Here is a 57,671-nt window from a genome sequence, read left to right as displayed (position 1 = left end):
CGGTGTCGGCGGGATGGGTCTCCTCGTGGCTTTATTTACACCGATCATTACAGCTGCGATTTTGTTTATCACACGGACCTTTATTTACGCCGTCGGATGGCTCATGAGCCCGCTCCTTTTTCTCTTTTCAGGGATTGAAGGTGAGGATATTGTCATGGAAGAGGGAGAAGATGAAGGTGACGAAGAAGCCCCATTACTGTTTGAAGAATTGGGTAACGTTGATGTGGACAGTACATTTATCGGGTCCATTACTTTTTACTGGATAGTGGCAGGCATTCTTTTTCTTCTTGCCTTTATCTACTTGATCCGAAAGAAAACATCGCGACCGGCACGGAGTAAAGATGAGTCATTTGAAGAAGAAGCTATACGCCTTGAAGTTGAGCACAGTAACTGGGACTGGCTAAAAAAGCGGGTAACACCAAAACATGATGTCCGCCGTTCATTTTTAAAACTGGAAACAGCGATGGCCAAAAAAGGGCTCGGCCGATCCTTCCCTCAAACCGCAGAAGAATGGTTATTGGAACTGCCCATCGAAGAAGAAGAAAAAGAAAGAATCTACTCAACCTATGAAAGAGTACGTTACGGAGAGGAAGAGGTTTCTTCTTCTGAACAGAAAGCATTTAAACAGACGATTTCAACGGTTATAAAACGGATAAAGAGGCATAAAGAAGACGAGCTGTCCAAGTAGACAGCTCGTTTTTGTATGGCTGTTTTTGTATAAATTGTTGCCAGAGAGGGGTCGAAGATTTCTTCTCCTACGTGAACAGCACCAACCTATCAAACTCAAAAAAAAAGCGGCTGGGACATAAAGAAAGTGTTTAGCAGAGAATCTGAACAATGCGCGAACATAGAGGAGTATATTTCAGAAGCGGTTTGTTTGCACTGCATGTTATTCGTTCAAATTCTCGTTGACTAAAACATTTCTGTCCCAGCTCGTTTTTATCGTGTTTGTCACCAGAAATCCGGAGCAGGCAGAGGGTCACTCAAACAATTTGTTTAATCTGTCCAAAAGAATAGACTCCTGAAGTTACCTTCAAGGAGTCCTTTGTCAACCTATTTCACAAACTGCTCTTCTTCAGTGGAGCCTTTCAATGCTGTTGTAGAAGATGTTCCGCCGGAAATCACATTAGCTACTTCATCAAAGTAGCCTGTTCCTACTTCTCGCTGGTGCTTTGTAGCTGTATAGCCATACTGCTCACTTTCAAATTCAGCCTGCTGGAGTTCAGAGTAGGCAGCCATGCCACGCTGGCTGTATTCGCGTGCAAGTTCAAACATACTGTGATTCAATGCATGGAAGCCTGCAAGGGTAACAAACTGGAACCGGTAACCCATACGCCCAAGCTCTTCCTGAAACTGTGCGATCGTAATATCGTCCAGTTTTTTCTTCCAGTTAAAGGACGGTGAACAGTTATAGGCAAGCATCTTGCCCGGGAATTTTTCATGAATCGCATCTGCAAATTTCTGAGCTTCCTCAAGATTCGGTTCAGATGTTTCACACCAGATCAGATCTGCATAAGGAGCGTAGGAAAGTCCTCTTGCAATCGCCTGGTCGATTCCGGCGCGGGTCCGGTAAAATCCTTCTGCCGTTCTTTCCCCTGTAATGAATTCATGATCTGCAGGATCCACATCACTCGTGATTAAGTTTGCGGCATTCGCATCGGTCCTGGCAATGATCACAGTAGGAACATCCATTACATCAGCAGCCAGTCGAGCTGAAATTAAGTTACGAACCGCCTGCTGTGTTGGAAGAAGCACTTTTCCTCCCAAATGACCGCATTTCTTCTCGGAAGAAAGCTGATCTTCGAAGTGAACTGCCGCTGCCCCTGCTTCAATCATTCCTTTCATAAGCTCAAATACATTCAGCTGCCCGCCAAAGCCCGCTTCCGCATCAGCTACAATCGGAACAAACCAGTCTGTGTCGGTTTTTCCTTCACTGTATTCAATCTGATCTGCACGCTGAAGAGCCTGGTTGATTCGTTTTACAACACTTGGTACACTGTTTGCCGGGTACAGACTCTGGTCCGGATACATCTGTCCGGACAAGTTAGCATCAGCTGCTACCTGCCACCCGCTCAGGTAAATGGCTTTAAGTCCTGCCTTAACCTGCTGAACTGCCTGGTTACCTGTAAGGGCACCAAGGGCACGGGTAAACTCTTCTTCATTCAGCATTTTCCACAGTCTCTCTGCCCCCCGTCTTGCAAGGGTATGCTCAATTGTAATAGATCCTTTCAGTTTATCTACCTCTTCAGCAGTATAAGGACGTTCTACTCCCTGCCATCTTGCATTCGTCTGCCACTCCTGGTTTATTTGCTCTGCTTTTTTGTTCATTTTAAGATCCCCTCCGATTGTTTATCAAGATATGGATAAGCTACAAGTGTTAAAAACTCAGTAAATGTTTTCTGCGTGACAAGCTGCTCAAAAATATTCCGGGCCAGGGGAAACCTTCCCCGTGAAAAAACTTCGTCACCCGAATTTATCTTGATTTTTTCAAGCTCTTCGTCAATAAAGCCGCTCACAAGCTGTTCGGTAATGTCAGTTCCCTCTTCAAGCTTTCCTTCAGGATGCTGGATCCACTGCCAGACCTGTGCCCTTGAAATTTCAGCAGTCGCTACATCCTCCATCAGGTTATGAATCGGTACAGCCCCAAACCCTCTAAGCCACGCTTCAATGTACTGAAGACCGACACTTATGTTGGCACGAAGTCCCTCTTCCGTGATCTGTCCCTTTGGTACACTGAGAAGATCTTCTGCCGTTACATGAACATCATCACGCTGTTTTGAGCGTTGATTTGCCTCTGGCATATACTTATCAAACACTTCTTTTGCAACGGAAACGAGCGCCGGGTGGGCTACCCACGTGCCATCATGCCCGTCTTTTACTTCCCGTTCCTTATCTGCACGCACCTTTTCAAGTGCCCGATTGTTGGCTTCTTCATCGTTTTTAATCGGAATCTGGGCTGCCATACCACCGATGGCATGGGCATTCCGCTTATGACACGTCTTCACAACATACAGTGTATAGGCCCGCATAAAATTAACGGTCATCGTTACCTCTGAACGATCAGGCAGAATGTACTTTTCATGGTTTCTCAGTATTTTAATATAACTGAAAATATAGTCCCACCGGCCGCAGTTGAGTCCTGCACTGTGTTCACGCAGTTCATATAGAATTTCATCTGCCTGAAAAGCGCCGTGAAGGGTCTCAATCAGAACCGTAGCCTTTATCGTTCCCCGTGGAACTCCAAGTTCATCCTGGGCAAAATTAAAGACGTTATTCCACAGCCGGGCTTCTTTATACGACTCCAGCTTCGGAAGGTAAAAATACGGTCCCAGCCCTCGGCTTAGCAGCTCTGTTGCATTATGATAAAAATAAAGACCAAAATCGAATAATGAACCGCTCATTGGCGTTCCGTCAACCTCAACGGACATTTCATTCAAATGCCAGCCCCGTGGGCGGACAATGAGTGTTGCAGTCGTATCGTTAAGCTTATATTCCTTCCCGTTAGGTGCGGTAAAATCAATCGTTTTTCGAATCGCTTCGTACAAATTCACCTGGCCCTGAAGCTGATTTTCCCAGGTTGGCGAGTTTGCATCTTCAAGGTCTGCCATAAATACGTGAGCCCCTGAGTTCAAAGCATTGATTACCATCTTTTTATTCCCGCTCGGACCCGTGATCTCAACCCGACGGTCCTGAAGGGGTTCCGGAACATCATCCACTGTCCAGCCCGAATCTCTCACACTCTTCGTTTCTTCCAAAAACACCGGAAGCTCTCCTTTATCAATCGAACGCTGCGTGTCCTCCCTCTGTTTTAATACAGATTGACGATCACCCTCAAACTTCCGGTGCAGTTTACAAATAAATTCAACTGCACCATCCGATAGAATTTCAGAAAACGTTTCATTTCGCAATGCTGAAAACTGAATATCACCCTTAGACATAATAGCCCTCCTTCGTTACTCGATACTTCCGTTACCAAGACAGAAATGACAGATTACAGCGCCTGTACCACAACAGTCTTCACATTCCAGGTGGTGATCACCTGTTTTATGTTTCGCTGTTGTCTGACACTTCTTACAGCCGATATCACCGTGCCCGTTACATTTGTGACAGTTCATTTTAAAATCCCCTTCCGTTTTTTGTTGTTCCACTGTTATGATACAGTTTTTATTATGTTATGTATTATATAACAGGAGGTTCAGAAAAAACAACCGGTTTATCCAAATTATTCTGATTTTTTTATAAAATGTGTGTATAACCCTATAACAGCAACGTTATCGCTATTAATCTTTATTTCTGTTGTATAGCAGATTGAAGTCTGACTGCCAATTTACAGAAATTTAATAAAAAAGAATTGAACCCCCCGTACCGTTAAACTAGAATGAGAATTGTACATAAATAACATCTTGGGGGTTTTGGCATTATGAAGAAAATATTGATGATGAGCGTCGGGGTTATGGCACTGTCTCTCGCAGCCTGCGGAAACGGGGATGAAGAGGACGCACTGGTAATGGGGTTTGTACCTTCTTCCGACTCAGATAACATTGCTTCTACAGTTGAACCGCTGGCAGACGAGTTATCCGAGATCCTGGGGCGGCCTGTGGAAGGCTCTGTAATGGTTAACTATTCCGGACTGGTTGAAGCCATGGGAAGCGGAAATGTGGACATCGGCTTTCTTCCTGCTCTCGGTTACGTGCAGGGTGAAGAACGCTATGGATTTGAAGTTATTTTGAAATCTGAACGAAACGGGGAAGATTCCTACCGTGCCCAATTTGTCGTTCATGAAGAAAGCGGCATTGACAGTATTGAAGATTTAGAGGGAAAGTCGTGGGTATATCCTGATCCCGCTTCTCCTGCAGGATTTTTGTTCCCGGCTACGCACCTTGCTGAAAACTACGGTGTTGAAGACGTGCAGAGCTTTTTCGGTGAGGAATTCCAGGCCGGTTCCAATGACGGGGCTTTAGTAAGTGTGTATGAAGGGGAAGCAGATGTAGCGACAACATTTGAAGATGCCCGTTCTGTTCTTACTGATGATTATCCGGACATTATGGACACGCTGAGGGTTATTGAATACACAGAAGCGATTCCAAACGACACGATCACTCTGATTGAAGAGCTCGATGAAGACCTTAAAGCAGAAATTAAAGAAGCTTTTCTTTCCTTCAACGAAAATGAAGAAATGATTCAGATTATGAACGATGTTTATCGGTGGGACGGCATCATTGAAGCTGATCCAAGTGACTACGACATCGTCCGTGACGCTTACAATTTGTTCCGTGATGATATTTCACTGGATTAATAATGTTAATAAAAAATATTAAACTAACATCAGCAGCACAGACCAAGGCTATGGTCAGTGCTGCTGATGTTTTTATTTAAAGCACCTCTGCAAAAGAATTGTCACTACAGAAGGTGCTTCATTTCTGCGGACCCGCCTGTCTCATGTATGATACGAAAACAGCGGAATTCATTGTCCGGTTTTCGCTTTGAACAGTTCCATTAAAAGCGTAGTCAGATTTCCCGGGGTCCCCTCCGCAACCTTCCTGTCATCTATCTGTGTTACAGGAAGCACTTCAGACGTGGTACTCGTTAAGAATACTTCGTCAGCGATAAACAGTTCTTCAGTCGTGTACTCCCGTTCCTCAAACCTGATTGCCGCTTTTTCACAAATCTCTTTTACAGCCATGCGGGTAATTCCCGGCAGAATCTGCTTTGACAGCGGTGTCGTAATGACGGTGTCGTTTAATACGATAAAGATAGTAGACGACGAGCATTCTGTTACTTTGCCATCTTTGTACAGAATGGCTTCATAGGCGTGTTTTTCTGCTGCAGCTTGTTTGGCAAGAATATTGGGAAGCAGGTTCAGGGATTTAATATAACAGTTTGCCCATCTCTCATCCGGGTGTGTAATGACAGATACACCATTGTTCAGCATTTCATTACTAAAAGGCGCCATCGGCTTTATGGTCATGGAAACAGATGGGGGAACATCCTTTGGGAAAAGGTGGTTCCGTTCAGCTGCCCCCCGCGTGATCTGCAGATATACACTGCAATCGGGAATTGCCGCTTTCTTTACCCCTTCTTCAATAATGGTGCGAATGGAATCAATCCCCCCTTCAAGATCGATCCTGATCGCCTCTGCACTCTTTTCCAGCCGTTCCAGGTGCTCCTCAAGCATAAATCCTTCTCCGTTGTAATAACGGATTACTTCGTATACACCATCACCAAACTGGTGACCCCTTTCCTCAATAGGGACAGCTTTCTCATCCAGTGCTACGTACTTGCCGTTTATATATCCAATGCTCATGTGTGCCTGCCTCCTTCTTAAGATTACTTCTATTCTAACTTCTTTCCTTTGGAGCGTGAAGACAAAACCCATCAGTTTTGTTGCGGGGGAAGACATATTCCCTATGACCCGGGTCATAAAATGAGGGGTAGGGTGAAATCAACCGGAGAACTTCAGAAGGGATGATGGGATTGGACAATTTACTGTTAAAAAAAGAATTATCTTCCGAACAGCTCAGTATGGTACAGAGTGAATTTGAAAAGAAGCAGAAAAGTAAACTGATTATGTACTTATTATGGTGGTTCACCGGGGTTCTGGGAGGTCACCGCTTTTACCTGGGAGATGTAGGTTACGGAGTAGCTCTTCTTCTCTTCGGCTGGCTTACCTTATTTATCTGGCCCCTGATCGATGTTTTCTTTATCGGGAAACGCCTCGAGCAAATGAATGACCACTTGGAAAATGATATCATACATCAGGTCAAAGGCTATACACAGGAAGTCGCTCATTAGCAGCCGGTTCTAAAGAAGTTTCCTTGAAAAGGTGCGGAAGATTACACCTTTTTAAGGAGGCTTCTTTTTTGCTCTGCTTAACTTTAATGGTGAGTTTCAATTATTCCTTTTCACACGCCACTTCTGCAGCAATAACCTTTAACACATCCCTTATATCATTTTTAGCCGCCCATACCTCCCTTTCCCCATTTTCATAAATATAGGTAATGACCCTGAAATGCGGGAGGAAAACTCATGGCAATTCTCGTTACCGGATGTGCCGGTTTTATCGGTGCCCATGTCGTCAAGCGGTTAACAAAAGAAGGGTACACCGTTGTGGGGCTGGATAATGTAAACAGTTACTACGACCCCCGCTTGAAACAAGCGCGCTTAAAATGGATTAAGCATCCACTGTTTACGTTTTACAAGGTTGCTCTGGAAGACAAAAAGAATATGGAAGACCTTTTTGAAAAAGAAAAGCCTGGCCCCGTTATTCATCTGGCAGCCCAGGCTGGCGTGAGGTACAGCCTTGAAAACCCGGACACGTACATTCAATCAAATGTAACAGGTTTTATGAACCTTCTCGAGTGCTGCCGTCACTATCCTGTAGAGCACCTTATCTTTGCTTCCACCAGTTCTGTTTACGGCCTTAATAAGAAAATGCCGTTCTCGACTGATGATCATACCGATCATCCGGCAAGCTTATATGCAGCAACGAAAAAAGCAAATGAAATGATGGCCCATACGTACAGTCATCTATTTAACATTCCCTCGACAGGCTTGCGGTTTTTTACTGTTTACGGCCCATGGGGACGCCCGGATATGGCTCTTTTTACGTTTACTAAAAACATTCTGGAAGGAAAGCCGATTCAAATATTCAATAACGGAAACATGATGCGTGATTTTACGTATATCGATGATATTGTTGAAGGCATTGTCAGGCTGTTGAGCAATAAGCCGGCAGGTGTAAATGACAGCCTGGATCCACCACCATCGGAGAGCAGTGCTCCTTACAAGCTTTACAATATCGGAAACAACACACCTGTTCCGTTATTGGATATGATTGCCGCACTGGAAAAAAAACTTGGTATCTCCGCTAAAAAAAAGTACCTCCCTCTTCAACCGGGAGATGTGAAAGACACATTTGCTGATGTGAGTGATTTGATGGCAGCAATCGGCTTCAAGCCCTCTACTTCAATTGAGCAAGGTGTTGGAAAGTTTGTGGACTGGTATAAAGATTATCACAATAAGTAAGCCTCCGCGGGCGGTTCGGGAGCCTCCTCAGCGCTGCACGCTTGCGGGGTCTCCCCGGAACTCGCTCCTCCCGCAGGAGTGTCGCGCATTTGCTCCAATCAACACTTTTTTATAATTAAAATGATCTTTAGCACATAAGCAATAAAAACCAAAACCACTTTCGTGCTGCAATCAGAGCCCTATGTGGTGATGTAATTTCCGGACTTTGACTTTTTCAGTGGCATTCTATGTCCTGCGGGGTCTTGCCTGGCCCCCACGGCCACAGGAGTCTCAGGCACTTCGGCTTCATTACCTTTTTCAAAACGGGTCTTGCTCAGCTGAAAGGAATATGTGACTGCGGAAAGGTAGCCAATTCCTTTCAACAAAACTCAACATAGAATCCCTCCCCAACATTGTAAAGTCAGCCTTAATAAAAGAAACCGGCTCACAAGGTTCCACCCTTATAAGCTGGTCTCTCTCTTACACGCTTACCTTGGCAGGGTAAAATTCAACAAGTCAGCCTTAAACAATTCCCGTCCGTCTTCTCCATAGAAAGGACCGTATTCAAGCTCAAAATTCTCGTAGAGCTCAAATTCGTCCTTGTAGAATAAAAACCCTTTCATGTCTTCCGTATCATTTCCAGGTTCAAGCATTGTCTCTGTGCCTGGCTCAAGCATTCCCTCAGGCATATACCTGGCCCGGTTTGTATCTACTGTTAACATAGAACGTGTCGAGAACATGCTGATTGGTGAATCAGACTGGTTGTCCACATGGAAAAGGACTGTTAACGCCACCAGACCATCCCCCGTGTCCGTAAAGGCTTCTTCAAAGGAAGCTGTAGGCTCAAGTTCGGTATACTGAACACCTTTTAACGTCACCCGGACATCGTCAATCATTTCCTCCTGGTTAATAGATGTGTCTTCAAAGATGATCGACTGTTCTGCAATGTTGTCAGTAACAAGTTTACTCTGATAAAGATCCGGTCGAGAGGAGACTTCGTCACCCTGTTCACTCGAATAAATAAAGTCAAACACCCCTTCTTCACGGTAACCTCCGGAGAACTGATCGTTATCCGCGGCTCCTCCTGAAATAATAAACTTCGGATTCGTATTCGTCAGCCTTTCATATTCTTCGTTTGAAAAAGCAAAGGAAACCAATCCGGACACCTTCTCTCCAGCTCCGTATTTTGAAACCTCTTCCTCCATTTCCGATACCACCACATCAGCGTCATCAATAAAAAGTCTTGGCTGTGATACGGAATAGTCATACTGGTCATTCATTTGAATTCTTAACGACATCGGGTAATACATAGCCGTGTCTTTTTGATTATCAACCGTTATCTTAGCTGTGACCAGGTACCCATCAACCTCATCGTTAAAAGGAATCGTCATATTTCGGTTCATATCTTCTATTTTCACAAGCTGGTACTCGTCAACACTTACAACAAACCCGTCCATGTCATGAACAAAGTCTGCATTACTGTTTGTATAAATGACCTCAATATCGCCTTCAGAGAGCTCAGAAATAGAAGGGTTTAACAGACTGTTGTCTGATGCTCCTGTATCTGTTGTTGCTTCCTCCTGCTCTTCTTGTCCGCCTTCTTCTGTATCGCCACTTTCGTCTCCTTCGTCTTCATTGGTTCCTTGTGCCTCTGTCTCTTCAACGCTGTTATCAGCTTCCTGTTCTTCAGAAGGTTCTTCCTGATCCACCTGACCTTCTTGTTCGTCCTCAGTAGCTGGTTCTTCAGGTTCGTTTGCACTTGTAGTGTCATCATCACTGCCGCAACCACCTAACACAAGGGATAAACTCAGTAACACCGCTCCAAACACGATTGTCTTTTTCATCTCGTTCTCCTCCATCAGCCAATATGAAATTTTTAGAATATATTACCTGTTTCTGTATACCCCTTTTCTTATAAAAAAGAAACTTGTTCGAGTAGTGAAATATTAAAAAAGAAAAAGAAGAAGCCTCTAAAGACTTCTTCCTTACATCAGAATACTCTTTTCAATTTCCTTCATCTTATAAAAATACCCTTGCTTCTCCATCAGGTCCCGGTAGGTTCCCGCTTCTTCAATACGGCCATCGTTCATTACAATAATCTGGTCCATACGCTCAAGACCTCTCAGGTTATGACTGATTAAAACGAGGGTATCATTTTTTGCCTGTTCGTAAAGTTCATCAAGAATCTTCTTTTCCGTCACCGAATCCACAGAAGACACCGGTTCATCCATCACCCAAAGTGGTGCTCCTTTAAGCATGGCTCTTGCAATAGCAAGACGCTGCTTTTCTCCGCCGGACAAATTCCCGCCTTTTTCATAAACACGGTCATTCAAGGAGAAATCACTCAGCATTACTTTTTCCAGAGCCCTGGTCATCTCATCATCCGTTACAGCGTCCCGTGCGATACGGAGATTATCGGCAATCGTTCCATAGAAGAAATGGTTTTCCTGCAAAACCACATTGACAGAGCGCCAGATGTCTTCTTTATCCAGCTGTTCAGTATTTTTTCCTGCCAGCCTAACGTCTCCTGAATCCGGAGACAGGACATTCAACATCACTTGCATAAGAGTGGATTTACCGGAGCCGCTTGCTCCTACAATCGCTGTCCTGGAGCCTGCCGGTAATATGAAACTCACGTCTTTGAGAGCCGGTCGCTCATCCGCGGGAAATGTGTAACAGACGTTTTTTCCTGAAATTTCATAAGCTTCCTGAGGCAGTGATGATGTGTTCTCCCGCACTGCGCCTTCTTTTACATCAAGAACGGAAGACAGACGATTCACAGACTGACGGCTTCCTTCGTAATGAGTATGAAACGAAGCCATGGGTGTGGAATTTTCAAATACTGTAAGGGACGTTAACACCAGCATAGCAAGGAACAGCCCGTTTAACTCCCCCGTTGAAGCGAGATAGGCACCTATCCCCAGCACGATCCACGTAACAGTCAAAGCAACAGCCCCGTTAACCGACTCGCTGTAGGCAGATTGAATGTGTTCTTTTTCCTGCTCCTTTACATAAGAGGCGGATGCTTCTGTTAATGCCTTCTCCTGTTCAGAAAGACGCTGGTGTATTTTCAGATCACGAAATCCGTAAAGAAGTTCCGCAGCCTCTGTGGAGAGAGCCCCCCGTTCTTCCCTCACTGTGGCATTCGTCTTTTTCTGCCGGTATGCGAACCAGGCCGGAATCAAAAATCCCGTCAGGATAAGCCCCCCGACAATTGCCAGTGCCACGTAAACGGAGAAAAACAGCGTGAACACTATCGTGCTGAGAAAGATCGTCACCATCACTATCGGGGGATAAAAGACTCGCAGAAAGAAAAACTGCAGATGCTCTACGTCTCCGACTATTCTTGCCAGTAAGTCTCCGCTCCGGTATTTCTGAAAGATTCCCGGGGCCAGCGGTTCAAGCTTATTGTAGAAGTGGACCCTCAGATTGCTGAGAATCGTAAACGTTGCACGGTGAGAGAAATACCTCTCAGCATAGCGGCTTCCCGCTCGTAAAAAGCTGATAAACTTCAAAAACGCTATGGTCATGGTTAACGTGTATAAAGGAGGTACGAGCGCTGCTTTAGAAACCAGATATCCGCTCGATGCAAAAAGAGCCACAGCAGCCACCCCGGCAATAAAGCCAAACAAAATGGAGTAAAGGACGTCCTTTTTTTCTTTTGAAATCAGGGAAAACATGACGGCTAAGTCCTTCATTCTTCCACCCCTTCTTGCTGCAGTTCAACCATGTTGCGATAGTCTGCAGAGTTTTCCATCAGGTCCTCGTGTGTACCCTGGGCAGCCACGGCTCCATCATCCAGCAGTATAATTGTGTCAGCCTGTTTGATCGTATAAAGTCTGTGAGCAACCGTAATTACAGTGGCACGCTGAGACAGTTCTTTTATAGATGTTTGAAGAATCTGCTCGGTTTCAAGGTCGAGTCCGACAGTAGGTTCATCGAAAAGGATGAGCGACGGATTCTTAATAAACGCCCGTGCCAATGCTACACGCTGTTTCTCTCCTCCGCTCAGACCGCGTCCTCCTTCTCCAACCGGAGTGTCGTACCCTTTTTCAAGTCTTGTAACCATGGATGCGATCCCTGCTTTTTCAGCAGCGGCTTCAATCTCTTTTCTCGTAACCTTGTTTTCCATACCGAGAGCAATATTGTCCGCAATCGTTCCGGAAAAAAGATAAGGATGCTGGGAAATATAGCTTAACTGACCAAACCAGTCCTCTTCTTTCAGGATTGAACGGTTCTTGCCGTTTATAAGGATCTCACCGCCGGACGGGGCTGCGAGTCCTGATAGAATATGCAGTAACGTTGTCTTTCCTGAACCGCTCAGGCCAATAACAGCTGCATTAGCATTTGAGGGAATAACCGTGTTCATTTCTTTTAACGCGAACCCTTCAACACCGTATTGGAAACGAACGTTCTTTAAAACGATCTCCGGGGAATTGATGCCTTCGAAAGCCTCGGTCCCCCACTCCACAGGCTGTTCCGGCTTATCAATTTCTTCTTTAATCCGGTTTGCCGCAGCCATACTGCCCCGGCCGGAGTGAAACGCTGTACCGAGGTTTTTAAGAGTGTTGAAGAATTCAGGTGCGATTGTGAGCACAAGAAACGCAGTGAAAAAGGAAATACTCTCGTATATGACCAGGCGCAGACCTACTTCAACTGCAATAAGAGCGATACTCAGCATCGCAATAAATTCAAGCATTAAAGAAGACAGGAATGCGACCTTCAGCACATTCATTGTTGCTTCCCGGAAGCGCAGACTGTTTTCACGTATTTGTTCACGCTGTTCTTTGCCACGACCATACAGCTTTAATGTAGCAAGACCTTGCAGTGTATCTAAAAATTGTCCTGAAAAGCGGGTCAGTTCTTCCACTTGCTCGTCCTGCTTTTTCTGAGTCACCTTTCCGATAAGAATCATGCAAAACGGAATGAACGGTGCCGTAATCAGTATAATAAGACCGGAATAGGGATTTACGATAAAAATCGTAACTAAAAGCATAAGCGGAACCACATATGTGAGAATCATCTGTGGAATATACCTGCTGTAAAAACCGTCCACTTCGTCCACCGCATCGAGCATGACACTGACTTTTTTACCCGACTGCCCCTCCAGGGAAGCCTGGACCGGATTTTTTGTAAATTTCTTCAGAAGTGCTTCGCGAAAATCCTGTTTGACTTTCGAAGCCATCCGGATCCCCGTGCGGGCTGCGAAATAGGAAAGGAGGGAGCGCACAAGTAAGACAACCAAAAGAGCGCCAAGGTAGGGCACTGTCCACGAAAAGGACCGTCCCTGCATGAAGATCCCGTCAACAATGAGCACAATTAAGTACGCCTGGGCGATCATCACCGCTCCTGTGAGAAAGCTTGTTGTATAAAGGGCATTCACCTTACTGCGCTGGGCAAATGCGAGTTTCTTTAATTCTTTCATAGTCTTAAATCCCCCATTTAAGGTGGTTTACATTCAATAATTGCTGTGATTGTGAATATTTTCACAAGTTTATTTTAAAATAAAATCCTTTATGAAGTAAAGGAATTTTAACCGTCCCTTTATTATAAACGATATGATGGTTTTTTACATGTACGGTGCTCACGATTTTTTTGACATGTGTGTGAAGGTAAATGGCGGAAGAAGGTTTAGACAAGTTAGTATGGGGTTTAATCAAGTTAGGCTTTGCTTTAAACAAGTTAGAGCACGATTTAACGATTTAGTCTTCATCTCCCCTTCCCCACTCCCAAAAAAACGAAGGGGTCTCAAAATGTCCCGGTAGATTGGCAATGGCTCCACTCATTGCTTCGAGGTTGACTCAAAAGGTAAAAAAACGACCTTTTGAGTCAACCTCCTCCTCTTATTTTATCACCAGATGATCTTTCAATTGAGCCCTGAGAGCTCTCTTTAAAAACTTCCCGACTGACGTCTTTGGAATTTCATTCAGGAACACAATGTCATCCGGAAGCCACCACTTGGCAAACTGCGGCTTCAGAAAATCCATGAGGTCTTCTTTTCCCACTTCATCCTTATACTCATCTTTCAGCACCACGCACGCCACGGGCCGTTCCTGCCATTCAGGATGGGCAACCGCCACTACACTTGCTTCAAAGACGGCGTCGTGTGCCATAAGAGCATTCTCGATATCTACAGAAGAAATCCACTCCCCGCCGCTTTTAATCATATCCTTGGTCCGGTCGACGATTTTTATGATCCCTTCTTTATCCACCGTTACAACGTCCCCCGTATGAAGCCATCCGTCCCTGAATGCCTCTTCTGTACGATCATCCCGGTAATACTCATTTGCAATCCACGGGCCTCGGAGCATTAATTCACCCATGTCCTCACCGTTCCACTCTACTTCTCCCCGCTCACCAACGACCTTCATCTCAAGTCCTGGAACGAGGAGCCCCTGCTTGGAGCGCACATCCAGCTTTTCTTCTTCACCAAGATCATCCTGATAGCTCTTTAACTTTGAAACGGTCACAAGAGGACTGGTTTCGGTCATACCGTATGCGTGTAAAAACGGAACATTATATTTTGTTTCATAGGCACGGATCATCCCTGATGGTGCCGCAGATCCTCCACATAACACAGCCCGCAGACTCGTTGTATCATAATCGCCGCTCTCAAGTTCGTTCAACAGCCCGAGCCAGATTGTCGGAACGCCTGCAGTAATCGTCACCTTCTCTTTTTCTATGAAATCTGCAAGCAGCTTCGGTGTAAACTGAGGTCCCGGAAGCACCTGCGTTGTTCCGAGCATGGTTGCCGCAAACGGCAGTCCCCAGGCATTCGCATGGAACATCGGAACAACAGGCATACACCGGTCTGCTTCAGAGATGCCGGCAGTGTCGGCCAGACCCAGCGCAAAACTGTGCAAAACGATCCCCCTGTGAGAGTAAACGACACCTTTGGGATTCCCTGTTGTTGCAGACGTGTAGCACATTCCCGCAGGTTCATTTTCATCCAGGTCTTTTATAAAAGCAAAACGTTCATCTCCCTTTTCCAGCAGGTCTTCGTAGGAATACAGAGGGGAAATATCTGACTCGGGGAGTTCCTCTGAATCTGTCATGACAATAAATGCTTCCACCGTTTTCAACTGGTCCTTCACTTTTTCCACTAGAGGCCATACATCTTCGTCTACGAGAAGCACTTTATCCTCTGCATTGTTAATGATGTAGATAATGTGTTCAGGACTCAGACGAATGTTGATTGTATGAAGTACAGCTCCCATCCCCGGAGCTGCGAAGTAAACTTCAAGGTGGCGGTGATGATTCCAGGCCAGCGTAGCTACACGGTCTCCTCGTTCAACCCCAAGCTCCGCAAGAGCTGATGCGAGACGGCGCGTACGTTTTCCGATCTCTCTGTAAGTAAAGGACGAAACCCCGCCGGACGTTCGTGAAATCACCTGTTTTTCAGGAAAAAACTGCTCTGCTCTTTCCATCATGGCTCCTACTGTTAATGGTACATTCATCATCATACATTTCCCCTTCCAGAGTATTATGTGTTCTGATTTTTATCCATTTGACTTAAAAGCTCTCTTGTATGTTCACCTTTCAACGGCGGTCTTGTGCTGATCCTGCTCTTATGCTGCGGAAATGTCGCTGCCTGCCGGGTACCGTCTTCATTATCCCAGACAAGGTTTTTCCCTTGAAAATATGGAGTTTTATTAATCTCACTCGGCTCAAGAACCGGTGTAAGACAGCAGTCATGTTCAAGACCGAATAAAGTCCACTCCTGGAGTGTTTTACCGGCAAACAAAGACTGTATTTCCTTAAAAACCGTATTTGATTCTTCAGTCGTTGACCAGTGAGAGCTGATCCAGTCGGGGCGGTTTACTCCATCGCAAAAATTCGTCCAGAACTTCTTCTCCAGTGCCGCCAGAGCCGCATACCGCCCATCTTTTGTCTCATAAAGACTGTAGCAGACGAGTTCGCCGTCAAGGAGAGAAACACCGGTTTCCCGCCCTGTTTCCTGTTCGTAGATCACGTGATTGGTCATAAGCGAAACCATCGAATCTGCCAGGGAAAGATCCACATACTCACCTTCCCCTGTTCTCTCTTTTTTCACCAGAGCTGCAAGGATCCGTTCATTTGCAGTAACACCCCCGAAAAGGTCGGCAAACGTATTCGTCGGATGAACCGGTGAGCCACCTTTGTCTTTCATCTGAGACAGGGATCCGCTCACAGCCATATAATTCAGATCGTGGCTTCCCAGGTTGCTTGCTGTACCGGCTTGTCCGTACCCGGAAATGGAGCAATAAACAATGCCCGGGTTAACCTCCTTTGCACGTTCGTAATCGATTCCCAGCCTGCTGGTCACCCCCGGTCTGAAACTCTCGATAACAACATCCGCCTCTTCAATTAATAAAAGAGCCGCCGTCTGCCCTTCTTCTGTTTTTAAATCCAGGGTAATGCTTTTTTTATTACGGTTATTGGCTAAAAAAACGAGCCCGTCACCGTTTTTCTTTTCTCCTGTATTTCGAGCCGGGTCACCTTCCGGCGGCTCCACTTTAATTACTTCTGCTCCAAGATCCCCAAGCCGCAGCGTCGCATAAGGGCCGGGCAGATAAAATGAAATATCAATCACACGAATCCCTTTAAGCATGGTTCACCTCATTTTTATACACATTTCAAAACCTGTTTACTTACAGATGCTGCATTTAATAAACATGGCTCACCCAGACGAAGCCTGCCAATACTTCTCTTTCTACTGCGGTGTATCTCTTCCCCGTTTCCATATGCAACAACTCTTACGTCAGAAAAAGTTACCCGTTGCTTTTTACGAGTTCGTTTTTCAGCATGAATTTCTGAATTTTCCCGCTTGCGTTTCTCGGTAGTTCGTCCACGAATAAGTACCTGCGAGGCCTTTTATAATCAGCTAATTTTGTACTCTCCTGACAAAACCGGTCAAGGTCTTGTTCTGATAAAGAGTCGTTCTTCCTCACAATCACAGCCATAACTGATTCTCCCCACTTTTCATCAGGCTCTCCCAAAACAGCTACATCAAGAATACCTGGATGCTCGTAGAGAACATCTTCAATCTCTCTTGGGTAAATATTTTCACCACCGCTGATAATCATGTCATCGACTCTGTCTGCAATCCACAGGTATCCCTCATCATCAAACGATGCTGCATCACCTGAATAATACCACCCTTTATAAATCGCATTTCTCGTTGCTTCTTCCCGGTTAAAATAACCCTGCATCATACACGGACCTTTAACGATTAGTTCTCCTGTTTCTCCAGGATTCATAACATCGTCCGGCTCCGATGGCCGTCCTGCCTCACGGGGCCTTACAATCCGAATCTCGTGGTTCAGACATGCCTTCCCGGCTGATCCCGCTTTCCTGACCTGATCCTTCTCGTTTAAAAACGTCACAGCAGGCCCCATCTCAGTCATTCCATATGCCTGGACAAGTTCACACCCGAAATGTTCCTGTATGGCGTTAACGAGCGCAGGTGCCATAGGAGCAGCCCCGTACAACCCGAGACGGAGTGTTGTTAAATCGTAATCGTCCAATGACTCCTGGAGCATCATGTTCCACATTGTCGGAGCAGAAAAGAACAGGGATACTTTTTCCTCTTCAATGAGCTCCAACGTTCGTTTAGGTTCAAAATGGTGTGTGATGATATTTAAAGCTCCTACATGTACCCTCGGTAAAAATGCGCAATGAAGTTCAGCACAATGAAACATAGGCGCTGTAACTAACCCCCGGTCATCCTCTGTCAGCTTTGTAGATGCAATAAGGATTAGACTTTGCTCGACCATCTCACGGTGACTGTGCATGACACCTTTTGGCCGCCCTGTCGTACCGCTCGTGTACATAATGGCATACAGATCTTCCTCTTGTACGTTACTATCAGGACGGTCACTTCCGGCTTCATGTACTTTCTCATGAAAATTCTCAGCGTATTCAGGAGTGTCGGAATCTACGTACCAGTATGAAACTTCAGGTATATCTTTTCGAACCTCATTTATCTGCGAGGCCAGCGCCTTTTCAAAAAGGACAATCTTCGGAGACGCATCTTCTACTATGAACAGAAGTTCATCTGCAGCAAGGCGGAAATTAATTGGATTAAAAACAGCTCCTATCTTCGCACAGGCAAAATAGGCAGTTGCCAGCTCTTCCGTATTAAAAAGAAAAGTAGAAACACGGTCGCCTTTCTTTACACCTGCATCAAGAAAGGCATTTGCCGTTTTATTTACTCTGTCATTCCATTCTGCATAGGTGAATCTGAGGTTCTTTTGCACATAAACAATCGCTTCTTTATCCGGAAACTTGGTTACCGTCTGCTCAAATAACGTTCCAATTGTTGTAGACATTTAAGTACCTCCAATAAGGATTTTAAGCAATGGTAAGGACTATTCCATCCGCTCGATGATCGTCGCATTCGCCATCCCGTAACCTTCACACATCGTCTGCAGCCCGTATCTTCCGCCGCTTCGCTCAAGCTCATGAATCATGGAGGTCATGAGGCGGGCTCCGCTCGCCCCCAGCGGATGCCCTAAAGCGATGGCTCCTCCGTTCGGGTTCATCTTCTTCGGATCAGCTCCCGTTTCTTTTAACCAAGCTAACGGCACAGGTGCAAAAGCTTCGTTAACTTCAAAAACGTCAATGTCATCAAGGGTAAGGCCTGATTTTTCAAGCACCTTCTCTGTAGCAGGAATCGGCCCTGTGAGCATCAGTGTCGGATCAGACCCTACAACGACACGGGTGTGAATACGAAACCTTGGTTTTAACCCCAGTTCTTCAGCTTTTTCCCGGCTCATAATAAGAATGGCACCGGCTCCGTCACTGATCTGACTTGAGTTCCCGGGATGAATGGTCCCTCCCTCGATAAAGGAAGGATTCAGCCCTGCCAGCTTTTCTGCTGTTGTTCCTTCCCGTGGGCCTGTGTCGTGCATGACCTCTTCAACCGTTCCGTCCGGGAGAGTAACGGAAACAGGGACAATCTCTTTATCAAAGAAACCCTTTTTTTGCGCAGTCAGGGCTCTCCTGTGGCTTTCTGCTGCATACTCGTCCATCTCTTCCCGGCTAAATCCCCACTTCTGAACAATCTTTTCAGCAGAAATTCCCTGGTGAACGATTTCGTATTTTCCGGTCAGCTGTTCACTTGGTTTAGCTCCCTGGAAGTTTGACCCCATCGGCACCCTGTCCATGTTCTCCACACCTGCAGCAATGACCACATCCATATCCCCGCTCAAAACCGCCTGGCTGGCGAAGTGGACAGCCTGCTGGCTTGATCCGCACTGGCGGTCAATGGTCGTTCCGGGCACGTGCTGAGGGAAGCCTGCGATAAGAGCAGCAACCCTTCCAATATCCCCGGCTTGCTCGCCGGACTGGGTTACACAACCCATAATCACATCCTCTACAATTCCGGGGTCAATTCCGGCTCTCTTTACGACTTCCTTAAGAGCAATCGCAGCAAGATCATCGGGACGGACATGCTGGAGGGTTCCCTTCCGTCTTCCAACCGGCGTTCTGACTGCTTCAACGATGACTGCTTCTCTGTTCATAGCGTATAACCACCCTTCTCTCGTATACTTACAAGCCCATATTTTTCGCAATAATCGTTTTCATAATTTCATTTGTCCCGGCATATATCGCCGATACAGGAATGTCTCTGTAACGTCTGGCAATCTTGTATTCTTCCATATACCCGTATCCGCCATGGAGCTGCATACACGAAGAGGCTGTGTCTTTCGCCATTTCCGTCAGCTTCCACTTGGCCATTGAAACTTCGGTCACGACGTCTTCACCGGCCATATGTCTGGCAATAAGCTGATCGAGGAACGTGCGGCCCATTTCAATTTCTGTCGCCATTTCCACAAGCTTGAACTGGGTGTTCTGAAACTTGCTGACCGGCTGTCCGAATGCTTTTCGGGATTTCACATAGTCGATGGTCGTCTGAAGCATATCCTCAGCTGCCACCTGGGCACCAATTGCAACCAGGAGGCGTTCCTGCTGAAGCTTGTCCATCATATAAAGAAATCCTTTTCCTTCTTCACCGAGCAGGTTTTCCTTTGGCACCCGGCAGTCTTCAAAAATCAGCTCTGCGGTATCCTGGCTGTGCAGGCCGACCTTATCAAGTTTCCGGCCGCGGGAGAAGCCTTCCATTCCCCTTTCCACAACAATCAGACTCACACCTTTGTGCTTTGGTTCTGCTTTTGGGTCAGTCTTGCACGCAACAACAACCAGATCGGAATGGATTCCATTTGTAATAAACGTTTTCTGCCCGTTCAGAACATAATGATCTCCGTCTTTAATGGCCGTGGTCCTGATGTTGGCAAGATCCGATCCTGTCCCCGGTTCAGTCATGGCCAGTGCTGTAATCGTTTCCCCGGTCACACACTTAGGCAGCCAGCGTTCTTTTTGCTCCTTCGTGGCAAAAGCCGTAAGATAAGGAACCACCACATCGTTATGAAGACCAATGCCGATCATGCTTGTTCCGACCTTCTCCAGCTCTTCGTTAATCACAACAGAAAAGCCCCAGTCCACGCCTGAACCACCGTATGCTTCCTCTACATCGGGACACAGGAATCCCTGCTCCCCCATCTTTGTCCAGAATTCCCGGGGAATCATCCGGTCTTTTTCCCATTGATCAAAGTGCGGATAGGCTTCCTTGTCCAAAAATTTCCGTAATGCCTGCCTGAACATCTGATGATCGTCTGTCAGGTATGGATGTTTCATAAATAAACCTCCTCTTTTTACTTTGGCTGCATTCGAATTGCGCCGTCGAGACGGATCACTTCCCCATTCAACATCGGGTTTTCTATAATTGCTCCTGCCAATTTTGCGTACTCTTCCGGCTGTCCGAGTCGCGACGGAAACGGGGTCATTTTTCCAAGAGCATCCCTCGCTTCATCAGGTAAAGATGCAAACATAGGTGTATCAAACAACCCTGGCGCAATGGTCATTACCCGAATACCGGAAGAAGCCAGCTCTCGTGCAATCGGCAGTGTCATTCCAACAACCCCGCCTTTTGATGCACTGTAGGCAGCCTGCCCAATTTGACCGTCGAATGCAGCGACAGAAGCCGTGTTGATGATGACTCCTCTTTCACCATTTTCTCGCAATGTATTCGCTTTCATTTTGTCAGCCGCCAAACGAATGACATTAAACGTCCCTAAAAGATTTACTTCAATTGTCTTCGAAAAACTCTCCAGACTATGGATCCCTTTTCTTCCGTTCACTTTCTCTGCCACACCAATTCCCGCACAATTTACAACTGTATTTATTTCACCGAATACATTACTACCTTTGTCCAATGCGTTGGCAATTCCTTCTTCGTCTGTTACGTCTCCCTTTACAAAAAGTGCATGTTCGCCTAATTCACCGGCTAACTTTTCACCATTTTCACTGGACCGGTCAAAAATGACAGCCTTTCCTCCATGGACAATCGTATATCTGACAACCGCCTCACCGAGGCCGGAAGCTCCACCTGTTACAAATGCTGTTGTCTCCTTTAGATTCACTTTCTGTAACCTCCTTTGTTCTCTCTTCTAGGCTAAATCGTTTAAATCGGGGGCTAACTTGTTTAAAACCCGCTCTAACCTGTTTAAACTTCGTCCTAACCTGTCTATACCTGCTCCTCCACTTACCTATACAAAACAAATGCACTTTCTTCCAGGAAGAAAGTGCATTTATTTGTACGCCTAACTTTTCATTTTCGGATCAAGAGCATCTCTCAGCCCATCCCCGATCATGTTAAACCCGAGAACCACAAGCATAATGGAGAATCCGGGGAATAACACCGTCCACGGAGCACTTTGAATGTACTGCCGTGAATCCGAGAGCATTCTCCCCCACTCCGGTGTCGGCGGCTGAGCACCCAATCCGAGAAAGCCAAGAGCCGCAGCTTCAAGAATTGCCGTACCAAATCCCAGCGTAGCTTGTACAATAATCGGTGCCGTACTGTTCGGCAGCACGTGGTGGAAAAGGATCCGGGTACTTTTCATCCCCTGCGCTTTCGCTGCAAGAATATATTCTTCCTGCCTGATGGAGATTACTTTTGACCGTACGAGACGTCCAAAAATCGGAATGTTAATGATCGCTATGGCGATCAGGGCATTCTGTAATGACGGACCAAGCATGGATACGATAGCAATTGCTAACAGGATACTTGGAAATGCAAGCATTATATCAAATATTCTCGAGATAATCATGTCAACCCATTTACCATAAAACCCTGCAATAATACCGAGTAATGAACCAAAGATCATGGCTCCTGTTACAGCAAAAAATCCAACAAGAAGTGAAATCCTTGCACCGAAAACGATCCTGGCGAATATATCACGGCCCGAGTAGTCTGTACCAAACCAGTGTGCTGCAGACGGCCCCTGAAGTCTGTCTGCTGCATTCATACCGCTTATGGAATGAGTCGTTAACAAAGGTGCAAAAATAGCCATAAAAATGAAGAAAAACACAATACACAGGCCTACGATTGCCAGCTTGTTCTTTCTAAGCTGCCAATAGGCTTCTCTCCATGGCGATATGGATTCAACTCTGGACAGCTGGGGTTTTTCCGGTCCCTGCATCGGCTTTTTCGTTGATTGTTTAGCTGTTTCCATAGTGTATTCCCTCCCCCGTCTAGTATTTGATTCTCGGATCTATATAACTGTAGAGGAGATCCACGACCAGATTGATGACAACGAACATGGTAGCTATTACAAGAATTCCAGACTGAATAACCGGATAATCACGATTGCCGATAGCTTCATACACATACCTGCCGATTCCAGGCCAGCTGAAGATGGTTTCAGTAAGAATTGCTCCTCCTAAAAGAGTCCCCGTTTGAAGACCAACAACCGTTAATACAGGAATGACGGCGTTTTTAAATGCGTGACGGTAAATAACGGTGAATGTCCGGGATCCTTTTGCCTGAATCGTACGGATATAATCATGACGTAAAACCTCAAGCATACTCGAGCGTGTCATCCTGGCAATTATCGCCATCGGAATCGTTCCCAGAGCGATTCCGGGGAGGATTAAATGTTTAAACGATGTCCACCACTGATCGAGTCGTCCATTAATAATAGAGTCAATCAGATAAAAGTGAGTGGTTGTCTCTATCGGATCTCTTGGATTCGCACGGCCAAAAGCAGGCAGCCAGCCCAGTTCCTGAGCAAAGATCCACTGCTGCATTAGACCGAGCCAGAAGATCGGCATCGATACCCCGATAAGAGCGATGATCATCGCCGTGTAATCAAATAATGAGTTTTGTTTCCAGGCACTGATGATTCCTGCGTTTACTCCCACCACAACGGCAAAAATCATTGCAAAGATCGTCAGTTCAACCGTAGCTGCAAGGTAAGGTCTGATTTCAGACGAGATCTCACCTCTTGTACGAAGAGATGTACCCAGATCCCCTTGTACAAGCCCGGCCATATAATTACCGTACTGTACAAAGTAAGGTTCATTAAGGCCAAGCTGTTCTTCAAGGGCTGCAATTGCCTGGGGAGTTGCCTGTTCTCCCAGGATGGTTTGTGCCGGGTTACCCGGAATGAGGTGGATGATCGAAAACGTAATTAATGACATTCCGATCAATACCGGAATGAGCATGAGTAACCTTCTTATTGTATATGAGAGCATCGCATTCACCTGGCTTCCATTTGAACGTTATGTAAGTCTTGTTTTAAAAAAGGATAGAGAGAGAGGATCAAGAACGTCCCCTCTCAGACTCCTTTTCACTATGAAATTAGTTAGTAAGCTCAACCTCTAATAACGCTTCACTTGTAGACGGGTGAGGTACATACCCTTGAACTCTGTCACTTCCTGCCAGTACAGGAGTTGTGTGCACAAGTGGAATTAATGGCGCATCATCATGGACGACTTCCTGTGCTCTTTCATAAAGCTCAGCACGCTCATCTTCATCCACGCTTACTTTCGCCTGGTTAAAGAGATCATCCGCTTCGTCGCTTCGGTAGAATGTACGGTTACCACCTGGAATCGCACTTGAGTGAAGCAGGTTTCCGAAGAAGTAATCCGGATCACCGTTTGTACCGGACCAGCCAAGCATGAACACGTCCTGCTCACCTTGTTCTGTTCTTTCAAGGTACGTTGCCCACTCCATGGAAACGATGTTAGCAGTTACACCGATAGCAGCGAAGTTTTCCTGAAGAACCTCGGCAGCACGCTGTGGATCCGGCATGTACGGACGTGCAACAGGCATTGTCCAAAGGTCGAATTCCATACCATCGGCATACCCTGCTTCTTCAAGAAGTTCCATTGCACGGTCAGGGTCATATTCATACTCTTCGATATTATCGTTGTATCCCAGGTATCCAGGAGGAATAATGTTTTTCGCAGGTTCTGCAAGTCCCGCATAAAGAACAGAGATTAGCGTTTCTTTATCAACAGCATGGTTAAACGCCTGACGTACAAGAACATCATCAAACGGCTCTTTGTCCATGTTAAAGCCCAGGTAACCAATGTTGTTTGTTGTACGTTCAAACACAGTTAATCCATCTTCACTTTCAATTACTTCAACATCATCAGGATCTAGACCGTCCATCATGTCGATCTCGCCTGTTCTAAGAGCTGTAAGTCTTGCAGAGTTATCAGGAATTACAGTAAAGATAACACTGTCAAGCTTAGGAAGACCTTCCTGCCAGTAGTCTTCATTTTTCTCAAGAACAATCTGATCGTCACGAGTCCAGCTTACAAATTTAAACGGACCTGTTCCGACCGGGTTTTCATTAATCGCACTTCCATACTCCTCAAAAGCTGCAGGAGAGGTGATGGAGAAATAGCTCATGCCCATGTTCTGAATGAAAGATCCAAGCTGCTCATTAAGAACAAATTCAACTGTGTAGTCATCTACAACGTTAATTTCTGAGATTACGTGACCGTCATCTCCTGCGAAACCGCCAAACTGAGTTCCATATACACTGTATGTGTATCCTTCGTCAGCAAAGTGGTACTCATGATCAGGGTCAGCCCATCTTTCAAAGTTCAACTTAACAGCATCAGCGTTAAAGTCCGTTCCATCATGGAACGTTACGCCTTCTTCTAAGTAAAATGTGAACGTCAGACCGTCATCGGAAACGTCCCAGTCGTGTGCAAGCCCCGGGCCGATTTCAAACGAGTCATCGTCGAACTTCAATAAACTTTCATAGATTTGCTCGGTTACACGGGAGGATTCCCCGTCAGTTACACTTGCATAGTCAAGACTTACAGAGTCACCGCCGCGGGCGAAGATTAATGTCTGGTCTTCAGCCAAGTCCGAAGATTCTGCACCATCGTCTCCTGCATCCCCATCATCAGTGTCATCATCTGTTGTTTCTCCGCTGTCTTCCCCTGCTTCTCCACCATCAACGTCTTCGTCTCCGCCACATGCAGCCATTACAGCTACAAGAGCAATTGAGAGAAGCAACAACCAAAGACTTTTCTTCCCCATCTTGTTTCCCCCTTCATTTTTTAAGCTTAAATTATAAAACTTGCAGCCTGTCAGTTCTTTACGGTTTCATCGTAGAGATGGCAGGCCACAAAATGGTTAACAGAATGTTCTTTAAATTCCGGGCGTACTTGTTTACACACATCCATTGCTTCCGGACATCGTGTATGAAAAGCGCATCCTGAGGGCGGGTTTGACGGACTTGGCACGTCCCCCTGTAAAATGATGCGTTCCTTTTTCACATCCGGATCCGGGTTCGGTACAGCTGAGAGAAGTGACTTCGTATATGGATGAAGCGGATTGTCATACAAATCTTCATTATCCGACAGTTCTACCATACGTCCGAGATACATCACCCCGATACGGTCACTGATATGTTTAACAACACTGAGATCATGGGCAATAAACAAATAGGTCAGCCCAAACTCCTCCTGCAAGTCTTCCATGAGGTTTAGTATCTGAGATTGAATAGATACATCCAGGGCCGAAACCGGCTCATCACAGACAATGAGTTTTGGGTTTACAATCAATGCCCGGGCAATACCGATCCGCTGACGCTGTCCCCCGCTGAACTGGTGAGGGTATCTCGATGCATGCTCTCCCGGGAGGCCGACAACTTCAAGAATCTCCCGGACTTTTTTTCTCCGTTCCTCTTTATCTCCGATACCGTGAACGATCAATGGTTCACCGAGAATCTTTTCTACTTTATGACGCGGATTGAGTGACGCATAAGGATCCTGGAATATGATCTGCATATCCCTGCGCATCTTCCGCATTGCGTCCTCACTAAGCCCGGTAATGTCTTTTCCCTCAAAGAGGACTTGTCCGTCCGTTGGCTCTGTCAGTCTGAGGAGTGCTTTTCCCGTTGTGGATTTTCCACAGCCGGACTCTCCTACAATCCCGAGGACTTCTTTTTCATATACGGTAAAGGAAACGTCATCAACGGCCTTTACTTCACCGACCTTTTTTGAAAAAACGCCGCCGGTGACGTCGAAATATTTCTTTAAACCTTTGACTTCAAGTAATGGTTTAGACATGAGTCGCTTCCACCTCTTTCTTTTCATAGAGGAAACAGCGGCACGTGTGTGTCTCACTCATTTCAAGGAGTTCAGGGTCTTCTTTAAAGCATCTGTCAAAGGCATGCTCACACCTCGGGGCAAAGCGGCAGCCCGCAGTAATGCTTCCCGGTTTTGGAACGTTACCCGGAATCGAGTACAGGCGCTCGTTACGCTTGTCGATCTTCGGAAGCGATTTAATCAACCCCTGGGTGTAAGGGTGCTTCGGCTCCTTTAAAATCGTTCTTACAGTCCCTTTTTCCACGACTTTTCCTGCGTACATAACAACGACTCTGTCACACATTTCCGCCACTACGCCGAGGTCATGAGTAATGAGCATGATTGCTGTTCCTTTATCCTTGTTGAGTTTTTTCATCAATTCAAGGATCTGAGCCTGAATCGTCACATCAAGTGCTGTTGTGGGCTCATCAGCAATAAGCACTTCAGGATCACATGCCATGGCAATCGCAATCATTACACGCTGACGCATCCCGCCTGACAGCTGGTGTGGATATTCATCCACAATTTCTTCTGCCCTCGGGATTCCTACAAGTTTCAGCATATCAACGGCGATGGATCTGCCTTCTTTTTTTGAAACAGCACGGTGGTTCCTGACCCCTTCAATAATTTGAAATCCAATCGTATACAAGGGATCGAGAGAGGTCATAGGCTCCTGAAAAATCATGGCAATTTGATTTCCCCTGATCTGTCTCATACGCTTTTTGCTTACTTTCACAAGGTTTTCGGTTACTTCCTTGTTGTTTTTTTTCTGCCTGAAAAGGATTTCGCCTCCAACGATTTTTCCTGGAGGCTTAGGAATGAGGCCCATTACAGAAAGTGAGGTAACACTTTTACCGCATCCTGATTCTCCTACAACCCCAAGGACCTCTCCTTCATCAATAGAAAAGCTGACACGGTCAACAGCAGGTATTTCTCCACGATCTGTAAGAAAGTGCGTTTGAAGCTCGTTAATTTCAAGAACTGGTTTTTTCATGGCGATCCTCCGGTTTCTATGTATGAGGAAAGAATGGAATATACGAAATATCAATATCATTATGTAAAATACTTGTTTTTTCTTATTAATGGAAGAATACTATATGTGTAAATATAAATCAATTGAATTTTTATAATTTTAAAATAATTCTGCATTAAAAAAGACCTATTCTATCTTCTGTTACATTGTGAACTTTTCGTGATTTAACAGCAAAAATCAGTGCACATCGCGGACTATCAGGAGATATTTTTACCTTTGATGTCGAAGAGTAAGGATAAATAACTATTTTATAGTAAATAAGATATTTAAATAGTAATTCCAATTTTTAAAAAGGCCGGTGTAGCCCAATGATGTATATTCTTTTAATTGCAGGATTTATTCTCCTGATAAAAGGAGCCGACTATTTTATAAACGGCTCTTCAAATATCGCCAAGCTTCTCAGAGTTTCCCCTCTTGTCATCGGACTGACGATCGTTGCCTTTGGGACCGGTGCTCCGGAAGCAACGGTCAGTATTATTGCAGCTCTTGAAGGAACCGCTGATGTAACAATCGGTAACGTTGTGGGAAGTAACATTATGAACATGTCTATCGTGATTGGAATAACGGCTATGATATCTCAATTGAGTGTCAAAAGTTCCACGATTAAAAAGGAAATTCCTTTTACTTTTCTTGCGAGTGTCGCGTTTCTTGTCCTGATCAGCGACCGTTTTTTACAGGGAACAAGCGAGAACATTATTACACGAAGTGACGGCATCATTTTGCTTTTATTTTTTTCCATCTTTATGTACTACGTTATTGAAGCAGCAAGAAATTCCCGTGACCCTGTCGTTGAAGATCTGGAAGGACAGTCGGGGACCTGGGGGAAAAACATCTTTATTACCGTGGCCGGTCTTGCCGCCATCGTTCTGGGGGGTTATCTCGTTGTTGAAAGCAGTACAGACATTGCTATCTCATTCGGGATGAGTGAAACACTTGCCGGTCTCACGATTGTTGCGATCGGCTCCTCACTTCCTGAACTGATTACTTCTATTACAGCAGCCTTGAAAAAACAAAGTGAAATAGCCATCGGTAATATAGTCGGAAGCTCGATTTTTAACATTCTTTTCGTTTTAGGGGCAGCCTCCCTTATCACCCCTCTCCCCGTGGATCCTAAAATCTTTCTCGATGCCATGGTCATGATTGCATTAACCGTTCTGCTGTTCCGATTCTCAAGAACCTATTCCATTGTGGGCCGCTATGAAGGCTTGACGTTAACCGTTGCCTACGTGGTGTATCTGATTTATATCATTATTAGAAATTGAAGAAGATTTTCTTTTCCCCAGCTTCCCCAATGCAGCAGGGGATGTAAGCGCAACCATCATCTATTTTCGATTCCACTGCTGAAAAAATAAGGAGAAACAGGGTTGTAAAAGAGCTGATTCCCCTCTATAATGTCCTCTATACAAAGACATGTGTCCTCGCACAGAGGACACAACAATTAGGAGGGCAAAGATCATGAACAACTCAATCAATATCGGACTGCTTGGATTAGGTACTGTAGGAAGCGGTGTCGTCCACATTATTGATCAGCATCAGGACAAATTAAAGCACCAGGTGGGTTGTTCTGTGACGATTAGTAAAATCCTCGTAAACGACCTTCATAAAGAAAGAGACGTACATTTAAACGGCTCGCGTCTCACAACAGACGCTGACGACATCTTAAACGACCCTGAAGTAGATGTCATTCTCGAGGTTATGGGCGGGATTGAAGAATCACGTAAATACATCCTTCAGGCTCTTGAAAATAAAAAACATGTTGTAACGGCAAATAAAGACCTCGTGGCCGTTTACGGAAGCGAACTGCTTCAGGCCGCTGCAAAAAATAAATGTGACCTGTTCTATGAAGCCAGTGTTGCGGGCGGGATTCCTATTATCCGTAGTTTAGTAGACGGACTGGCATCAGATAAAATCACAAAAATGATGGGCATTCTTAACGGGACAACAAACTATATTTTAACGAAGATGACGAAAGAAGGAAGAGACTATAATGAAGTGCTGAAAGAGGCTCAGGATCTCGGCTATGCCGAAAGCGATCCGACAGCTGATGTTGAGGGAATTGATGCAGCGAGAAAAACAGCCATCCTGGGCACACTTGGCTTTTCCATGCCAATTGAGCTGGAGGATGTCAATGTTGCAGGGATTTCCAATGTGACTACAGAAGATCTCGATTACAGTCATGAACTTGGACTTACAATGAAACTGATTGGTATTGCGGAACGCACGGGTAATAAAGTGGAAGTGAGTGTTCAGCCGACATTGTTCCCTCATTCCCACCCCCTCGCATCCGTGAACGATGAATTCAACGCTGTCTATGTGTATGGGGAAGCCGTTGGTGAAACGATGTTTTATGGACCGGGAGCAGGAAAGCTTCCAACTGCCACAGCTGTAGTTTCCGACCTTGTTGAAGTAATGAAAAACATGCGGCTCGGCGTGAATGGTAATAAAGTTTCCGAACCTCAATTCGAAAAACAGCTGAAGAGTGATGACGAAATCTTCTCCAAATACTTCCTGCGTATTCATGCAAAAGATCAGGCAGGTACTTTCTCTGAACTCACTTCCGTATTTTCAGAGAATGATGTCAGTCTCGAAAAAATTCTGCAGCGCCCTGTCGAAGGTCAGGAAGTTGCGGAAATCATTGTGACAACACATAAAGTGTCTAAGCAAAACTATGATTCGGTATTAAAAGCGCTGGCTGAACTTGATGTGGTCGATCACGTGAAGAGCAGCTACAGGGTTGAAGGAGGAAAGTAATATGTACTGGAAAGGTCTGCTTCACCACTATCGCGATTTGCTTCCTGTCAGTGAAAAAACGCCATCACTTTCCTTAAACGAGGGGAACACTCCCCTTGTTCCCCTCCCCCACCTGTCAAAGCTGTGGGGAGTGGAGCTCTATGCCAAGTACGAAGGAGCAAACCCAACAGGTTCATTTAAGGATCGCGGAATGGTCATGGCAGTGGCTAAAGCAAAGGAAGAAGGCTATGAAGCCGTAATCTGTGCTTCTACCGGTAATACGTCCGCTGCTGCTGCGGCATATGCTGCCCGGGCGAAAATGCGGTGTATCATTCTGATCCCTGATGGAAAAGTAGCCATGGGGAAACTCGCACAGGCTGTCATGTATGGCGCTGAGATTTATACTATAGAGGGAAATTTCGATCAAGCCCTTAAAATGGTCCAGAGCATCAGCAAGAAAGCACCGATTTCTCTCGTTAACTCAGTAAACCCCCATCGCATCGAGGGCCAGAAAACAGCGGCTTTCGAAGTCTGCGACCAGCTAGGCTCAGCTCCAGACGTTCTGGCCATTCCTGTCGGTAATGCCGGTAATATCACAGCCTACTGGAAAGGCTTTAAAGAGTATCACCAGGCTCATCAGTCAGGCCTTCCCCGCATGCACGGCTTCGAAGCAGAAGGCGCTGCTGCAATTGTACGGGGCCGGGCGATCGAAAACCCTGAAACCATTGCGACTGCCATCCGCATTGGAAACCCGGCAAGCTGGGAACACGCAGTGAATGCCGCTCAGGAATCGGGAGGAGCCATCGACGAGGTAACAGATCGTGAAATCCTATCAGCATATAAACAACTGGCACAGGAAGAAGGCGTCTTTTGCGAGCCTGCATCCGCCGCCTCCCTTGCCGGGGTAAAAAAGCAGGTCGAATCAGGAAAACTTGTAAAGGGAGCCAAGGTTGTTGCCGTACTCACGGGGAACGGATTAAAAGATCCGAATTGTGCAATCGAAAGCTCATCCTTTAAAGCTGAAGTACTCCCTAATAATGAAGAGTCCATCTTTGATCTGATCAAGGAGCGTGTGAAGCAATGAGCCGGGACCAGGTAATCACGATAACCGTTCCCGGCAGTACAGCCAACCTTGGTCCCGGCTTCGACAGCGTAGGGATGGCTGTGAATCGTTATCTGACCCTGACGGCTTCACCTGGAGAACACTGGTCCTTTCATTCCAACTCTTCCTTCTTGAAGGGACTGCCGGAGGGAGAAGATAACCTGATCTTTAGAGTGGCTTCCCAGGTAGCAGAAGGTGTTAAACGCAAGCTGCCTCCATGCCAGGTTGAGCTTACAAGTGACATCCCAATGGCCCGTGGTCTTGGAAGCAGTGCTGCGGCCATTGTGGCAGGAATTGAACTTGCAGATGAACTCCTTGCCCTGAACCTGCCGACACGCGATAAAGTGAGGATAGCAAGCTGTTACGAGGGACACCCCGATAACGTGGCTGCTTCTATATACGGAGGGCTTGTAATCGGAACTCACAATGACAAACAAACGGATGTGCTGTCCGGTATTTACCCGGATGTGGAAATCGTCGCTGTCATACCGGAATATGAGGTTAAGACATCTTCTTCAAGAAGCCGGCTTCCGGACAACCTTCCCTTTGGGGATGCGGTGAAAGCGAGCAGTGTAAGTAACGTGCTTGTGGCTGCTCTAATGCAGAACCGCTGGGACGTTGCCGGTAAAATGATGCAGCAGGACCTTTTCCATCAGCCATACCGTTCTGCTCTTGTTCCGGAACTTGAAAAGGTTGTTACACTTACCGCGTCAATGAATGTTTACGGCGTAGCGCTGAGCGGGGCCGGGCCGATCGTTATGGTATATGTACCGAAGGGGTCCGGAGGGTTTGTAAGGCGAAAACTCGCATCCTCATTCAGAGACTGTGACGTCCAGCACCTTAAGCCGGACCGTGAAGGAGCTCAGGTAAAAAAGAGTTCCATCAAAGCGATTATGTAATAAGAAAGCTGTCCCAAAATGGTGTTTTTGGGACAGCTTTTTTGTCTTCTTTTTTTGTTCATTAGGACATTCATTCAAGGGGTCCAAGAGGGGTTTCCCATATTATGTAATGAAATCTGGGAATATTACCATAAACTCTTCTCCTTGGCATGTGCTTTTTTCTTTTGGAAGAAAGAATTGCATTTTCGATAGAATAAATTGCTTTTTTGACAGAATAAAATTCATTATTGATAGAATAAAGCTTGTTTTTGATAGTATATCTGCTTCTTGGCGCAATAAATCCGGATTTATTGTGCCAACATTATAGACAGAGCTCCAAAAAATCGAAAATTACACTTCTGCTGCAGCCCTACTCTGCAAAAATATGTTTTCCGATTGTTACAACCGGGGATCTGGTGAAGATCCATGAAGAGGTTGCGATATCCGGATTATAATAATATGTAGAACCTTTTGAAGGGTCCCAGCCTGTGTAGGCATCTCTAACGGCACGGTAAGCATCCCGCTCAGGAGTAAGGTTGTACTGCCCGTCTAAAACGGCTGTAAATGCGTTACGCTGGAATACGACACCTTTTACGTCAGACGGAAACTCATTGTCTCCCACGCGATTTAGTACAACAGCTGCAACTGCCACCTTCCCTTCGTATGACTCACCACGGGCTTCTCCGTGAACCACCTTTGCCAAAACTTCCACATTACTTATTTTCTTCATGGTTCCGGGACCTGCAATACCATCCTGGAGTAAGCCAAAGTCCCCCTGAAAGGCTCTTACCGCTTCGGTTGTCTGAGGTCCGTAGTATCCTGTCTGGTTTGAAGAAAAATAACCTAACTGGGTTAACACATGCTGTACGTCTTTTACTTCATCTCCGGCGCTTCCGTTATGTAAAAGTCCGGAGGCACGTTTTTCGTCTGGTAAAACAAATACAGTTGCCAGTGCGATGATAAATACTGCAATGATTTTTTTCAATGTTCATGCTCCTCTTCTAAATGATGTTTTATATAACTACGAAGAAGAGTTTCCCTTTTTGAGCGGTGCGAAACAAGTTTGTGGTAAATTCCTTCTAAGTTCACCGGATTTTTCCTGTTTAAACTACTTGGTTTAAGACCATGGAGCTACTTGTTTCTCCTCGCGAATAGGGACATCTTTGGGATCATAAAAAAACGACGCAACTCCTCGTTAAGACGAGAAACCGCGTCGTTGTTCACAATGTTAGATGAAGCTGTCAAAAAATATGGTGGAGCATAGCGGGCTCGAACCGCTGACCTCTTCGCTGCCAGCGAAGCGCTCTCCCAGCTGAGCTAATGCCCCATACCGTTTGATCTTACAATAATGAATTATAGACGATACCGAAAGTCGAATCAAGCGTTTTTTTAATAAATCGTAAATTTTTTGTTAGAAAATGACGAATAAGATGTACCAGACGATTCCCGCTATAACCCCTGCCGCGGCTCCGGCAAGTACGTTTTCCTTGATAATCTTCTTGTGTTTAATGGCGTCGAATATCACCCATCCGATAAACATTGTAATTGCAAAAACAATTGCCTGTATCATACGTTCTCCCCCCAACCACTACTATCTTACCAAAAGTATGAATGTTTTTCACTTCAAACTGTCAATAATGGAAAGAGGTATGAAGAGGAGGTGGTTCAATGTTCAGGTTTACCAGTGGTCTGATTTCTTCTGCATCTAATCAATTAATGAATATCATTCGGTTATTAACGGCCTTATTTTTAATCATTCTTATTTTTGGAACAACCATTCACTATCTTGAACCCGGCGTTTACCCGGATATGTTTGACGGCTTTTGGTGGGCTATCGTGACCATTTCTACTGTCGGTTACGGGGATTTTGTACCTGAATCCGTTCTTGGCAGAATCACCGGTGTTCTCTTAATCCTGACGGGAGTAGGTATATTTTCTTTTTACCTGACAAACGTGGCTACTTCAGCTATAACAACGAAAGACAACATTGAACGTGGGAAATATAAATTCCATCGAAAAGGACACATCATCATCGTAGGCTGGAATGAACGCACACGGCTCTTACTTAAAGAAATTAAGAAACAAAACGAAAAGGCTCAAGTGGTCCTTGTTGATGAAACGCTCGAGAAAAAACCTTCAGACCTTACCTGGGTACATTTTGTAAGAGGACCTGCAAGCCATGATCAGGTTTTATATAAGGCCAATATACATGAGGCTCATACTGCGATTATCACAGCAGATTCCCACACCGATGAACACTCTGCTGACTCTAAAACCATTCTTTCAATCCTTACAATTAAAGGTGTAAACCCTAAGCTTTATACGATTGCAGAAATCATAACAGAATCTCAAATTATTAATGCCCGGCGAGCCGGTGCCGATGAACTCGTCCAAAGCTCTGTGCTCCTAAGTTCTCTCATGCATAACGGCCCTGAGTGTCACGGCGTAAGTAAATTAATGCTTACTTTGCTTCAAACCGATACGAAAAATAAAATGGAATTAAGAAAACTGCCTGAAGAATGCATTGGGCTTGAGTACGGTGAACTTATTGAGGACTGGAATTTTGACGGAGAACACCTGCTGGGGATCTGGAGAGACGATTCAGCTGAGCTGCTCCCTCCTGACAGTTACGAGCTCAAAGAGGGAGACCACCTGGTTGTACTGGTAAAGAAAAAGAAATAAGATGGCAGCTCATAAGGTCGTTTTTATCCTTACGAGCTGTCATCTTTGCTAATTCCTTGGACTGATTTGCATGTCGTGAAGAATGACCTGCTCCAGTTCTTTGATGTATTCTTTTCCCGTTTTAATCCATTCTTCCGGAAACTCTGCATCCGGATCCTGCGGCTCAGAAAACTGATTCGTAAGAGGGTTAGGGTCCTGGACATTGTCGTCAAGACCGCGCTGGTATTTGTGAGCGAGTAAAAACGGTCGTCCAAGCTGAACCTCCACCCCTTTTCGGTCAAGCTCACCGTCTGTTGCAAAAAACGGAAGCCTTACACATAAGTAGCTTGATTCGTCGTTCATAACATAGTCAAAATAGCCGTGATCATACTCCCATCCCCCGCCAATGACGTAGCCGAGGGGCTTTAATTTTTGTTCAAGCTCAATCAATTCGTATTCTTGGTTTTCTAAGGGAGATTGCACCTCAATCACATCCCCACCTCCAGAACATCGTTTTTGTTAGTATGTTCCGGGGATGGGGTTTTTATTTCAGTTGAGCTGGGTGTTGCTGAACTTGACGAATGGTGTCTAATTCTCTTTATGTGGTGCGAAGTTCTTTATAAATCATTTAAAGTTCTCCATAAAACCCTGTTAACTCTGGATAAAAGGTAAGAAGTTATTTATAAACCGTCCAAAGTTCTCCATAAACCTCTCCAGGGAGTTTTCTCAATTAAAAATCCGCCGGCATATGGACGCACCGGCGGAAGAATCTCATCAAAACTTATTTCAATCGTTTTTCAAGCTCTGCTTTTTCTTCTTCAAACCCTGGTTTACCGAGTAAAGCGAACATGTTTTTCTTGTACGCTTCTACACCAGGCTGGTCGAATGGGTTTACGCCTAACAGGTAGCCGCTCAACGCACATGCTTTTTCAAAGAAGTATACAAGATAGCCGAAGTGATACTCGTTCAACTCAGGAATGTTTAACACAAGGTTAGGAACGTTTCCGTCCGTGTGAGCAAGCATGGTTCCTTCGTATGCCTTTTTGTTAACAAAGTCCATTGTCTGGCCTGCAAGGTAGTTCAGGTTATCAAGATCGTCTTTAGACTCTGTAAGCTTCATCTCTTCCCGGACGTTTTCAACGTTCAGCACTGTTTCGAACAGGTCACGGCGACCGTCCTGAACATACTGTCCAAGAGAGTGAAGGTCAGTGGAAAAGTCAGCTGCAGCCGGGAAGATTCCCTTGCCGTCTTTTCCTTCGCTTTCTCCGTAAAGCTGTTTCCACCACTCGCTTACAAAGTGAAGAGATGGCTCGTAGTTGACCATGAGTTCAACAGTTTTGCCTTTGTTGTAAAGGGCGTTACGAACGGCCGCGTACTGATACGCTTCGTTTTCAGCAAGGTTTTTGCTGCTGTAGGCTTCGCGGGCATCTGCCGCCCCCTTCATCATCGCTTCAATGTCAAGACCGCTTGCTGCAATCGGGAGAAGGCCTACCGCTGTTAGAATGGAGAAACGGCCGCCTACGTCATCAGGGATAACAAAGGACTCGTATCCTTCTTCGTTCGCAAGCTGCTTAAGAGCACCTTTTTCTTTATCCGTAGTAGCGTAGATACGCTTGCGTGCTTCTTCAACCCCGTACTTTTTCTCAACATATTCGCGGAAAATACGGAATGCGATTGCGGGCTCCGTTGTTGTTCCTGATTTTGAAATAACGTTGATTGATACGTCTTTTCCTTCAAGTACATCAAGAAGGTCACGAACATATGTGGAACTGATGTTGTTTCCTACGAAAAACACCTGCGGAGTGTTGCGCTGTTCTTTTGCCAGTACGTTGTAGAAAGAGTGGTTAAGAGCTTCGATCGCCGCTCTCGCACCAAGGTATGAACCTCCGATACCCACTACAAGCAGAACGTCCGTATCGGCTTTGATTTTCTCCGCAGCTTTCTGGATGCGTGTGAATTCTTCTTCGTCGTAGTTTACAGGCAGGTCCATCCAGCCAAGAAAGTCATTACCTGCACCTGTGCCGTTATGTAATGCTTCGTGAGCGGATTCTACTGCTCCGGCCAGGTGATCGACTTCATGCTGGGATAAAAAATCTGATGCTTTTTTGTAATCAAAAGAAAGGGTTTTTGCCATTTCTTATACCTCCATTAAATGAGTATAAAATCACTTATCTTACTCTTCCACGTATCACTTTATTAAAACACGGACAAATAATCAAGCTGATTCACTTTTGTAAGCGCAACCAATAAGAAAAAACGAGACACTCGTCAGGGTGCCCCGTTTTCCTTCCTATAATGCTGCTCTTAGGATCGCAATAACATCTTCTTTTTCCAGCGAATTAAAGTTGCCGAACGGTCCGTTAGCCATTGCTTTATCAGCCATGACTTCAACCTTGCTGTCATCAATGTCGTAATCAGCCAGTCGGCTGGGTGCTCCAAGTTCTGACCAGAACCTTTCCAGACGCTGAATGCCCTCTTCAGCTACTTCAAAATTGGATTTACCTTCTGGGTCGACTCCCCAAACATTCACAGCAAGCTGAACAAGCTTTCGCTCACCTAGGTCAAGGTGGTGTCTGAGCCACTGCGGGAAGAGAATGGCCAGTCCTCCTGCGTGTGGGATGTCATACACAGCGGATACGGCATGCTCAATGTTATGGGATGCCCAGTCACCGCGGGTGCCCATTTGCAGTGAGCCGTTTAAGGCAATTGTACCTGAATAGAGAATCGTTTCACGGAGCTTCACATCATCCAGGTTTTGCACAAGATTCGGACCTGCTTCGATGACAGTATTTAACACAGCTTCACACATCTTTTCCTGAAGAGGAGTGTTTGTCTGCTGGTGAAAATATTGTTCCAGGACGTGACTCATCATATCCACTATACCGTAAATGGTGTGATCTTTCGGCACAGAAAGAGTGTTGGCAGGGTCCAGAATGGAGAATTGAGGGAACGTATGCGGGCTGCCCCAGCCGTACTTCTCCTGTGTTTCCCAGTTAGTAATAACAGATCCTGCATTCATTTCCGATCCCGTTGCAGCAAGCGTAAGAATCGTACCAAATGGCAAAGCCGATTCGGGCACTGCTTTTTTCGTCACGAGATCCCATGCATCACCATCATACTTCGCGCCGGCTGCAATCGCCTTGGTGCAATCAATAACACTTCCCCCTCCGACTGCAAGGAGTACATCGATGTTTTTCTCACGGCAAAGTTCCACACCTTTATGAACCGTGGAGAGTCGAGGATTCGGATCAACCCCTGACTGTTCAGTTACGTTAAATCCCCCTTCGTTTAAAATGCCGGTCACTTCATCATAAATCCCGTTACGTTTAATACTTCCTCCACCGTATACGAGAAGAACATTTTGTCCAAATGGTTTAAGCTGTTCTGCCAGCTGTTCTTTAACTTGACCTTCCCCAAAAATGAGGCGGGTAGGATTCTGATAAATAAAGTTGTCCATTATTGCCACTCCTTTATTGAGCTCAATTTCAATCCCCTTTATTATCTATCACAAAAAGAAGTCATGTAAAGAAATGTGCAATAACCGGTAATTTTATACAGATGTATAGTTCACGTCTCTTTTAATCATTATAAGGAAAGGAGCATTAGCTTCTTGAGTTAAGAATGAACCCCGATAAGGAGGTGAGGAGCGAATGAGCGGTATTCAACGCACAGCTCTTGTTTTGGCGATTATTGGAGCAGTAAACTGGGGACTAATCGGATTCTTCCGGTTTGACCTTGTAGCGGCCATTTTTGGCGGACAAGCTGCTGGTTTTTCACGTTTTATCTATGCACTTGTTGGTTTGGCTGGGCTTTACTGTATCTCCATTCTATTCAAACCGGACGAAGAGTTGGAACGCAGCCCGGAACCTCAGCGGTAATCCAGACCATTCGGTCCCAGACCTTGAGGGATCAAATAAGGAAGTAAAGTACAAAAAAAGGAGGCAACTCTCGGGAGCTGCCTCTTTTTGTCTTTGGAAAGCTGGATTCTGGGAAATCCTTTGCTTTATTTTTTTGCGCGCTTGTTAAGATCTGCTTGAATCTCATTAGACTGTTTTAACCAGCCTTTAAGTTTTTCTTCAAGCGTGTTGAAGCCTTGTGGCTTTTCGTTTGTGTGGCGTTTCGCTCCGCCACCGCCGCCCTGGCCTTGACGCTTTGGACGCTCTGTGCGTGCCGGACGCTCAGGTTTTGGCTGAGTTTCGCGGATAGAAAGAGAGATCTTGCCGGACTCTTCGTCTACGCTTAGAATTTTAACTTTTACTTCGTCGCCAACAGAAAGGTGCTCGTTAATATCTTTAACGAAACCGTGAGCGATGTGTGAGATGTGAACAAGACCTTGTTTTTGATCGTCTAATGCTACGAACGCACCAAAAGGCTTAATCCCAGTAACTTTTCCTTCGACAATGCTGCCTACTTCATATTTACCTGACATGAGAACAACTCCTATAGCTATTTATTAACTGGTTAATTATATCACAGCTTTTCTTTTGTGACAAAAAGGTAAATTTTCCATTGTTCCTAAATTCATACATCACGCTGGAACTAACCTTGTCTTTTATAACATAATCTTACTGATCGGTCAATTGTGGCCGGATCTTAAAAACTCCGTTGTTTCCTTAATAGTGTCTTCTAACGAGGATTAACAGATGAAGCCGGCATACCCTGCGCATTCCACGGGGGCTGGGGGACTTCCTTCTCTTACTTGTCCACATTTACATAATTTGAGATGCGAGTGTTTAACAATGAATGCCAGAGGAAAACTTCCGTTGACATTAGTGATGCAACGCTTTATAGTAGAAAAATATTGCAGAAAAAACGACACTTTTCTGATAAATACATTGCGTTAGAGGAGGTACTGACTATGTCCCAAAAGCAAGATCAGTGGACATCCAAACTTGGATTTATTTTAGCTGCAGCTGGTTCGGCTATCGGACTCGGTGCAATTTGGAAGCTGCCCTATGTGGCAGGTACCAGTGGCGGTGGTGCATTCTTTCTTATCTTCTTATTATTTACGATCTTCTTAGGACTGCCACTATTGCTTACGGAGTTTACGATTGGGCGGAAAACCCAGCACGAAGCAGTTACAGCATACCGGATGCTTGCTCCAGGTACATTCTGGCACTGGATTGGAAAGCTTGGTGTAGCTACATCATTTTTCCTTCTCTCTTTCTACAGTGTAGTAGGGGGTTGGATTGTTGTTTACTTTGCCCGCTCGATTACTGAAGGAATAGGCGGAAGGGGTGCTGAGGAGTTCGAGCAGTTATTCGGGCAGACTATCAGCAGCCCTGTCCTTGCTATTTCCGCTCACTTAATTTTCATGCTCATGACCATCCTTGTCGTTCAAGGCGGTGTGCAAAAAGGAATCGAGCGTGTAAGTAAGCTGATGATGCCGGCTTTGTTTATTCTGTTCATTATTATTGTTATTCGCTCTGTGACGTTGCCCGGGGCAATGGAAGGTGTGGAGTTTTTCCTCCTCCCTGACTTTTCATCTGTTACAGGACAAACCGTACTTTATGCCCTCGGACAGGCATTCTTCAGTTTAAGCCTGGGTGTTTCCATCATGGTGACGTACAGTTCGTACCTGAAGTCAAATGAAAGCCTGCCGCGCTCAGCGGTTTCCATTGTCGGACTGACGATTTTTATTTCTATTCTCGCAGGGCTGGCTATTTTCCCGGCCGTCTTCTCATTCGGGCTCGAGCCTGCAGAAGGACCGCCGCTTATTTTCATCGTACTGCCGACTGTTTTCAGTGAAATCCCACTAGGCGGTGTGTTCTTTGTGGCCTTTATGGCACTCTTGTTGTTCGCAACATTAACATCAGCATTCTCACTGCTTGAAATGGTTGTTGCATCTGTGACGAAAAACGATCCTGCCAAGCGTAAGAAAGCAGCATGGGCCTGCGGACTTCTTATTTTCGTAATGGGGATTCCATCAGCCTTGTCCTACGGGATAATGGACGATGTTCTCATTTTTGGAATGACGTTCTTTGATGCACTCGATTATCTTGTGAGTAATATCATGCTGCCGTTAGGTGCTCTGCTTATTGCTATTTTTGCACCGCTTAAGATTAAGAAAGATGACCTGTATGAAGAAATGCAGAAAGGATCTGCATTCAAGCGAAGCTTATTTAACCTCTGGTACGTCCTGGTTAAATTTGTCGTTCCAATTGCAATCGTACTTGCATTCCTCAATACAATCATTCGCGGCGGCGTTTAAGAGAACTGTTTTGGTGTTTTGGTGTTTTGGTGTTTGGTGTTTTGGGGTCTGTCCCCCGAACAATTGTGTAAATGAGCAGTTTGGGATTGACATGTTAAGAAATTTTGATTTTAATGTATAGACATCAGTAGGCTGGGTACAATGTTTGGTGTATACAATCTTGTATTCCCCCTTTAACGAGGCAGAAGAAGCGGCATTTCGACCGCGCTTCTGCCTCGTTTTTTTGTGTGTAATTATACGGCCAGTGAGGAGATTTTCAATTTCCTCTGCTGGCTTTTTTGCAACTATTTTATTTCCTTTAAGAAAGAATCGATCCGGTCCACTGCCTCCTCAAGCTGGGAAAGCGATGTAGCGTAGGAACAGCGGATGTGTCCTTCTCCGCCTTCCCCGAATACGTTACCTGGGACGACCGCTATCCGCTCGGCAAACAGCAGTTTTTCAGCAAACGCTTCTGAGGACAGCCCTGTTGATTTAATAGAAGGAAATGCGTAGAACGCCCCTCCCGGTGTATGACAGTCGAGACCGATGTCCTTTAACGAGCTCACAAAGAAGTTTCGCCGCTGTCTGTAGCTCTCAACCATTTCGAGCATTTCATCTTTCCCGTTTCTCAGCGCCTCAAGTGCCCCGTACTGTGCCATTGTTGACGCACACATCATGGCATACTGGTGAATTTTCAGCATGCCTGCTGCAATTGGAGCCGGCGCACAGACGTACCCAAGACGCCAGCCGGTCATGGCAAAGGCTTTTGAAAACCCGCTGATTAATACGGTTCGCTCCCTCATTCCTTTAAGGGCAGGAACACTGACATGCCGGCCGTCGTATGTCATCTCTGCATAAATCTCGTCAGAGTAAACAATCAGATCGTGCTTCTCAATAACAGTGGCCACCTGTTCGAGCTCTTCTTTGGTCATCACCGTTCCTGTAGGGTTGTTAGGAAAGCATAACAGGATACCACGTGTGCGATCCGTTACCCGCTCTGCAATCTGGTCTGCCGTAACCTTGAAGCCATTTTCAATCGACGTGGGTACAGAAACCGGCACGCCTCCGATTAACGAAACGAGAGGCGCATACGATACGAAGCTCGGTTCCACTACGAGCACCTCATCACCGGGGTTTACTGTGGAGCGCATAGCAAGATCAATGGCTTCACTTGCCCCGGCTGTAACTATGACTTCATTTTCAGGATCATAAAGAGTATGAAATTCCCGGTTTAAGTAACGGCTGATTTCCTCTCGCAGCTCCAGTATCCCGGCATTGGCCGTGTAGGAAGTCATACCCCGCTCTAATGAGGCTATGCTTGCTTCACGAATATTCCACGGAGTAGCATAATCAGGCTCCCCGACCCCGAGAGAAATAATGTTGTCCATAGAAGAGGCCAGATCGAAAAACTTCCGGATTCCCGACGGTTGTATACGTTCAACGGCTTCGGACAAATAGTGATTGGTCATGGCGATACCACGATGCGGTGATCTTCGTCTCCATCTTCAAAAACAACACCGTCATGCTTGTATTTTTTCAGCTGGAAGTGTGTGGTGGTTGAAAGAACAGATTCCAGTGTAGACAGCTTTTCAGATACAAACTGACCCACTTCGGACATCGTTCTCCCTTCAATGACGACACTTAAGTCATACGTACCTGACATGAGATAAAGAGCTTTTACCTCCTTAAAACGGTAGATACGCTCAGCTACTTCATCAAAGCCGACACCTCTTTTCGGCTGTACTTTTACATCAATCATCGCTGTAATCCCTTCAGGGCTGTCCACCTTTGTCCAGTCAACAATCCCGGAGTAACCAAGGATCACCTTGCGTTTTTCAAGGTCCCTCATCATATCCTCAATTTCCTCTTCAGAAACATCAAGCATTTTAGCAATTGTTTTTACCGGCATACGCCCGTCTTTTTCAAGCAGACGAAGCAGTTCCATTTCCTTATCCAATTGACTGACTCCTTTCGACGACTATGTTTTATCAAACCCATTTATGGGAAAAGTAAGTACCGTTCTTCTCCATTGCTCCAACCCTTTTGCATATCGTCTATTTTAACAGAAAGAGAGGCGTCGTTACTATGGCAACTCCAAACAATAATCCTCATGTAACAGAATATCAGCATGTCGCCCTGTTACTGGTTGATGTGATCAATGACTTTGAATTTGCAGACGGGGAAAAGCTGATCCGCTATGCAAAACCTATGGCCGAGAAGATTGCCCGTCTGAAAAAACAGGCAAAAGAACTCAACATACCCGTACTGTATATAAATGATAATTACGGGCGCTGGCAGTCTGATTTTCAGGCCCTTGTGGACCATTGCATTCAGGAAGACGTACGGGGTCATGAAATTACGAAGCTTCTTGAGCCTGAAGATGACGATTATTTCGTTTTAAAGCCCCAGTTTTCAGCTTTTTTCAACACTCCACTGGATCTTCTCCTTGAATACCTGAACGTCAAATCCCTCATCATTACAGGGGTAGCAGGAAACATGTGCGTGCATTTCACAGCGAATGACGCCTACATGCGGGGCTATAAGCTCTATCTCCCTTCAGACTGTACCGCATCCAATCATGAAGAGGATAACCGTGAAGCCCTCGACCTAATGGAGCATGTGCTCCAAGCCGATACCACCCCATCAGATAAGATCGATCTTGAAGCAATTAAGTATTATTGGAGAGATAAGAAAAAGGATGTTCGATAATTCGAACATCCTCTTCTTTGAGCTTTTATCGGTCCATTTCAACCTTTTGACCGGTCTAATTAAAGGTTTTATCCGTCTAATCCGGCCGGATATCGGTCATTCGACAAATTTCACTATAAACACCCAGCCTAACCAGGTCCGATTACTATCCTCACGCCAGCCTGAAGACAATACCGTGCCCGCCTTTCGGGTATTCCCACTTAATATTGTCAGCAGGACACCCGATCCTGCAGCTGCCGCATTCGTGGCAACCTTCATAGCCCACGTGCATCCGGTCTCCTTCCCACTTATAGACATCTGCCGGGCAAAAAATCGTACAATCTTTATCCGGGCACGATGTAAGACACACATTTTCGTCCTTTACCTCAAGATGTGACTTTGTGTCACAGCGGAAACGGACAAGGTACTGTTTCTCTTCAATCGTTTTAGCCATTATTTCATCACCTTCCATGCTCGGTATAAATCCTTGGCGACGGCGATTTTTCCTTTCCCTTCGGTAATACTTTTAATGATCCTGCTCTGCTTTTCTTTTTTCGGACTTCCGTCCACGGTGAAGAAGGAATTGGCTGCCTTATTCATCATTGGAATGTAGTCGGTAAAATACTGTGGATGTTCTTCAAAGGTATGGGTGACATCTTTATATTTTTTCAGATCTTTTCCAATGAAACTGTTGTACAGCTCTTTTCGATAAGAGTCCAGTGTGCGCTCTGTAAAGTCATCCAGTTCTTTTGCCCTAACGATGGCTTCAGCGGCCATCTTCCCTGAGCTCATTGCCATGTTTGAGCCTTCCCTGTGAATGGCGTTCACAAACTGGGCTGCGTCACCGACAATCATGACACCGTTGCCTACCAGACGGGGAACCGATTTGTAGCCTCCTTCAGGAATGAGGTGGGCAAGATATTCCGATGTCTCTCCCCCTTCAATATAGGGACGGATCATCGGATGTCCCTTTACATACTCGAGGAGGTGATACGGCTTGAGTTTTTTCTTGATCATGCCGGATAACGTCGTGCCCACGCCAATGTTCAGACTGTCTTTATTCGTGTAAAGAAACGCCGTTCCAAGCAGTCCCTGAGTGGAATCCCCGAAAATCTCCACGCTCACACCCTGATCGTCAGCTACATTGAACCGTTCATTGATTGTTTTCTTCGGCAGATTCAAGACTTCCATTACAGTAAGTGCGACTTCATCCGGCTTCCATTCTTTATGAAAACCGATGCTTTTTCCGAGAAGAGAGTTCACCCCGTCAGCTAAAACAACGACGTCTGCATATACCTCTCCGGCGGGCCGGTCAGTTCTGACACCGACAACCCGGTTGTCTTCCACAATACACTCCGTGACGACAGTTTCATTGATAAGAAGGGCTCCCTGCTCAACCGCTTTAGCGGCAAACCAGCGGTCAAATTTAGCCCGGAGAACCGTGAAGTTATTAAACGGTTCTTTTCCCCATTCAAGTCCTTTATAGCTCGTCGTCACCATCGATTCTTTATCCAAAAACCAGAACCGCTGCTCGACGACCGGGCGCTCCAGCGGGGCTTCTTTCCAAAATTCAGGAATAATCTCTTCCATCTGCTTCCGGTAGAGAATCCCGCCCATCACGTTCTTTGATCCCGGGTATTCTCCCCTTTCAATAAGGAGCACATTAAGACCGGCTTTTGCCGCTGTGTACGCACAGCTCGTTCCGGCAGGACCTGCTCCTACAACAATCACATCGAATTTATCAGCCACGAGAAGTCACCCCTTCCTCGGTTTCACTATGAGACAGTGCTTCCTTAAAGGCGGTTGTAAGCATGGGAACAACGGTGAAGGCATCCGCCACGAGGCCGTAGTGGGCTGCCTGGAAAATGGGAGCTTCCCTGTCGTTGTTTATGGCTATGATCAGTTCCGAGTTTTGCATCCCCACAAGGTGCTGGATAGCCCCGGATATGCCTATGGCGATATATACTTTCGGAGTAACCGTCACCCCTGTCTGCCCAACCTGGTGATCATGACCGCAAATACCTGCTTCAACTACATCCCGGCTGGCTCCTAGTGAGGCATTTAACGTTTCAGCCAGTTCCCGGACCATGGCAAATCCTTTTTCATCCTTTATGCCTTTCCCGGCAGCCACTATAACGCTCGCCTCTTCCAGGTTCACTGCTTTTTTTGCATCCTTCACAATTTTGAGCACCTTAGTCTGGAGATCTTCTTCTTTCACATTGATTGTTTCTTCAATGACTTCTCCGGTCCTTCCAGCCTGAAGCGGGAGGCGTTTGATTACTTTCGGTCTTACAGTAGCCATCTGGGGCCTGTGCTTTTTACAGAGGATGGTCGCCATAATGTTCCCTCCAAATGCAGGGCGGCTTGCTTCGAACAGACGCTTTTCCACATCTACATCCATCAGCGTCGTATCTGCAGTAAGACCGCAGAGGACATCTGTAGCTACAGCACTGGCCAGATCCTTCCCGTTGGAAGTCGCGCCGTACAGAAAGATCTCCGGCTTATATTTCCGCACCAGGTCACCGACTGCTGTCATGTACGTTTCTGTCCGGTAATAGTGAAGCACAGTGTCATCGATGAGGTAGACTTTATCAGCACCCGCTTCAAAAACGTCCTTCGTCAGTGAGGTAACCCCTTCACCAAGCAGCACACCGCATAAATCCACTTCAAGTTTATCCGCAAGGTCCCTTCCCGCTGCCAGGAGCTCAAGACCGACATCAAGAAGCTGTCCTTCTTTTTGCTCAATGTACACCCACACTCCGCGGTAGTCATCAATATTAACTTTCATGCCTTCAATCGCCGCCTTTCCCTGCAAACAGTTCACGCTCTTTCAACATTACATCCATCACGTCTTTTACTTGCTGTCCGGCCTCACCTTCAAAGAGTTTTGCACCTTTACTTTTTTCCGGAGGCCACATTTTCCCTACAATTGTCGGTGATCCTTTCAGGCCGAGCTGTTTAATGTCTACATCCTCTAAGTCGTCCACTGTCCAGATCGAAGGCTCATAGCGGGCAGCCCGGATCATGTTAGGAAGAGGAGAGTAGCTTACCTCGTTGATTTCTTTTTCTACTGTTAAAAGACATGGAAGGGCTGATTCAATAAGCTCGTATCCTTCTTCTACTTTTCGATGAACCTGAATGCGCTGTTCTTTTCGATTTACCTCCGCTACTTTGTTTACGCATGTAAGAGGTGGAATCCCAAGTCTTCTGGCAATACCGGGCCCGGTTTGTCCCGTATCACCGTCAATAGCGTGCTTTCCGCATAAAATAAGGTCGACTCCTTCAAGCTTTTGGATTCTCTCAATGGCTTTGTAAAGAGCGTAGCTCGTAGCAAGGGTATCTGCTCCGGCAAAACGCCTGTCAGAGATAAGGATTCCTTCATCTGCGCCGATTTCCACACATTTTCGTATGGCGTTTTTGGCCTGGGGCGGCCCCATGGAAAGAACGGTTACTTTTCCACCGTGTACTTCTCTCAGTCTCACTGCTTCTTCTACAGCGTGGGCATCATATGGATTTAAAATCGCCGGTGCACTGGAGCGGTCGAGAGTATTCGTTTTCGGGTTTACTTTAATGATCTTCGTATCCGGTACCTGCTTAATGCATACGAGGATGTGCAATGGTTTTTTCACCCTTTCTGACATGAAAATGAAAGCATATATGTGCCTGTTCATGGTTGAATATTTAACAGGGGCCCGGCCTTTGTACATCGATTCACGTATAGGCAGAGGCAGCGACTATGCTTTCATATATATGTGACAAAAACAGACTTATTCGGGTGACAAACCCCCCTCCCCAAAAAACCGATTTACACAATTGTTCGGGGGACAGTCCCCCACCGGTTTAAAGTGAAAAAGTCCCCCTCTGCCGCAAGAGGACAAAGGGGGACTTGCTATACATTTGTATTACTTTTCATTCTTATAACGGCTTTGTTTTTTCTTTTTCAGCTGCTGGAGCTTGGATTGAATGGAACTTTGCATCGATGTTGTTTTTTCCTCATCGAGTACCACACTCGATACGGTGTCTTCGACGAAGGTGACAATGAACCAGTCCCCTTCCTTACTTTTAGGAGGCACTTTCTGTATTGGCAGGATTACTTCCTTTTCTTCTTCGCCAACAAGAAGCACTGCCCACTGACCATCTTCAATCCGGTCGAGCACAGCTTGTTTTTTTCCCATTCGATCACGTCCTTACGATGATATGACTTCCTTACGTTTTACACTGTACACACTCAGCGAGATCATACATGCAATGAGAACTGCGGTTACCGTGACGGGAAGCCAGAGCCCGTCACGTGGTTCTCCCGTGATCAACCATTCATAACTGTGTGAGGTAAGCATACCGGGAGACCATTCCATAAATTCAGGTAACACCCCGCTTATCAGGGAAAGTACGATCGCGATACCGAGGGTTAAAAAAGCCACAGCCGCGCTCGATTTAAAAAGACTGCTGAATAACAGTAACAGCGTAATAAGAAACAAAAGCCAGAGCAGAAAAATGAGTGCACCACTTATAACCGGACCAACGGGTACTGATTCTATAAGCAGAACGGTATAATAAATGCCCGCAGCCAGACCCAGCACGTAAGATACTGTTACAATTGTCGCAACACCGGCCCATTTTGCAGTAATAAAGTTAGCATAGGAAACAGGCTTCACGAGGACCATAACCCACGTCCCCTGCACACGCTCATTTACAATGGTCCCCATAAAGGCCAGAACGAGGATTAACGTACCAATCTGACTAAACTGACCGAGAGTTTCTGCAATCACCTGCCCCCCTCCGGGTAACGGAATATCAAAAACCGCTCCTTCAGGAAGCCCGCCAAACTGCTCCATGATCTCCGGCAGATAGAAAGCCGTGACAGGCTGCATCATGCCAAGGAGCATAAACACAAGGGGGACCCACAGCCACTTAAAGCTGCGCCACTGCTCTTTCAGCTCTTTTTTGTATAAAACCGTCCACTGCCTCATGATTTCGTCACCTGCATAAACAAATCCTCCAGACTTGTTTTTACAATTTCAAAACGGACAGGCTGCAGAAGATGAAACGCAGGGTCATTAAGGATTGCAACTCTTGCCTGATGTAAATCACTCACCGTTAATGTAACCGCCTTCTCTTTGATTTCTGCATTTCTTATCCACTCCGCCGTAAGAAGATTTTCGCTCCATTCGTTCAGGTTTTTCTCGGTTTCAATATGTACGGCCGGCTGCTGATATTTTTTCTGAAGCTCCACAAGACTTCCTTCAGCGATCACTTTCCCTTCTTTCATGATATAAATGTCATCACTTATCTCTTCAGCATCATGAAGAACATGCGTCGAAAACAAAATGGTCGTTTTTTTCTTCATTTCCCTCATAAGTTCAAGGACTTCCCTCCTGCCGTGGGGGTCAAGTGCCGACACAGGCTCGTCAAGAATAACCAGTTTCGGATCATGAATCAACGCCTGTGCTATACCGAGCCGCTGTTTCATCCCGCCGGAATAACCGGCAGTCTTTTTCTTCATATCTTTTTCAAGTCCCACAAGGGAAAGAAGCTCCTCCCCTTTACGAACCGCATCTTTTTTCGGCAAGCCCGACAGTTCCCCCAGATAGCTCACATACTCAATCCCGCTCATCCAACCGTAAAATGTCGGGTACTGAGGCAAGTATCCAATATGCCCCCGGTGATCTCCTCCGTCTTTCCCCAGAAACCTCACCTTCCCTGAGGTTGGCTTGCTTAAGCCTGCCAGCATGTTAAGAGTCGTCGTCTTCCCTGCCCCATTCGGGCCAAGCAAGGCTGTACAGGCTCCCTCCCGAATTATAATATCGAGTTCCTTTACTGCCTTCACCCCGCCGAAGGACTTCGTTAATTGCTCTGTACTCATCACACTCATTCGTTAGGTTTCCTTCCGAAAATAAAGTAGAGGACAGGACCGATCATATTAGCGAAAATAATAACAAGAACCCAAAGCCATTTGGGTCCGTTAACCTTATCCTTTTTTATACAATCGATTAATGCTGCAGTCATTAAAATAAGCTGAATGACAAGTATCGGTGTCACAAGTGTCCAGTTAATGGATTCCATAATAAATTGCCCCCTTCGTTCCATTTTGTCTACTCTACTTGTTTACGAAACATAATCCATGAAAGTTTCAAATCAACCTCACAGTAAATGTGTATGGATTTCCCTGCACATTGATACACTGACAATAAAGCCGGAGAAAAAGTGAGTTGGAACGACAATGAGCAAAAACGTAATCATATTTTTAATCATCCTGACAACAGGTTTTCTGCTGCACCTTTATTCAGAGTTTTCCGTGGTTAGAACAACAGATTCCTTCGACAATGCTACTCAGTCTGTCAGTGTTTCACTGCCTGAACTTACTGGCCTGGAAGAGACCACGGTTTCCTTTGACCAGTTAGGGAAAGACCTCGGCGGTACACCTTATAACGGGAGGGGAAAGTCGCCTGAACAGGGATTTTCCACAGCCACACTGACCCAGTACATGTACGAACAGATTGAGGGAGTACTCCTGTCCCGCCATGCCCGGCTTCAGCAGGAACTCGGAAAAAAAGTGAAGAAATCCGTACTTAAGGAAGGAGATCTCTTGTTCTTTAAAGGGAACAAAAGCACACTCACAGGTATTTACCTTTCTAATCATGATTTTGTTACAGCTACAAAAGACGGCGTTGCCATTCGTAACCTTTCACAGGATGCTTACTGGAAAAAACGCTTTATTGAAGGCAGGCGTCTGACAGATAAGGAAAAAAAGATGCTTACACCTGCAACCCATTTAAAACACAGTCACCCTGCCATAACAGAAGCTATCTCTCTTTTACATCGACCCTACAGACTTACCGGGGATACTCTCGCTGCCTTTGACTGCTCATTTCTTGTTCAGCACGCTTTTGAAGTGATGAATATTCACCTGCCACGCATCACCTATCACCAGTTTGAAGTTGGAGAAACCATTCCTTTGGAAAAGGCAAAACCGGGTGATGTCATCTATTTTTCCGGAACCTGGCAGAAAGGAATATCTCATACGGGAATCTATTTAGGCGAACGTTTTTTTATTCATGCCAGTGGTGAAGAAGGAGAAACAACGATCTCATATCTGGGTGATTCCTGGATGCGCCACTTTACAGGTGTAAAGAGGTTTGACAGGCTTCAGGTTAACCGCAATCATCCGATTGTCGATAAGGCATACGGGCTCCTTAACGTCCCTTATCATCGAAAGGGCAGTTCCCCTGAGAAAGGGTTTAACCGCAGCGGGTTTCTTCATTACCTTTATCACAGGTATGATCGAAATTTTCCCCGTTCCCTGAAAAAGCAGTGGCAGTATGGAGAAACTGTGAAACACGGTGATGAACAACCAGGTGATGTATTCTTTTTCCGCTCAGATAATAACAATCCCCTTCCTGCCATCTACATCGGCAATACGCAGCTGATTGTTGTAAGAGAAGATGACGGGGTTTCCATTGTCGATCCACGGTTCAGCCACTATTGGACCAAAGAAAGGCTGATGGGTATCAAACGTTACGAATTAGAAGAGGAATAAAGATGCAATACGAAACTTTAGTCCCGATTCCATGATTTAATGTAAGAAAAAGCACTTCTTCCGAAACTTTCCTCCCCCCGGAACGTATGGAATAATAGTCCAGATACAATACAACTTTTTTGGGGGTAACGCGATATGAAGAAAGTATTATTGGCAAGCTGCCTATCCGGTGTAATCATCCTCACCGCAGCTTGTTCAGCTGAGAGTGATGACGGATTAACAGCCGAAGAAATCCTGCTCAAGTCAGAAGAAGCCATGGAAGAGCTCACCAGCTACTCTATGAGTATGAAAAGTACGCAGGAAATGAGTGCGGACGGAGATACTCAGGAAATGGATATGGAATCAGAGATTGATGTTCTTATGGAACCATTAACAATGTTCCAGACAACGACAATGGATATGATGGGCATTTCCATGAACTATGATACGTACTTCTCGGAAGAACACGGCTTTTTCATGGAAGACCCAAATGCAGGAGGCTGGTTTAAACTTCCCGACTCTTTTATGGAGGAAATGATGGCACTATCAGATGTTCAGATGAGTCCTGAAGAACAGCTGCAGCCATTTAAAGACAACATCGAAGAACTGACTGTGGAAACAGAGGAAGATCACTATATCGTGACATTGAAAGGGGACGGCCTTGATACGGACGCCCTGAAAGAACAGATTTCATCCATTACAGGCGACGGTATGAGTGAAATGTATGGTGATGCTCTGGACAGCATGGACGTTCACGAACTTGAGTATGAATTGTTTATTGACCGTGAAACGTTCTACAACACAGAAGCGAATATTTATATGGACACTACTGTTGATGACGGAATGTTTGAGCTTGATTTGAAGCAGAACATTCACATCCTTTTTACTAACTTTAACGGAATTGATGATCTGGAAGTACCTGGAGAGGTTATTGAAAATGCAGAGGAAATCTCCGAAGAAGATTTGTTCGGCGGATTCTAAAGTGATAAACGTGAAACGGCTCTCTTAATGAGAGTCGTTTTTTCATACAGAGAAAGGGTACCTTTAGAGTAGTTGCACCAAAGGAGAATCGTTGTATGAACTCAATACTGAAAGATAAACGAAACCTGTTTTATTTCCTTCTGCTCTTTCTTATCATCACCCTTACAACCGTTGCTTTTTACGGTTTATTTAAACCGCTCCCTGAAGGTGTGAGTTTTGAAGGTGAAGAGCATACGATTGCTGATGCACAGTTTTACTATGACCTCACCTACCAGAATGAAGACGGTGAATGGGTTTACGATCAATCTATTTACGATGAGATTATTGAAGTCATCGACAGAGCAGAAAGCCATTTGCTTCTGGATATGTTCCTGTTTAACGCCTACCATGACAGAGACCACGATATGCCCCGGGTAAGCGGGCGTATTACAGAAGCCCTGGTGGCAAAAAAAGAAGCCGATCCTTCCATTGAAGTCATTTTCATTACTGACGAGTTCAATACAGGCTACGGCTCTCACGACTCGATTCATCTTGAGCAACTTGAAAACGCAAGAATACATACTGTCGTAAGCAATCTCACGCCCCTGCGAGATGGAAAGCCGATTTACTCCAGCTTTTACAGGACTTTTTTTCAGTGGTTCGGCCGGGGAAATAACGGCTGGATCTCTCACCCTCTCAGTGATGATGCTCCCTCTTTGACAACCCGTTCTTATTTAAAATTACTTAACCTGAAAGCAAATCACAGAAAAGTCGTTGTGTCTGAAAAAGAGGGGTTTATCACATCGGCCAATCCTCACGATGGGAGTGCCTTATACAGTAACATCGGCTTTCGCGTTACCGGACCGGTTGTTGAAGATATCTGGTCTTCTGAAAAAAGCGTTGCTTCTTTTTCCTCAGACGCAAATCTTCCCTTTCCATCCGCGGAGGACTTTCTCTATGAAGATCGTGCAGAAGAAATTGAAGGATCAGGAGAGCAACAACTTAAGGCTCAGCACCTGACTGAAAGCAAAGTTAAAGATCACCTCATTAAAGTAACAGAATCAGCTGAGAGGGACGACCGGATCTATATAGGAGCTTACTACCTTGCAAAGGATTCTATCGTTGACGCCCTCCTGGATGCTTCCTCAAGGGGGACTGATATCCGGATTGTTCTTGATCCCAACAGTTATTCCTTTTCACAGGAAACACACGGCCTCCCCAATCGTCCCTCTGCCCGGGAGATTTACGAACAATCCGGTGGTGCTATTGATATTCGCTGGTTTAATATTGATAAAGAACAGTACCATACAAAAAAATGATGCTGCTCCAAAAGGAAAATGAATCAGTTATAATTGGAGGCTCTTCTAACTTTACCCGGAGAAACCTCGATGACTTTAACCTTGATGCCAGTATAAAAATTACAGCGTCCAATCAGACAGCTATTGCAGAGGATGTAAACCTGTATTTCGAAATAATTTGGAACAACGAAGACGGTCTGTATACACACCTTCTCGATGAATATGAAGATGACCTTTCTTTTGGAAACCTCTTGTATTCCGGCTGCAGAAATGGTTTTATGTGACTACTTACTAAGTACAAAATAATCCCCCGCCGGTCAGGCAGGGGATTTCATATACCCATTTACATAATTAGAGGTTAATGACTGTAACTTTGTCACGGAGCATAGAATCAATGCTGCGGCCAATTCCCTGTACACCTTGTCCGGAGTTTTTTACCCCCAGGAATGGGAAGTGGTCGGGACCACGGGATGTTTTGCCATTCAACTGAACAGTACCTACTTCCAGTTTGTCCGCAATCTTAAATGCATCGTCCATGTTCTTTGTAAAGATACTTGCCTGAAGACCATAGTCGTTACGTCGTTCCAGGTCAATCGCTTGATATGCGCTGTTGATGCGAATGACAGGAAGGACAGGTCCGAATTGCTCTTCCCATGCTACACGCATGTTCTCAGTAACGTTATCAAGAAGTGTAGGGTGCAGGAGGTTATCCTGACGCTCACCAGTTGTAACCACCTTGGCACCTTTTTCCTTCGCATCTTCGATCAGGGCTTCTACATAGTCTGCTGACTTATCGTTGATCATTGGTACAACACCTGCACCTTCAGATGCTTTTCCTACCTTCAGTCCTTCAATCTTTTCTTTCAGCTTCCCAATAAGATCATCAGCGACACTGTCCATCACAAGAACACGCTTGATCGCTGTACAACGCTGGCCGGAGTAGCTGAATGCTCCGCCAACGATTTCACCGGCTGCTTTATCAAGGTCTGCATCCTCAAGTACAATCGCAGGGTCCTTACCGCCAAGCTCCAGAACCACAGGAATCATGGAAGCTTCTTTTGCAATGTGTTTACCTGTCTTTGTACCCCCTGTGAAGCTGATCATATCCACATCAGGGTGCGTCACGATGAAATCACCGATAACAGAACCACGTCCTGTAACAACGTTTAATACGCCTTTTGGAAGACCTGCTTTTACAAGAGCTTCAATCATTTTAATACCACTGATTGCTCCCTGGGTAGCCGGTTTAAAGAGAACGGCGTTTCCTGTTACCAGAGCCGGTGCAATTTTTGCCGCAGCCAGGTTTACCGGATAGTTAAAAGGAGAAATAGCGAGTACGACACCATGCGGGACTTTTTGGACCATTGCTTTTTTGTTCTTACCGCCTCCGGGGAATCCGTCCCCTGTCATATATTCGCCTTTTACACGAAGGCCCTGTTCAGCTGTGTAGCGGATTAATTCAGATGTTCTTGTTACTTCAGCTTTAGCTGAAGATAAGCCTTTTCCAACTTCACGCTGAATGATGTCACCAATTTCATCTTCCATTTTCTCAAGTTCATCAGCCCAGCGATGAAGCAGAGCAACACGCTCGTCAAGAGGAGTGTCAGCCCACTCAGCCTGAGCCGCTTTACTTGCTCTTGCGGCTTCATCTGTTTCTGCCTGAGTCATGGAAGGAACATGCCCTACCACACTTTTATCATCTGGAGATTGAATCTCAATTGTTTTGCCTGATTCACTTTCTCTCCACTCGTTATTTAGTAAAAATGAATAAGTTTTATTATCTTGTTGAATTGCCATGATTAAATCACTCCAATAGGTTCTAAGATTTAAATTCCTGTATATACAGGCGAGTCTCATTCATCAATGTTTCTCATTAAAACATGTGAAAACCCTTTCGTACAAGGCATTTGCTCAGATTAATAAATCTTTTTTCCTATAATAACAGTGAAAAATCTGCTCTATTCCTTTAGCTTGACCGGATCACAGCGCTTTCATAAATTCGTGAAATTTTTTAAAATTTATATTAAGTGGCTGCTAAAGCATGCTCCAGTTTCTTACTTAAATTCCTGTTGTATGAAATAATTGGAGGTGAAGATGTCTGTTTAGGAGTAATAAGCTCGTTTGTCTATATTGCTGCTATTTGAATTATCTTTAAGACTTGGTAATTATAAATGAAGCCAGCGTACCTTCAGCTTTCCACCACGGTGCCGGCAATCCTGCGCTTGTGCTTCTTTCTTTGCCAGCAAAGCTTCGAATCTGCATGTCGAAGCAGTCGCAATTGGAAAAGGAAGAATCTACTACAGCGAGGTCTTATAACTGTAAGGTCCTCGGATCATACTTTCTGCTTTCGGATAAAAAAGGACATAAAAAAACAAGGCTGCCTGTAAGCACCTTGTTAAACTATGTATAAATGGTGAGCCATGAAGGACTCGAACCTTCGACCCTCTGATTAAAAGTCAGATGCTCTACCAACTGAGCTAATGGCTCCTATTTTAATATCCCTAAGCTGCGATATTCTGGTTAATTAAGATGGTGACCCGTACGGGATTCGAACCCGTGTTACCGCCGTGAAAGGGCGGTGTCTTAACCACTTGACCAACGGGCCATAAAAAATTAATGGCGGAGAAGGGAAGATTTGGACCCTCTCGCAGCTACACGACCTAAACCCTTAGCAGGCCCGCACCTTCAGTCACTTGGGTACTCCTCCAATGGTTCTACAAGCAGAATAGGCAAACTACTGTGGAACTAAAGCAGAATGGTGGGCCTGAGTGGACTCGAACCACCGACCTCACGCTTATCAGGCGTGCGCTCTAACCAGCTGAGCTACAGGCCCAAGTTATTGAAGGTATGTCGTTTTAAGCATAGCAATGGAGCGGGTGATGAGAATCGAACTCACATCATCAGCTTGGAAGGCTGAGGTTTTACCACTAAACTACACCCGCGTGTGTTATTCTTCAATATTAAATTAAGATGGCGCGCCCGAGAGGAGTCGAACCCCTAACCTTCTGATCCGTAGTCAGACGCTCTATCCAATTGAGCTACGGGCGCGTGGAGCGGAAGACGAGATTCGAACTCGCGACCCCCACCTTGGCAAGGTGGTGTTCTACCACTGAACTACTCCCGCAAATAAAAAATGGCAGGGCTAGCAGGATTCGAACCTGCGCATGACGGAATCAAAATCCGTTGCCTTACCGCTTGGCTATAGCCCTAAGTTGTAATTAAAATAATGGGGCGATCAATGGGATTCGAACCCATGCATGCCGGAACCACAATCCGGTGCGTTAACCAGCTTCGCCATGACCGCCACAGTAAATGAAATTGGCAGGGGTAGCAGGAATCGAACCCACATCAAAGGTTTTGGAGACCTTCGTTTTACCGTTAAACTATACCCCTAAACATGGTGGAGGGGGACGGATTCGAACCGCCGAACCCTGAGGGAGCGGATTTACAGTCCGCCGCGTTTAGCCACTTCGCTACCCCTCCATGTTTACTTGCCGATAAGCTGCGAATCTCTTCGTCAACTGCACTCGACTCCTTTTCTCACGTACATCAGTACGCTCGAACGTCATCTCCCTTGTTTACTTGACCTTCTTGCTTCTCGTCAAGTAAAGGGTGTAATATCGATAAGCTGCGAATCTCTTCGTCAACGTAAATAAAATGGCGGTCCCGACCGGGATCGAACCGGCGATCTCCTGCGTGACAGGCAGGCATGTTAACCGCTACACCACGGGACCAGATTATGGCGGAGGAAGAGGGATTCGAACCCCCGCGGGCCGTGAAGCCCCTGTCGGTTTTCAAGACCGATCCCTTCAGCCGGACTTGGGTATTCCTCCGCAAAAGATTATTTGGTAGCGGCGGAGGGGATCGAACCCCCGACCTCACGGGTATGAACCGTACGCTCTAGCCAGCTGAGCTACACCGCCAAATAATTAAAGCATATAAAGTTAATGGTGGAGCCTAGCGGGATCGAACCGCTGACCTCCTGCGTGCAAAGCAGGCGCTCTCCCAGCTGAGCTAAGGCCCCTTTATTAGTACTTGCCCAGCGACGTCCTACTCTCACAGGGGGAGAGCCCCCAACTACCATCGGCGCTGAAGAGCTTAACTTCCGTGTTCGGCATGGGAACGGGTGTGACCTCTTCGCTATCGTCACTGGACAAATCATGAAATTGAGAA

At 45.7% G+C, this 57,671-nt stretch carries 51 protein-coding genes, 15 tRNA genes and 1 rRNA gene (1 of these 67 running past the window's edge); 16 read left to right on the top strand and 51 right to left on the bottom strand.

Translation table 11 applies throughout. The features are described 5' to 3' along the window. On the top strand, window positions 1-688 hold the 3' portion of the coding sequence (locus JSY36_RS11160) for a DUF4129 domain-containing protein (protein ID WP_205166477.1). It extends 533 nt beyond the left edge of the window; only the last 688 of its 1,221 coding nucleotides appear in the window; its start codon lies off the left edge, out of view; the stop codon is at window positions 686-688. A gap of 365 nt (window positions 689-1,053) precedes the next feature. Here the strand turns inward: JSY36_RS11160 and aceA are convergent, their stop codons facing one another. The 3 genes from aceA to JSY36_RS11145 are packed head-to-tail and all read right to left on the bottom strand — an operon-like array spanning window position 1,054 to window position 4,115. Beyond that, the gene (gene aceA / locus JSY36_RS11155; protein WP_205166476.1) at window positions 1,054-2,328 is read right to left on the bottom strand and encodes an isocitrate lyase; all 1,275 of its coding nucleotides are present in this window, start codon (window positions 2,326-2,328) and stop codon (window positions 1,054-1,056) included. Beyond that, on the bottom strand, window positions 2,325-3,938 hold the full coding sequence (gene aceB, locus JSY36_RS11150) for a malate synthase A (protein WP_205166475.1): 1,614 nt from the start codon (window positions 3,936-3,938) through the stop codon (window positions 2,325-2,327). The genes aceA and aceB overlap by 4 nt, the downstream gene beginning before the upstream one ends. A 15-nt stretch (window positions 3,939-3,953) precedes the next feature. Beyond that, window positions 3,954-4,115: a hypothetical protein gene (locus JSY36_RS11145; protein WP_183163822.1), complete on the bottom strand. Its 162-nt coding sequence runs from the start codon at window positions 4,113-4,115 to the stop codon at window positions 3,954-3,956. A gap of 305 nt (window positions 4,116-4,420) precedes the next feature. On the opposite strand from JSY36_RS11145, the gene JSY36_RS11140 reads away from it, so the two are divergent. Further along, a complete protein-coding gene (locus JSY36_RS11140; RefSeq protein ID WP_205166474.1) occupies window positions 4,421-5,296 on the top strand; it encodes a phosphate/phosphite/phosphonate ABC transporter substrate-binding protein in 876 nt (291 codons plus the stop codon). Window positions 5,297-5,464: 168 nt separating this feature from the next. Here JSY36_RS11140 and dat read toward each other — a convergent pair whose 3' ends face one another. After that, a complete protein-coding gene (gene dat / locus JSY36_RS11135) occupies window positions 5,465-6,304 on the bottom strand; it encodes a D-amino-acid transaminase (RefSeq protein ID WP_205166473.1) in 840 nt (279 codons plus the stop codon). Window positions 6,305-6,474: 170 nt separating this feature from the next. On the opposite strand from dat, the gene JSY36_RS11130 reads away from it, so the two are divergent. Then, complete coding sequence (locus tag JSY36_RS11130) at window positions 6,475-6,792, top strand: TM2 domain-containing protein (RefSeq protein WP_205166472.1); 318 nt, start codon at window positions 6,475-6,477, stop codon at window positions 6,790-6,792. A 234-nt stretch (window positions 6,793-7,026) separates the two neighbouring features. After that, window positions 7,027-8,025 (top strand): NAD-dependent epimerase, encoded by a 999-nt coding sequence (locus tag JSY36_RS11125; RefSeq protein ID WP_205166471.1) that lies wholly within the window; start codon window positions 7,027-7,029, stop codon window positions 8,023-8,025. Window positions 8,026-8,492: 467 nt separating this feature from the next. Here JSY36_RS11125 and JSY36_RS11120 read toward each other — a convergent pair whose 3' ends face one another. The 14 genes from JSY36_RS11120 to JSY36_RS11055 form a co-directional block, all read right to left on the bottom strand. After that, window positions 8,493-9,848 (bottom strand): DUF5068 domain-containing protein, encoded by a 1,356-nt coding sequence (locus tag JSY36_RS11120; protein WP_205166470.1) that lies wholly within the window; start codon window positions 9,846-9,848, stop codon window positions 8,493-8,495. Between the two features lie 141 nt (window positions 9,849-9,989). After that, window positions 9,990-11,702, bottom strand: coding sequence for a thiol reductant ABC exporter subunit CydC (gene cydC, locus JSY36_RS11115; protein ID WP_205166469.1), 1,713 nt, complete (start codon window positions 11,700-11,702; stop codon window positions 9,990-9,992). Further along, the gene (gene cydD, locus JSY36_RS11110) at window positions 11,699-13,429 is read right to left on the bottom strand and encodes a thiol reductant ABC exporter subunit CydD (RefSeq protein WP_205166468.1); all 1,731 of its coding nucleotides are present in this window, start codon (window positions 13,427-13,429) and stop codon (window positions 11,699-11,701) included. The genes cydC and cydD overlap by 4 nt, the downstream gene beginning before the upstream one ends. A gap of 418 nt (window positions 13,430-13,847) precedes the next feature. Further along, window positions 13,848-15,464, bottom strand: coding sequence for a long-chain fatty acid--CoA ligase (locus JSY36_RS11105; RefSeq protein WP_205166666.1), 1,617 nt, complete (start codon window positions 15,462-15,464; stop codon window positions 13,848-13,850). Window positions 15,465-15,487: 23 nt separating this feature from the next. Continuing rightward, the gene (locus JSY36_RS11100; RefSeq protein WP_205166467.1) at window positions 15,488-16,594 is read right to left on the bottom strand and encodes a CaiB/BaiF CoA transferase family protein; all 1,107 of its coding nucleotides are present in this window, start codon (window positions 16,592-16,594) and stop codon (window positions 15,488-15,490) included. A gap of 160 nt (window positions 16,595-16,754) precedes the next feature. After that, window positions 16,755-18,314: a fatty acid--CoA ligase gene (locus JSY36_RS11095; protein ID WP_205166466.1), complete on the bottom strand. Its 1,560-nt coding sequence runs from the start codon at window positions 18,312-18,314 to the stop codon at window positions 16,755-16,757. Window positions 18,315-18,353: 39 nt separating this feature from the next. Continuing rightward, window positions 18,354-19,508 (bottom strand): thiolase family protein, encoded by a 1,155-nt coding sequence (locus JSY36_RS11090; protein ID WP_122898329.1) that lies wholly within the window; start codon window positions 19,506-19,508, stop codon window positions 18,354-18,356. Window positions 19,509-19,536: 28 nt separating this feature from the next. Further along, the gene (locus tag JSY36_RS11085; protein ID WP_205166465.1) at window positions 19,537-20,682 is read right to left on the bottom strand and encodes an acyl-CoA dehydrogenase family protein; all 1,146 of its coding nucleotides are present in this window, start codon (window positions 20,680-20,682) and stop codon (window positions 19,537-19,539) included. Window positions 20,683-20,699: 17 nt separating this feature from the next. After that, the gene (locus JSY36_RS11080) at window positions 20,700-21,467 is read right to left on the bottom strand and encodes an SDR family NAD(P)-dependent oxidoreductase (protein ID WP_205166464.1); all 768 of its coding nucleotides are present in this window, start codon (window positions 21,465-21,467) and stop codon (window positions 20,700-20,702) included. A gap of 180 nt (window positions 21,468-21,647) precedes the next feature. Next, a complete protein-coding gene (locus tag JSY36_RS11075) occupies window positions 21,648-22,529 on the bottom strand; it encodes an ABC transporter permease (RefSeq protein ID WP_236784819.1) in 882 nt (293 codons plus the stop codon). 52 nt (window positions 22,530-22,581) lie between these two features. Next, window positions 22,582-23,583: an ABC transporter permease gene (locus tag JSY36_RS11070; RefSeq protein WP_205166462.1), complete on the bottom strand. Its 1,002-nt coding sequence runs from the start codon at window positions 23,581-23,583 to the stop codon at window positions 22,582-22,584. 106 nt (window positions 23,584-23,689) lie between these two features. Then, window positions 23,690-25,390, bottom strand: a complete 1,701-nt coding sequence (locus JSY36_RS11065; RefSeq protein WP_205166461.1) for an ABC transporter substrate-binding protein — start codon at window positions 25,388-25,390, stop codon at window positions 23,690-23,692. Between the two features lie 50 nt (window positions 25,391-25,440). Then, on the bottom strand, window positions 25,441-26,424 hold the full coding sequence (locus tag JSY36_RS11060) for an ABC transporter ATP-binding protein (protein ID WP_122898341.1): 984 nt from the start codon (window positions 26,422-26,424) through the stop codon (window positions 25,441-25,443). Continuing rightward, a complete protein-coding gene (locus JSY36_RS11055; protein ID WP_205166460.1) occupies window positions 26,417-27,436 on the bottom strand; it encodes an ABC transporter ATP-binding protein in 1,020 nt (339 codons plus the stop codon). Before JSY36_RS11055 ends, JSY36_RS11060 begins: the two co-directional genes overlap by 8 nt. A gap of 347 nt (window positions 27,437-27,783) precedes the next feature. Here JSY36_RS11055 and JSY36_RS11050 point away from each other — a divergent pair, with 347 nt between their 5' ends. The 4 genes from JSY36_RS11050 (at window position 27,784) to thrB (ending at window position 32,206) form a co-directional block, all read left to right on the top strand. Next, window positions 27,784-28,737 (top strand): calcium/sodium antiporter, encoded by a 954-nt coding sequence (locus JSY36_RS11050; protein WP_205166459.1) that lies wholly within the window; start codon window positions 27,784-27,786, stop codon window positions 28,735-28,737. Between the two features lie 193 nt (window positions 28,738-28,930). Beyond that, complete coding sequence (locus JSY36_RS11045; protein ID WP_122898348.1) at window positions 28,931-30,226, top strand: homoserine dehydrogenase; 1,296 nt, start codon at window positions 28,931-28,933, stop codon at window positions 30,224-30,226. 1 nt (window position 30,227) lies between these two features. Further along, entirely contained in the window at window positions 30,228-31,289 is a 1,062-nt protein-coding gene (thrC, locus tag JSY36_RS11040; RefSeq protein ID WP_205166458.1) for a threonine synthase, read from the top strand. After that, window positions 31,286-32,206, top strand: a complete 921-nt coding sequence (gene thrB / locus JSY36_RS11035) for a homoserine kinase (RefSeq protein ID WP_205166457.1) — start codon at window positions 31,286-31,288, stop codon at window positions 32,204-32,206. Before thrC ends, thrB begins: the two co-directional genes overlap by 4 nt. Before the next feature lie 349 nt (window positions 32,207-32,555). Here the strand turns inward: thrB and JSY36_RS11030 are convergent, their stop codons facing one another. The 3 genes from JSY36_RS11030 to JSY36_RS11020 all read right to left on the bottom strand — a co-directional run bounded on the left by JSY36_RS11030 (window position 32,556) and on the right by JSY36_RS11020 (window position 33,755). Continuing rightward, window positions 32,556-33,170: a cell wall hydrolase gene (locus JSY36_RS11030; protein WP_122898354.1), complete on the bottom strand. Its 615-nt coding sequence runs from the start codon at window positions 33,168-33,170 to the stop codon at window positions 32,556-32,558. A gap of 266 nt (window positions 33,171-33,436) precedes the next feature. Continuing rightward, window positions 33,437-33,512, bottom strand: a tRNA-Ala gene (locus JSY36_RS11025). 84 nt (window positions 33,513-33,596) lie between these two features. Continuing rightward, entirely contained in the window at window positions 33,597-33,755 is a 159-nt protein-coding gene (locus JSY36_RS11020) for a hypothetical protein (protein WP_183163824.1), read from the bottom strand. Window positions 33,756-33,853: 98 nt separating this feature from the next. On the opposite strand from JSY36_RS11020, the gene JSY36_RS11015 reads away from it, so the two are divergent. Further along, window positions 33,854-34,867, top strand: coding sequence for a potassium channel family protein (locus JSY36_RS11015; RefSeq protein ID WP_205166456.1), 1,014 nt, complete (start codon window positions 33,854-33,856; stop codon window positions 34,865-34,867). A 48-nt stretch (window positions 34,868-34,915) separates the two neighbouring features. Here JSY36_RS11015 and JSY36_RS11010 read toward each other — a convergent pair whose 3' ends face one another. The 3 genes from JSY36_RS11010 to JSY36_RS11000 form a co-directional block, all read right to left on the bottom strand. Continuing rightward, window positions 34,916-35,338, bottom strand: coding sequence for a YugN-like family protein (locus tag JSY36_RS11010; protein ID WP_122898358.1), 423 nt, complete (start codon window positions 35,336-35,338; stop codon window positions 34,916-34,918). Window positions 35,339-35,627: 289 nt separating this feature from the next. Next, on the bottom strand, window positions 35,628-36,980 hold the full coding sequence (locus tag JSY36_RS11005; RefSeq protein WP_205166455.1) for a glucose-6-phosphate isomerase: 1,353 nt from the start codon (window positions 36,978-36,980) through the stop codon (window positions 35,628-35,630). Between the two features lie 156 nt (window positions 36,981-37,136). After that, window positions 37,137-38,303, bottom strand: a complete 1,167-nt coding sequence (locus JSY36_RS11000) for an iron-containing alcohol dehydrogenase (protein WP_205166454.1) — start codon at window positions 38,301-38,303, stop codon at window positions 37,137-37,139. A gap of 193 nt (window positions 38,304-38,496) precedes the next feature. Between JSY36_RS11000 and JSY36_RS10995 the strand changes: the two genes are divergently transcribed. Next, a complete protein-coding gene (locus JSY36_RS10995; protein ID WP_026690818.1) occupies window positions 38,497-38,724 on the top strand; it encodes a DUF378 domain-containing protein in 228 nt (75 codons plus the stop codon). A gap of 125 nt (window positions 38,725-38,849) precedes the next feature. Here the strand turns inward: JSY36_RS10995 and yugI are convergent, their stop codons facing one another. Next, complete coding sequence (gene yugI / locus JSY36_RS10990; protein WP_122898364.1) at window positions 38,850-39,275, bottom strand: S1 domain-containing post-transcriptional regulator GSP13; 426 nt, start codon at window positions 39,273-39,275, stop codon at window positions 38,850-38,852. A 429-nt stretch (window positions 39,276-39,704) separates the two neighbouring features. Here yugI and JSY36_RS10985 point away from each other — a divergent pair, with 429 nt between their 5' ends. Continuing rightward, a complete protein-coding gene (locus JSY36_RS10985) occupies window positions 39,705-41,057 on the top strand; it encodes a sodium-dependent transporter (RefSeq protein ID WP_122898366.1) in 1,353 nt (450 codons plus the stop codon). Window positions 41,058-41,341: 284 nt separating this feature from the next. Here the strand turns inward: JSY36_RS10985 and JSY36_RS10980 are convergent, their stop codons facing one another. After that, window positions 41,342-42,505: an aminotransferase gene (locus tag JSY36_RS10980; protein ID WP_205166453.1), complete on the bottom strand. Its 1,164-nt coding sequence runs from the start codon at window positions 42,503-42,505 to the stop codon at window positions 41,342-41,344. Continuing rightward, window positions 42,502-42,981: an Lrp/AsnC family transcriptional regulator gene (locus JSY36_RS10975; protein ID WP_205166665.1), complete on the bottom strand. Its 480-nt coding sequence runs from the start codon at window positions 42,979-42,981 to the stop codon at window positions 42,502-42,504. Before JSY36_RS10975 ends, JSY36_RS10980 begins: the two co-directional genes overlap by 4 nt. Window positions 42,982-43,121: 140 nt before the next feature. On the opposite strand from JSY36_RS10975, the gene JSY36_RS10970 reads away from it, so the two are divergent. Continuing rightward, window positions 43,122-43,745, top strand: coding sequence for a cysteine hydrolase family protein (locus tag JSY36_RS10970; protein WP_122898370.1), 624 nt, complete (start codon window positions 43,122-43,124; stop codon window positions 43,743-43,745). A gap of 151 nt (window positions 43,746-43,896) precedes the next feature. Here the strand turns inward: JSY36_RS10970 and JSY36_RS10965 are convergent, their stop codons facing one another. The 8 genes from JSY36_RS10965 to JSY36_RS10930 all read right to left on the bottom strand — a co-directional run bounded on the left by JSY36_RS10965 (window position 43,897) and on the right by JSY36_RS10930 (window position 49,787). Next, a complete protein-coding gene (locus JSY36_RS10965; protein WP_122898372.1) occupies window positions 43,897-44,196 on the bottom strand; it encodes a ferredoxin family protein in 300 nt (99 codons plus the stop codon). Then, a complete protein-coding gene (locus tag JSY36_RS10960; protein ID WP_205166452.1) occupies window positions 44,178-45,473 on the bottom strand; it encodes an FAD-dependent oxidoreductase in 1,296 nt (431 codons plus the stop codon). The genes JSY36_RS10965 and JSY36_RS10960 overlap by 19 nt, the downstream gene beginning before the upstream one ends. Beyond that, complete coding sequence (locus JSY36_RS10955) at window positions 45,466-46,512, bottom strand: electron transfer flavoprotein subunit alpha/FixB family protein (RefSeq protein WP_205166451.1); 1,047 nt, start codon at window positions 46,510-46,512, stop codon at window positions 45,466-45,468. The genes JSY36_RS10960 and JSY36_RS10955 overlap by 8 nt, the downstream gene beginning before the upstream one ends. A gap of 4 nt (window positions 46,513-46,516) precedes the next feature. Beyond that, window positions 46,517-47,341, bottom strand: coding sequence for an electron transfer flavoprotein subunit beta/FixA family protein (locus JSY36_RS10950; RefSeq protein ID WP_236784798.1), 825 nt, complete (start codon window positions 47,339-47,341; stop codon window positions 46,517-46,519). Window positions 47,342-47,626: 285 nt separating this feature from the next. Then, a complete protein-coding gene (locus tag JSY36_RS10945; RefSeq protein WP_122898378.1) occupies window positions 47,627-47,899 on the bottom strand; it encodes a DUF3006 domain-containing protein in 273 nt (90 codons plus the stop codon). 12 nt (window positions 47,900-47,911) lie between these two features. After that, the gene (locus JSY36_RS10940; protein WP_205166449.1) at window positions 47,912-48,694 is read right to left on the bottom strand and encodes an ABC transporter permease; all 783 of its coding nucleotides are present in this window, start codon (window positions 48,692-48,694) and stop codon (window positions 47,912-47,914) included. Next, a complete protein-coding gene (locus tag JSY36_RS10935; protein WP_205166448.1) occupies window positions 48,691-49,596 on the bottom strand; it encodes an ABC transporter ATP-binding protein in 906 nt (301 codons plus the stop codon). The genes JSY36_RS10940 and JSY36_RS10935 overlap by 4 nt, the downstream gene beginning before the upstream one ends. Next, window positions 49,593-49,787, bottom strand: a complete 195-nt coding sequence (locus JSY36_RS10930; RefSeq protein ID WP_122898384.1) for a PLD nuclease N-terminal domain-containing protein — start codon at window positions 49,785-49,787, stop codon at window positions 49,593-49,595. Before JSY36_RS10930 ends, JSY36_RS10935 begins: the two co-directional genes overlap by 4 nt. Window positions 49,788-49,944: 157 nt before the next feature. On the opposite strand from JSY36_RS10930, the gene JSY36_RS10925 reads away from it, so the two are divergent. The 4 genes from JSY36_RS10925 to JSY36_RS10910 all read left to right on the top strand — a co-directional run bounded on the left by JSY36_RS10925 (window position 49,945) and on the right by JSY36_RS10910 (window position 53,782). Then, window positions 49,945-51,261: a C40 family peptidase gene (locus tag JSY36_RS10925; RefSeq protein ID WP_205166447.1), complete on the top strand. Its 1,317-nt coding sequence runs from the start codon at window positions 49,945-49,947 to the stop codon at window positions 51,259-51,261. A 135-nt stretch (window positions 51,262-51,396) separates the two neighbouring features. After that, a complete protein-coding gene (locus JSY36_RS10920) occupies window positions 51,397-52,221 on the top strand; it encodes a DUF6612 family protein (protein WP_205166446.1) in 825 nt (274 codons plus the stop codon). 95 nt (window positions 52,222-52,316) lie between these two features. After that, complete coding sequence (locus JSY36_RS10915) at window positions 52,317-53,519, top strand: phospholipase D-like domain-containing protein (protein WP_205166445.1); 1,203 nt, start codon at window positions 52,317-52,319, stop codon at window positions 53,517-53,519. Continuing rightward, complete coding sequence (locus tag JSY36_RS10910) at window positions 53,516-53,782, top strand: phospholipase D-like domain-containing protein (protein WP_205166444.1); 267 nt, start codon at window positions 53,516-53,518, stop codon at window positions 53,780-53,782. Before JSY36_RS10915 ends, JSY36_RS10910 begins: the two co-directional genes overlap by 4 nt. A 67-nt stretch (window positions 53,783-53,849) precedes the next feature. On the opposite strand, the gene JSY36_RS10905 is transcribed toward JSY36_RS10910, so the two are convergent. The 16 genes from JSY36_RS10905 to rrf all read right to left on the bottom strand — a co-directional run bounded on the left by JSY36_RS10905 (window position 53,850) and on the right by rrf (window position 57,652). After that, window positions 53,850-55,295, bottom strand: a complete 1,446-nt coding sequence (locus JSY36_RS10905) for an NADP-dependent glyceraldehyde-3-phosphate dehydrogenase (RefSeq protein WP_205166443.1) — start codon at window positions 55,293-55,295, stop codon at window positions 53,850-53,852. A 614-nt stretch (window positions 55,296-55,909) separates the two neighbouring features. Continuing rightward, window positions 55,910-55,985: transfer RNA gene (locus JSY36_RS10900), tRNA-Lys, on the bottom strand. A gap of 43 nt (window positions 55,986-56,028) precedes the next feature. Further along, window positions 56,029-56,103: transfer RNA gene (locus JSY36_RS10895), tRNA-Glu, on the bottom strand. Between the two features lie 151 nt (window positions 56,104-56,254). Beyond that, window positions 56,255-56,331, bottom strand: a tRNA-Ile gene (locus tag JSY36_RS10890). Between the two features lie 35 nt (window positions 56,332-56,366). Beyond that, window positions 56,367-56,440, bottom strand: a tRNA-Gly gene (locus JSY36_RS10885). 29 nt (window positions 56,441-56,469) lie between these two features. Beyond that, window positions 56,470-56,546 (bottom strand) — tRNA-Arg (locus JSY36_RS10880). Window position 56,547: 1 nt separating this feature from the next. Then, a tRNA-Gly gene (locus JSY36_RS10875) sits at window positions 56,548-56,622 on the bottom strand. Window positions 56,623-56,632: 10 nt separating this feature from the next. After that, a tRNA-Gln gene (locus JSY36_RS10870) sits at window positions 56,633-56,707 on the bottom strand. An 18-nt stretch (window positions 56,708-56,725) separates the two neighbouring features. Further along, window positions 56,726-56,802: transfer RNA gene (locus JSY36_RS10865), tRNA-His, on the bottom strand. A gap of 15 nt (window positions 56,803-56,817) precedes the next feature. Then, window positions 56,818-56,891 (bottom strand) — tRNA-Trp (locus JSY36_RS10860). Between the two features lie 5 nt (window positions 56,892-56,896). Beyond that, window positions 56,897-56,981 (bottom strand) — tRNA-Tyr (locus tag JSY36_RS10855). A 175-nt stretch (window positions 56,982-57,156) separates the two neighbouring features. Then, a tRNA-Asp gene (locus JSY36_RS10850) sits at window positions 57,157-57,232 on the bottom strand. Between the two features lie 6 nt (window positions 57,233-57,238). Continuing rightward, a tRNA-Ser gene (locus tag JSY36_RS10845) sits at window positions 57,239-57,331 on the bottom strand. A 13-nt stretch (window positions 57,332-57,344) separates the two neighbouring features. Further along, window positions 57,345-57,421: transfer RNA gene (locus tag JSY36_RS10840), tRNA-Met, on the bottom strand. A gap of 25 nt (window positions 57,422-57,446) precedes the next feature. Continuing rightward, window positions 57,447-57,522: transfer RNA gene (locus JSY36_RS10835), tRNA-Ala, on the bottom strand. 13 nt (window positions 57,523-57,535) lie between these two features. Continuing rightward, window positions 57,536-57,652, bottom strand: a 5S ribosomal RNA gene (gene rrf, locus JSY36_RS10830). Between the last annotated feature and the right edge of the window lie 19 nt (window positions 57,653-57,671).

Source organism: Alteribacter salitolerans, from assembly GCF_016901055.1.
Taxonomy (GTDB): Bacteria; Bacillota; Bacilli; order Bacillales; family Salisediminibacteriaceae; genus Alteribacter; species Alteribacter keqinensis.
Note: the sequence above shows the minus strand (reverse complement) of the source record. Positions and strands in the feature narration are given on the sequence as shown.

Excerpts from the sequence above, each read along its gene's own strand:
- aceA (WP_205166476.1), bottom strand. The coding sequence starts at position 2,328 with ATGAACAAAAAAGCAGAGCAAATAAACCAGGAGTGGCAGACGAATGCA.
- aceB (WP_205166475.1), bottom strand. The coding sequence starts at position 3,938 with ATGTCTAAGGGTGATATTCAGTTTTCAGCATTGCGAAATGAAACGTTT.
- JSY36_RS11145 (WP_183163822.1), bottom strand. The coding sequence starts at position 4,115 with ATGAACTGTCACAAATGTAACGGGCACGGTGATATCGGCTGTAAGAAG.
- JSY36_RS11140 (WP_205166474.1), top strand. The coding sequence starts at position 4,421 with ATGAAGAAAATATTGATGATGAGCGTCGGGGTTATGGCACTGTCTCTC.
- dat (WP_205166473.1), bottom strand. The coding sequence starts at position 6,304 with ATGAGCATTGGATATATAAACGGCAAGTACGTAGCACTGGATGAGAAA.
- JSY36_RS11125 (WP_205166471.1), top strand. The coding sequence starts at position 7,027 with ATGGCAATTCTCGTTACCGGATGTGCCGGTTTTATCGGTGCCCATGTC.
- JSY36_RS11120 (WP_205166470.1), bottom strand. The coding sequence starts at position 9,848 with ATGAAAAAGACAATCGTGTTTGGAGCGGTGTTACTGAGTTTATCCCTT.
- cydC (WP_205166469.1), bottom strand. The coding sequence starts at position 11,702 with ATGAAGGACTTAGCCGTCATGTTTTCCCTGATTTCAAAAGAAAAAAAG.
- cydD (WP_205166468.1), bottom strand. The coding sequence starts at position 13,429 with ATGAAAGAATTAAAGAAACTCGCATTTGCCCAGCGCAGTAAGGTGAAT.
- JSY36_RS11105 (WP_205166666.1), bottom strand. The coding sequence starts at position 15,464 with ATGATGAATGTACCATTAACAGTAGGAGCCATGATGGAAAGAGCAGAG.
- JSY36_RS11100 (WP_205166467.1), bottom strand. The coding sequence starts at position 16,594 with ATGCTTAAAGGGATTCGTGTGATTGATATTTCATTTTATCTGCCCGGC.
- JSY36_RS11095 (WP_205166466.1), bottom strand. The coding sequence starts at position 18,314 with ATGTCTACAACAATTGGAACGTTATTTGAGCAGACGGTAACCAAGTTT.
- JSY36_RS11090 (WP_122898329.1), bottom strand. The coding sequence starts at position 19,508 with ATGAACAGAGAAGCAGTCATCGTTGAAGCAGTCAGAACGCCGGTTGGA.
- JSY36_RS11085 (WP_205166465.1), bottom strand. The coding sequence starts at position 20,682 with ATGAAACATCCATACCTGACAGACGATCATCAGATGTTCAGGCAGGCA.
- JSY36_RS11075 (WP_236784819.1), bottom strand. The coding sequence starts at position 22,529 with ATGCAGGGACCGGAAAAACCCCAGCTGTCCAGAGTTGAATCCATATCG.
- JSY36_RS11070 (WP_205166462.1), bottom strand. The coding sequence starts at position 23,583 with ATGCTCTCATATACAATAAGAAGGTTACTCATGCTCATTCCGGTATTG.
- JSY36_RS11065 (WP_205166461.1), bottom strand. The coding sequence starts at position 25,390 with ATGGGGAAGAAAAGTCTTTGGTTGTTGCTTCTCTCAATTGCTCTTGTA.
- JSY36_RS11060 (WP_122898341.1), bottom strand. The coding sequence starts at position 26,424 with ATGTCTAAACCATTACTTGAAGTCAAAGGTTTAAAGAAATATTTCGAC.
- JSY36_RS11055 (WP_205166460.1), bottom strand. The coding sequence starts at position 27,436 with ATGAAAAAACCAGTTCTTGAAATTAACGAGCTTCAAACGCACTTTCTT.
- JSY36_RS11050 (WP_205166459.1), top strand. The coding sequence starts at position 27,784 with ATGATGTATATTCTTTTAATTGCAGGATTTATTCTCCTGATAAAAGGA.
- JSY36_RS11045 (WP_122898348.1), top strand. The coding sequence starts at position 28,931 with ATGAACAACTCAATCAATATCGGACTGCTTGGATTAGGTACTGTAGGA.
- thrC (WP_205166458.1), top strand. The coding sequence starts at position 30,228 with ATGTACTGGAAAGGTCTGCTTCACCACTATCGCGATTTGCTTCCTGTC.
- thrB (WP_205166457.1), top strand. The coding sequence starts at position 31,286 with ATGAGCCGGGACCAGGTAATCACGATAACCGTTCCCGGCAGTACAGCC.
- JSY36_RS11020 (WP_183163824.1), bottom strand. The coding sequence starts at position 33,755 with ATGATACAGGCAATTGTTTTTGCAATTACAATGTTTATCGGATGGGTG.
- JSY36_RS11015 (WP_205166456.1), top strand. The coding sequence starts at position 33,854 with ATGTTCAGGTTTACCAGTGGTCTGATTTCTTCTGCATCTAATCAATTA.
- JSY36_RS11005 (WP_205166455.1), bottom strand. The coding sequence starts at position 36,980 with ATGGCAAAAACCCTTTCTTTTGATTACAAAAAAGCATCAGATTTTTTA.
- JSY36_RS11000 (WP_205166454.1), bottom strand. The coding sequence starts at position 38,303 with ATGGACAACTTTATTTATCAGAATCCTACCCGCCTCATTTTTGGGGAA.
- JSY36_RS10995 (WP_026690818.1), top strand. The coding sequence starts at position 38,497 with ATGAGCGGTATTCAACGCACAGCTCTTGTTTTGGCGATTATTGGAGCA.
- yugI (WP_122898364.1), bottom strand. The coding sequence starts at position 39,275 with ATGTCAGGTAAATATGAAGTAGGCAGCATTGTCGAAGGAAAAGTTACT.
- JSY36_RS10985 (WP_122898366.1), top strand. The coding sequence starts at position 39,705 with ATGTCCCAAAAGCAAGATCAGTGGACATCCAAACTTGGATTTATTTTA.
- JSY36_RS10980 (WP_205166453.1), bottom strand. The coding sequence starts at position 42,505 with ATGACCAATCACTATTTGTCCGAAGCCGTTGAACGTATACAACCGTCG.
- JSY36_RS10975 (WP_205166665.1), bottom strand. The coding sequence starts at position 42,981 with ATGGAACTGCTTCGTCTGCTTGAAAAAGACGGGCGTATGCCGGTAAAA.
- JSY36_RS10970 (WP_122898370.1), top strand. The coding sequence starts at position 43,122 with ATGGCAACTCCAAACAATAATCCTCATGTAACAGAATATCAGCATGTC.
- JSY36_RS10965 (WP_122898372.1), bottom strand. The coding sequence starts at position 44,196 with ATGGAAGGTGATGAAATAATGGCTAAAACGATTGAAGAGAAACAGTAC.
- JSY36_RS10955 (WP_205166451.1), bottom strand. The coding sequence starts at position 46,512 with ATGAAAGTTAATATTGATGACTACCGCGGAGTGTGGGTGTACATTGAG.
- JSY36_RS10945 (WP_122898378.1), bottom strand. The coding sequence starts at position 47,899 with ATGGGAAAAAAACAAGCTGTGCTCGACCGGATTGAAGATGGTCAGTGG.
- JSY36_RS10940 (WP_205166449.1), bottom strand. The coding sequence starts at position 48,694 with ATGAGGCAGTGGACGGTTTTATACAAAAAAGAGCTGAAAGAGCAGTGG.
- JSY36_RS10935 (WP_205166448.1), bottom strand. The coding sequence starts at position 49,596 with ATGAGTGTGATGAGTACAGAGCAATTAACGAAGTCCTTCGGCGGGGTG.
- JSY36_RS10930 (WP_122898384.1), bottom strand. The coding sequence starts at position 49,787 with ATGGAATCCATTAACTGGACACTTGTGACACCGATACTTGTCATTCAG.
- JSY36_RS10925 (WP_205166447.1), top strand. The coding sequence starts at position 49,945 with ATGAGCAAAAACGTAATCATATTTTTAATCATCCTGACAACAGGTTTT.
- JSY36_RS10920 (WP_205166446.1), top strand. The coding sequence starts at position 51,397 with ATGAAGAAAGTATTATTGGCAAGCTGCCTATCCGGTGTAATCATCCTC.
- JSY36_RS10915 (WP_205166445.1), top strand. The coding sequence starts at position 52,317 with ATGAACTCAATACTGAAAGATAAACGAAACCTGTTTTATTTCCTTCTG.
- JSY36_RS10910 (WP_205166444.1), top strand. The coding sequence starts at position 53,516 with ATGATGCTGCTCCAAAAGGAAAATGAATCAGTTATAATTGGAGGCTCT.
- JSY36_RS10905 (WP_205166443.1), bottom strand. The coding sequence starts at position 55,295 with ATGGCAATTCAACAAGATAATAAAACTTATTCATTTTTACTAAATAAC.